The following is a 56,316-nucleotide window of genomic DNA, read 5'->3' as shown; positions in this document are numbered from 1 at the left end:
GCTCGCGGGCATGAAAAACAGCGGCTGGTGGACAGCTATGCCGAACGGCGCGTGGCTGAGCCGGTCAGCAGCGTTCAGCTTCAGGGCATGGCTGACCCGGCCTTTCGCCGTGTGCGCCTGCGCGGCCAATTCGACGCCGAACACAGCGTGCTGCTCGACAACCGTATGCGCGACGGCAAGCCCGGTGTTGAGCTCTTGCAGCCCTTTCATGACCAGGCCAGCGGCGAATGGCTGTTACTCAATCGCGGCTGGCTGCCCTGGCCGGATCGGCGCACGCCGCCCGTGTTCACCACGCCTGAACAACCGTTGAATCTGGATGCCTGGGTGTACGTCGCCCCCGGCGAAACCTTCCAACTGCACGCCGACCCCGCCACCACGCAATGGCCGCGCTTGCTGACTGCGCTGCATCCCGCCGCGCTCTGGGCGGAGTTGGGCCGCAGCGGTTTCGCCTTTGAGCTGCGCGCCGAGCCTGGCCCCGGCACCTACGACACGACCTGGCCGGTGGTCGCCATGGGCCCGGAAAAACACTTGGGCTACGCCGTGCAGTGGTTCGCCATGGCACTGGCGTTGCTGGCGCTTTACCTCTACCTCGGATGGCATAACAAAAAGGAGAAACCCCATGGGAGCGGCCATGAATCCACCCAGCACGTCTGAGGCGCCCGACCGGCGCAAAGGCCGCTGGCAGCTGATTCTGATTTTGATGATGGTGATCGGCCCGATGGCGCTGGCCACCTTTATGTACAAGTTGCAGTTCTGGGTGCCCGACAGCCGCAGCTACCACGGCGAGATGATCGGCAACGGCCAGACCCGCGCCGACATCGGCGTGCAGGCCGATGAAGAACGTTGGCAACTGCTGGTTACCGCGCCCACCGCCTGCGCCGCCGACTGCCGGCAACTGGTGTACCTGGCGCGCCAGCTGCAAATCAGCCTGGGCCGCGATGCCTCGCGCGCCAGTCATGCACTGGCCGGCGCGCAACCGGTGAGCACGGATTACGACGCCAAGCTCAAGGCCGAATACCCGCAACTGCAGCGCTACCCGCTGGACCTGACCACCTTCAGTAAAAACGCGGCCGCGCCGGGTGAGGCGCAACTGTGGATCGTCGACCCCCACGGCAACCTGGTGCTGCGCTACGACGCCAAGGTCAAGGGCAAGGACTTGCTCAACGACCTGCGCCTGCTGCTGAAACTGTCGAACATCGGATAAGGGCATCGTCATGGCCAAACCTGGATTTCGCCTCGCGTTGTTTGCCACCTTGCTGGCGCTGCTGGTCGTGCTGCTCGGCGCCTATACGCGCCTGACCCACGCCGGCCTCGGCTGCCCGGACTGGCCCGGCTGCTACGGGTTTATCAGCGTGCCGCAAAGCGAAGCCCAGCTGGCGCATGCCGAGCTGCATTTTCCCGATACGCCGGTAGAGGCCGACAAGGGCTGGGCCGAGATGACCCATCGCTACTTTGCCGGCACCTTGGGCTTGCTGATCCTGCTGCTGGCGGCGCGTTCGTGGAGCCATCGGCGTGATCCGGGGCAGCCAGTGAAATTGCCGCTGTTTGTGTTGGCGGTGGTGTTTGCCCAGGCGGCGTTCGGTATGTGGACGGTGACATTGAAGCTGTGGCCGCAAGTGGTCACGGGGCATTTGCTCGGCGGCTTTGCCACATTGAGCCTGTTGTTTTTACTCACCTTGCGACTGTCCGGCGTGTTGCCCGCGCTGATCGTACCCAAGCGCCTGCAATATTGGGCGACAGCTGGGTTGGTGCTGGTGATCGGGCAGATCGCGTTGGGTGGTTGGGTCAGTTCCAACTACGCGGCCGTGGCCTGTGTCGACCTGCCGACGTGCCATGGCGAGTGGTGGCCGGCGGCGGACTTTGCCAACGGGTTTCACCTCACTCAGCATATCGGCCCCAATTACCTCGGCGGCCAGCTCGACAGTGAAGCGCGCACGGCCATCCACCTGACCCATCGCATCGGCGCGGTACTGGTGACGCTGGTGTTGCTGGGCCTGGCCTGGCAATTGCGCGCCGTGGGCATGACGCGGCTGGCAGGCTTGCTGTTGATCGCCCTGGCGGCGCAAATCTGCCTGGGCGTGAGCAATGTGGCGTTCGGCTTGCCACTGCCGGTGGCGGTCGGGCACAACGCCGGTGGGGCGGGTTTATTGCTGACGCTGGTGCTGGTCAATTACCACGCCCGAACCAGCCTGGTGCGGGTGCGCAATCAGCTGCCGTTTGGCTGGCGTTTTATCCCGCGCAAACACGTGTCGGGCCTCATCACCCTTAAAGGAGAGATGCCATGGCGACCTTGATCGGCGCGCGTCACGATCAGGCGATCTGGCGGGATTACCTGGAGCTGACCAAGCCGAAAGTGGTGGTGCTGATGCTCATCACGTCCTTGGTGGGCATGTTCCTCGCGACCCGCGCCGGGGTGCCGTGGACGGTGCTGGTGTTCGGCAATTTGGGTATAGCCCTGTGCGCCGGTGGCGCGGCAGCGGTCAACCATGTGGTGGATCGGCGCATCGACGCGGTGATGGCGCGCACCCATAAACGGCCGTTGGCAGAAGGGCGCGTGTCACCCGTGGCGGCATTGGTGTTTGCATTGTTTCTGGCCGTTGCAGGTTTGGCCTTGTTACTGGCGTTTACCAACCCGTTGGCGGCCTGGCTCACGTTGGCCTCTTTGCTGGGTTACGCGGTGATCTACACCGGCTTTCTCAAGCGCGCCACGCCACAAAATATCGTGATCGGCGGCCTGGCCGGTGCGGCGCCGCCGCTGCTCGGCTGGGTCGCGGTTACCGGGCATGTCAGCGCCGAGCCGCTGCTGCTGGTGCTGATCATCTTCGCCTGGACCCCGCCGCACTTCTGGGCCCTGGCCATTCACCGCAAAGAGGAATACGCCAAGGCCGATATCCCGATGCTGCCGGTCACCCACGGCGAGCACTACACCAAGGTGCATATCCTGCTCTACACCTTCGCCCTGCTGGCGGTGAGCTTTATGCCTTATGTGATCCATATGAGCGGCCTGCTGTACCTGGCGTGTGCGCTGGTATTGGGCGGGCGCTTTCTGCAATGGGCCTGGGTGCTGTACCGTGGCAGCAAGCCGCACGCGGCGATCAACACCTTCAAGTACTCTATCTGGTACTTGCTGCTGCTGTTTATCGCGCTGCTCGTCGACCACTACCTATTGTTGAACCTATGACTCGAACTCAAAAAACCGTCTTTATCCTGGTGGCCATCGTCGCGTTGATCATGGGCCTGACCGTTAACAAAGTGCTCAGCGGCAAAGGCCAGGGCGACCCTACCGCACTGATCGACGCCGGCATTATCCTGCTGCCGCAAAGCCGCCAGCTGCCGCCGGTAACCATGACCAATCAGGACGGCCAGCCGGTGGTGGTCAACGAGTTGAAAGGCAAATGGAGCCTGTTGTTTTTTGGCTACACCTTCTGCCCCGACATCTGCCCGACCACCCTCGCGCAACTGCGCCAGATCAAGAGCGAGCTGCCTAAAGAGGCGGTGGATAAGTTGCAGGTGATCCTGGTCAGCGTTGACCCGAACCGCGACACACCGACCCAGCTCAAGCAGTACCTGGGCTATTTCGACCCGCAGTTCGAAGGCCTGACCGGTGCGAATGTGGAGGATGTGCAGAAGGTTTCGAACGCGGTGAGCATTCCGTTTATTCCGGCCGATACCAGCAAGCCCAACTACACCGTGGACCACAGCGGCAACCTGGCGCTGATCGGCCCGGATGGGACGCAGCGTGGGTTTATTCGTGCGCCGCTGAATAATCAAAAGCTGGTGGCGCAGTTGCCGGGTTTGCTACAGCGCAAATGATCGTTCCCACGCTCTGCGTGGGAATGCCTCCTGTGACGCTCTGCGTCGCAACCTCAACAGCGGGACGCAGAGCGTCCCGGGCTGCGTTCCCACGCGGAGCGTGGGAACGATCACTCGCCTCCCTAGCAAACTACACAAATCACCTGTGGGAGCTGGCTTGCCTGCGATGGCGGTGGACCAGCTTGTATCTCAGTTGCTGATCCACCGCCATCGCAGGCAAGCCAGCTCCCACAGGGGATTTGTGCAAAGTTTGAACAGGGTGTCGTCGGAGATTTCCCACGTGTTATCGCGCTGTGCGTGAACTTGTTGGACGGTCTTGGGGTGGCTAGTCTTTGGCCTGTCGCTGCAAATTCAGTGACAGGGCGTAGGAACCCTTTTATGTACCCTTGGCGTCATAGCGCCATCGTCTGATTGCGGCGTTTTTTTTGTGCCCGTACTATCAGTCGCGGCGGCTATGCGCGGGCACGTTTCGACGTGGCTGAGATCCCCGGGTACTCGGTTCCTACCCCGCGTATGGCTGCCACCCATGCCCGTAGGAAGGCTGTTGGCAGCTCCTGTTTATACCCGGAGTTGTCCCAATGCAAACACTTACCCCTGATCCACCGATCACACCCAAAGTCTTCACCCGCCACCATCACCAGCTGCACGCCGTGCTGATAGAAGACCAGCCATGGTTCAGCGCCTGCGACATCGGCCACCTGATGGGCCTGCACCTAAACCCGGCGTTACTGCGCAAGCTCGATCCCGACCAACAACACACCCTGCCGCTGATTACTCATGGCCACTGTGCGCCGACGTTGATGGTCAGTGAGTCTGGTGTCTACGCGCTGCTTATCTACCACTATTACCCGGAGAATCGGTGCCTGCGCCAATGGTTAACCCATGAGGTGATACCGGCCCTGCGCTGACAGCAAAAGCCACACAAAACAAATGTGGGAGCTGGCTTGCCTGCGATAGCGGCGGGTCAGCAGGATGATCGTTCCCACGCTCTGCGTGGGAATGCCTCCTGTGACGCTCTGCGTCACGACCTCAACAGCGGGACGCAGAGCGTCCCGGGCTGCATTCCCACGCGGAGCGTGGGAATGATCACAACACAAAACAAATGTGGGAGCTGGCTTGCCTGCGATAGCGGCCGGCCAGTCAACATCTTCAGTGACTGACACTCTGCTATCGCGGGCAAGCCCGCTCCCACATTAGGTTTACGGTGTAGCTCTGGATCAGAACGCCGGCAGAATCGCGCCTTTGTACTTCTCAAGAATGAACGCTTTCACTTCTGGCGTGTGCAGGGCTGCAACCAGCTTCTTCACGGCGTCCGAATCTTTGTTGTCTTCGCGGGTCACCAGGATGTTCACGTAAGGCGAGTCGTTGCCTTCGATCACCAGCGCATCCTTGGATGGGTCCAGCTTGGCTTCCAGAGCGTAGTTGGTGTTGATTAGCGCCAGGTCGACCTGGGTCAGCACGCGCGGCAGGGTCGCGGCTTCCAGTTCGCGGAATTTCAGGTTTTTCGGGTTGGCGGTGATGTCCTTGATGGTCGACAGGATGTTGGTCGGGTCCTTCAGGGTGATCAGGTTGTGCTTGGCCAGCAGCAACAGGGCGCGGCCGCCGTTGGTGGCGTCGTTCGGGATCACGACATTGGCGCCGCTTGGCAGGTCTTCCAGCTTTTTGAACTTGCTGGAGTAGGCGCCCAGGGGTTCCAGGTGTACCGCGCCAACGCTCACCAGGTGAGTGCCCTTGGCTTTGTTGAACTCATCCAGATACGGCTGGTGCTGGAAGAAGTTGGCGTCCAGGCGCTTTTCAGCCACTTGTACGTTTGGCTGCACGTAGTCGGTGAAAACTTTGACCTGCAGGTCCACGCCTTCTTTGGCGAGTGCAGGCTTCACGAATTCGAGGATTTCCGCGTGGGGCACCGGCGATGCAGCGACTGTAATAGTCTCGGCAGCATGGGCAGAAAACGCGGCAACGGCGGCGAAAGCAACCAGTAGTTTTTTCATCCAACAAGCTCCTTGTTCGGGCATGTGCCGGCGGGGGCCGGCAATGGCCGTTATTTTCGAGAAAAATGCACCACCAGCTTGTCGCCGACGGTTTGCAGAATTTGCACCAGGATCAACAGCATCACCACGGTGACCACCATCACATCGGTCTGGAAACGCTGATAACCGAAGCGGATCGCCAGGTCACCCAAACCACCGGCGCCCACCACACCGGCCATGGCCGTGTAGGAAACCAGTGTAATAGCCGTCACCGTAATCGCTGCGAAAATGCCAGGGCGAGCTTCGGGTAGCAGCGCGTTAGTGATGATTTGACGCGTGCTGGCGCCCATGGACTGCGTGGCCTCGATGATGCCGCGGTCCACTTCACGCAAGGCCGTTTCCACCAGGCGCGCAAAGAACGGCGTCGCACCTACCACCAGCGGCGGGATCGCGCCGGCCACCCCCAGTGAAGTGCCGGTGATGAGTACGGTGAACGGAATCATCACAATCAGCAGGATGATGAACGGCAGCGAACGCAGGATGTTCACGATCAGCGACAGCAGCGCGTACAGGCCTTTTTGTTCAAACAGCTGGCGCGGGCTGGTCAGGAACAACAGCACGCCCAACGGCAGGCCCAGCACTACGGTGAAGAATAGCGAACCGAACAGCATGGTCATGGTGTCGCCGGTTGCCAGCCATATTTCGGACCAGTCGATATTGGCGAAGAAACTCAACAGGACTTCCATTAGCGCAGAACCTCCATGTGGACGTCTGCCGCAGTAAAGCGGGCGAAGGCGGCGTCCATGTCCCCACCGGTCACGGCGAGGGTCAGTTGCCCGTAGGGGGTATCTTTAATGTGGTCGATTCGACCGGCAAGGATGCTGTAGTCCACGCCCGTTTCGCGGGCGACGGTCCCCAGCAATGGCGCGTAGGTCGCTTCGCCCTGGAACGTCAGGCGCACGATGCGGCCTGGCACATGGGCAAACACATCATGCTGCTCGCCTTCGTCGACTTGCTCGGCTTCTTGTACAAAGCGCTTGGTGGTCGGGTGCTTGGGGTGCAGGAACACCTCGGCCACCGAGCCTTGCTCGACGATCACGCCGGCGTCCATCACGGCCACCTGATCGCACACGCGGCGGATCACGTCCATTTCATGGGTGATCAGCACGATGGTCAGCTTCAACTCGCGGTTGATCTCGGCCAGCAGTTTGAGCACCGAGGCGGTGGTTTGCGGGTCGAGGGCGCTGGTGGCTTCGTCGCACAGCAGAATTTTTGGCTTGGTCGCCAGGGCGCGGGCGATACCGACACGCTGCTTCTGGCCGCCGGACAACTGCGCCGGGTACTTCCTGGCATGGTCCGACAGGCCCACGCGGGCGAGCAACTCAGCCACGCGCAGGTCGATGTCTTTACGCGACAATTCGCCGGCCAGGGTCAGTGGCAGCGCCACGTTGTCGGCAACGGTCTTGGACGCCAGCAGGTTGAAGTGCTGGAAGATCATCCCGACTTGCTGGCGAAAACGGCGCAGGCCGTTGGCGTCCAGGGCGGTGACTTCTTCACCGTCGACGTTGATCTGACCGCCGCTTGGCTGTTCCAGGCGATTGATCAGGCGCAGCAGGGTACTTTTGCCCGCACCGGAGTGGCCAATCAGGCCGAACACCTGGCCGTTCTCGACGCGCAGGCTGGTGGGGTGCAGTGCGGGGATTTCCTTACCGGCGACGCGGTAGGTTTTATGGACGTTATGAAACTCGATCACGTAGCGAACCTTGTGGGGCGCATGGAAAAGGGATCAGCGGTTAGCCGGGCGCGCATTTTAGCCTGTCCGTATAGCGTTTCTTAGCATTTATTTCGCATTCAACCAGCGATTTGGCAATAACGCGATCAAAGGTCATAAAAAAGGAACGGCTAAAAACCCCATCAGTCACTACTTAAGCAACGCGATTTCCTCAGGTGCCGTGCCTGGGGTTTTGCTCAAACGAGCCGGGGGTCCGCTCTGGCCACTTTGATTAAGGAGTTTTGCCTGATGAGTACCAAGAAGCCAGCCACCCCGCCCAAGAGTGAGCTTGCGGGCACCGATACCGTGGACCGCGGCAACACCAACGCCAAGCTGCAGGCCCTGGAAGAATTTCGCTCCGATGCGACCGGCCAGGCGCTGCGCACCAACCAGGGCGTAAAGATTTCCGATAACCAGAACACCCTTAAAGTCGGCGCCCGTGGCCCCTCGCTGCTGGAAGACTTCATCATGCGTGAAAAAATCACGCACTTTGACCATGAGCGAATCCCGGAGCGCATCGTGCATGCCCGTGGCACCGGCGCCCATGGTTATTTCCAGACCTATGAGAACCATTCGGCGCTGAGCAAGGCTGGTTTTCTGCGTAACCCGGAGCATAAAACCCCGGTGTTCGTGCGTTTCTCTACCGTGCAGGGCCCGCGTGGTTCGGGCGACACCGTGCGTGACGTGCGCGGCTTTGCCGTGAAGTTCTTCACCGACGAAGGCAACTTCGACCTGGTGGGCAACAACATGCCGATCTTCTTCATTCAGGATGCGATCAAGTTTCCGGACTTTGTGCATGCGGTAAAGCCTGAGCCCCATAACGAAATTCCTACCGGCGGCTCGGCCCACGATACGTTCTGGGATTTCGTCTCGCTGCAGCCGGAATCGGCGCATATGGTGCTGTGGGCCATGTCCGACCGTGCCATTCCGAAAAGCCTGCGCTCGATGCAGGGGTTTGGCATTCACACCTTCCGGTTGATCAATACCGAAGGTAAGTCCAGCTTCGTTAAATTCCACTGGCACCCGAAAGTCGGCACCTGCTCGCTGGTGTGGGACGAAGCGCAAAAGCTTGCCGGTAAAGACACCGATCACCACCGTCGCGACCTGTGGGAAGCGATCGAGGGCGGCGACTACCCTGAGTGGGAATTGGGCGTGCAAATCGTCGCCGAAGAGGACGAGCACAAGTTCGACTTCGACCTGCTCGACCCGACCAAAATCATCCCCGAAGAGCTGGTGCCGATTACGCCGCTGGGCAAAATGGTACTCAACCGCAACCCGGACAACTTCTTTGCCGAGGTCGAACAGGTCGCCTTTTGCCCTGGCCATATCGTGCCGGGTATCGACTTCACCAACGACCCACTGCTGCAAGGCCGTCTGTTTTCCTACACCGATACGCAGATCAGCCGACTCGGTGGCCCGAACTTTCATGAGCTGCCGATCAACCGGCCGGTCACGCCTTTCCATAACGGCCAGCGTGATGCCCAGCATCGCACGGTGATCGACAAGGGCCGTGCGTCCTACGAGCCGAACTCGATTGATGGCGGTTGGCCGAAAGAAACGCCACCAGCGGCTCAAGATGGCGGGTTCGAAACGTATTACGAGCGTGTCGACGCCAACAAGGTGCGTGAGCGCAGTGAGTCGTTCGGCGACCATTTCTCCCAAGCCACGCTGTTTTTCCACAGCATGAGCCACCACGAGAAAGAGCACATCATCGCGGCTTACAGCTTCGAGTTGGGCAAGGTGGAGCGTGAGTTTATTCGCGCGCGTCAGGTCAACGAGATCCTCGCCAATATCGACCTGGAACTGGCCAAGCGCGTTGCCCAGAACCTCGGCTTGCCGGCACCGACCAAAGGCACCGTACCGCCACGCAAGACGTCGCTCAAAGAGTCGCCGGCGTTGAGCCAGGTGAACCTGCTGTCGGGCGATATCAAAACGCGCAAAGTCGCGATTCTTGCGGCTAACGGTGTGGATGGCGCGGCGATCGCGGCGCTGAAGACGGCGCTGGCCGCCGAAGGTGCGCATGCCAAGCTGCTGGGGCCGACGTCGGCACCGGTGAAGACTGCGGATGGCAAGAGCCTGCCGGTGGATGCGTCGATGGAAGGCATGCCGTCGGTTGCGTTTGATGCGGTGTTCGTACCGGGCGGTAAAGAGTCGATCAAGGCGCTGAGCGGTGATGGCGTGGCGTTGCACTTCCTGTTGGAGGCGTACAAGCACTTGAAGGCGATTGCGGTTGCCAGTGAGGCCAAGCCGTTGCTGGATCAGCTCAAGCTGGAGGCGGATGCGGGGTTGATCGTTGGCGCGGATGCCAAGGCGTTCAAGGCATTCTTTGCGGCGATTGCGCAGCATCGGGTGTGGGCGCGGGAGCCTAAGGCCAAGGCGATTCCGGCTTAAGCTTTTGGTTGTTTGTTAGATTGCTATCGCAGGCAAGCCAGCTCCCACATTTGACTGTATTCACAGTTCAAAAGGTGGGAGCTGGCTTGCCTGCGATGGCTTTATTCGGTTTTGCGCGGAATTAAAACAACCTGCGCCGGGATGTGTTTCACAATCTGCCGGTGAATCTTCAGGTCATACGCCGAATCAATGCGCTTCACCCGTTTGGTCAGCAACGTGGCCAACCACGGGTAATCCTGGGTGCGCGGCGCTTGAATGGTCACATCGCACTGGTAATTCACCACATCGGTGGCGATCGCATCCAACTGATGGCGAAGTTCTTCAATATCGGTGAGGTTCAACGCAACCGTGGTGCTTTGAGCCGCCGGGTCGATGACCTTGGCGGGTGGCTTGGCTTCAGCGGCTTTCAAGGCGGCTTCGGCTTTATCCAGCTCGGCTTTGCGGGCGTGGCTGATGGCGCTGTTGACGCCGCCCGTGAGCGCCGGCGCCTTGGGCATCAAGGCGCGTGCGCGGCTTAACGCCGTAGCGGCGGCATTCACGTCACCTTTTTGCAACACGATCTGGCTGCGCTGCAGGTAGGCTTCGGCCAATTGGCGCTGATAGTTTTCCAGCGCCGGGTCGTTGGGCGACTGGGCTTGCAGCGCGGCCAGTTCGTCTTCGGCGGTGGCCAGTTCACTGCTGGCCAGGTTTTGCTCCAGCTGCGCGATGGCCGCAGCACGCGGGTCCTGCGCCTCGGGGGCGGCGGGCGGTGTGCTTTGGCAGGCGCCCAGCAGCAGGGAAAATGCGGCAAGGAGCAGATAACGGGAGTTGAACGGCTTCATTCCTGCGACTCTCTATTTGCGCAAAAAGCGAGCAAGTCTACACCCCTCGACGGGGCAGGACAAAACTCAGCAGAAACAGGGCGGCGGCCGTGACCACAATCGACGGCCCGGCCGGCGTGTCCTTGAACCAGGACAGCGCCAGGCCCCCGCACACGGCGAGCATGCCCAGCAGGCTGGCGCCGATCGCCATCTGCTCGGGTGAGCGGGCATGGCGCTGGGCGGCGGCTGCGGGAATGATCAACAGCGACGTGATCAACAATACGCCGACAATCTTCATTGCGACAGCAATCACCACGGCGATCAACAGCATCAGGGTCATGCGCAGCGCCGGCACGGGCAAACCTTCCACGGTGGCGAGCTCTTCGTGCACGGTAATTGCCAGCAACGGGCGCCACAGGGTGACCAACAGCACCAGCACGGCAGCGCTGCCGCCGAGGATCCAGGCCAAGTCGGTAGGGCTGATCGCCAGCAAGTCGCCGAACAGGTAGGCCATCAGGTCGATGCGCACTTCATGCATAAAGCTCAGCACCACCAGGCCCAGCGACAGCGTGCTTGGCGCGAGGATGCCCAGCAGCGTATCCGAGGCCAGCGGCTGGCGCTGTTGCAGGGTTACCAGCAGCACTGCCAGCAGCAGGCAGCCTACGGTGACGGCGATGGTCGGGCTTACATCCAGCAAAAACCCCATAGCCACGCCCAGCAGCGCGGCATGCGACAACGTGTCGCCAAAATAGGCCATGCGCCGCCAGACCACGAACGAGCCCAAGGGGCCCGCCACCAGTGCCAAAGCCAAGCCTGCCAGCAGGGCGTAGAGCAGAAAATCAGCCATGCTTGCAGCTATCTCCATGAACGTGGGGTTTAGGCGTAGCGGGATCGTCGACCACGGCGCCATGCAAATCATGGGCGTGGTCGTGATGGTGGTGGTAAATCGCCAGGCTCTGGGCGTTTTTGCCGAACAGCTCGACGAATGCCGGGTCGCCGCTCACCTGTTCCGGGTGGCCGGAGCAGCATACGTGGCGGTTGAGGCATACCACTTGATCCGTGGTGCTCATCACCAGGTGCAAGTCGTGGGAGACCATCAGCACGCCGCAGCCATGGCGGTCGCGCAGGCGGGTGATCAGGCTGTACAACTCGGCCTGGCCGGCAACATCGACGCCTTGTACGGGCTCATCAAGTACCAGCAGTTCGGGCTCGCGCAACAGGGCGCGGGCCAGCAATACGCGCTGCATCTCGCCGCCGGAGATGCTCTGCACCGGGCTGTCGATGACCTGTTCGGCGCCGACTTCCTTGAGCGCCGCCTGGGCGCGCGCGCGGTCAACGCCAGGCACCAGGCGCAGGAAGCGCAGTACTGACAGCGGCAGCGTTGGATCGACGTGTAATTTTTGCGGCATGTAACCGACGCGCAGCTTGGGCTTGCGCCATACGCTGCCAGTGTCGGGCTTGAGCAGGCCGAGCACGGCGCGCACCAGCGTGGTCTTGCCGGCGCCATTGGGGCCGATCAGCGTCACGATCTGCCCCGGCTCCACGCTCAGCGCGATGTTATCCAGCACGTTTTGCCCGGCGAATGTGACCCCAACCTGCTCCAGGCGGATTAACGCGTTGCTCATCAAGCCCCCTGGCAACCGGAGCAGAGCCCGACCACTTCGACCGTCTGCCCTTCGACCTTGAAGCCCACGTCGGCGGAGCTTTTGACGATGGCGTCGCTGATGCTTTTTTGTTCAAGCTCGATGGCGGCATGGCACTCGCGGCAGATCAGGAACTGGCCCTGGTGCGCGTGTTCCGGGTGGCTGCAGCCGACAAAAGCGTTGAGCGAGGCGATGCGGTGTACCAGGCCGTTTTCCAGCAAAAAGTCCAGCGCGCGGTACACCGTCGGCGGCGCGGCACGGCGGCCGTCCTGTTCACTGAGCACGCCAAGAATGTCGTAGGCGCCCAGCGGCTTGTGGCTTTGCCACACCAACTCCAGCACCCGACGACGCAGGGCGGTCAGGCGCAAGCCTTTCTGCGCGCACAGGGTATCGGCCTCTGACAGCGCAGTGTGTACGCAGTGAGAGTGGTCGTGGGGACGGCTGGCAAGCGGTGTTTTAGGCATGAGCGGCGACAGACATTTGATAGAGACGTTATTATGTTACCTGTTCCTACGCCATTGAGTGGTCATCGTGTCCCGACTTTTTCCCGTTTTTGTCGTATTTGTCACCAGTTTGTTCATCGCTGGGGCCGCTCAGGCTGAGGTCAAGGTGCTGACGAGCATCAAACCATTGCAGTTGATTGCCGCCGCCGTGCAGGACGGCGTGGCGATTCCAGAGGTGCTGTTACCGCCCGGTGCATCGCCGCATAACTATGCGTTGCGCCCATCCGACGTACGGCGCGTGCAGTCGGTGGACCTGTTGTATTGGATCGGCCCGGACATGGAAAGCTTCCTGCCGCGCGTGCTCAAGGGGCGTAGCCTGCCGACCGTGGCAGTTCAGGACTTGCCTGGGATGAAATTGCGTCGGTTCGCCGAAGATAGCCACTCCCATGCCGATGATGCCGACGAACACGACCACGATCACCGCCCTGGCAGCCTGGATGCGCACCTGTGGTTGTCGACGGTCAACGCTCGGGTGATTGCTGCGCGTATGGCGTCTGACCTCAGCACTGCCGACCCGGCCAATGCCGCGCGTTATCAGAGCAACGTGAAGGCATTCGATGAGCGCCTGGATGCGTTGGACGCACGCTTGAGGTCGCGTCTGTCCACCGTCGGCGACAAGCCGTACTTCGTGTTCCACGAGGCATTTGACTACTTCGAAGACGCTTACGGGCTCAAGCACACCGGCGTGTTCAGCGTGGCCGCCGAAGTGCAGCCGGGCGCCCAGCATGTGGCGGCGATGCGTACGCGTTTGCAGGAAGTGGGTAAAACCTGTGTATTCAGCGAGCCGCCGTTGCGTCCGCGTTTGGCCGAAACGCTGGTGGCGGGTTTGCCGGTGAAGTTGGCGGAGCTGGATGCGTTGGGCGGTTATACTCCGGCGACGGCGCAGGGTTACGAGCAGGTGCTGGAGAAGCTGGGGAATGACTTGGCCGGGTGCCTGGAGTCGCTCTGACAGCCGACACAGAATGACTGTGGGAGCTGGCTTGCCGGCGATGGCGGTGTGTCAGTCGACACCGCTATCGCAGGCAAGCCAGCTCCCACATTGACCGAGTCGAGTGCTAGAGTGCGAACGGCAGGTGGACGGTGACCTGCTGACGCTGCACCAGCCGATGCTCGAACTCGGCCGGGTCATGGATCAGCACATCCTGCCCGGCAAACGATTCCGCGGCGATCAGGCGTGATAGCCAGAAGCGCACACACGCCACGCGCAGCAGGGTCGGCCACAGCTCGGCCTCCTTGGCGGTAAACGGCCGCAGCCCCGCGTAGGCGCCCAGCAAGGCGCGGGCGCGCTGGCCATCTATCACGCCGTCTGCATCCGAACACCAGTCATTCAGGGCGATTGCCACGTCGTAGAGCATCGGGCCTGAGCAGGCGTTGTAGAAGTCGATCAAGCCGGTGAGGTGCGTGCCTTCGAACATTGCGTTGTCGCGAAACAGGTCGGCGTGCACGTTGGCGCGCGGCAGGGCGAGGATGTCGGCCTTGTGGGCTTCGATTTCGCTCAAGGCCGCTTGCAGCAGGCGCTGCTGGGCGTCGTTCAGGTGTGAAATAAGCTGCGCGCCTTCAGTGAGCATCCACTCCAAACCGCGATCGGTCTTGCGCTCCAGCACTTTGTCGCCTTGGGTCGCCAGGTGCAGGTGGCCGAGCAGGTCGCCGACCTGGGCGCAATGCTGTGCGTTGGCGTCCTTTATGTGCTTGCCGGCCAGGCGCGGTTGCAACAGCGCCGGTTTGCCCTTGAGTTCGCGAAGTGCCACGCCGTCGGTGGTACGCAGGGCGTAAGGCACCGGCAGGTCGGCGTCGTGGAGTACATCGAGCAGTTCGATGAAGAACGGCATTTCCGCCACTGGGCCGCGCTCAACCAGGGTCAGGACGAATTCGCCTTGTTCCAGGCTGATAAAGAAGTTGGTGTTTTCGCTACCCGCGGCAATCCCCTGGAAATCAAGCAGGCGGCCGAGCCCGTAAGGGGCGAGAAAGGTTTCCAGCTCGGGCCGAGCCAGGGGGGTGAACACAGACATGTTTAAACTGCCAGTACGGGCGCCGCGGTGTGCGGCGCCGGTTAAAATTAAGAAATCATTTCCATTCGAAGATCTTCCATGACGGGATCAGCATATCCGGCTGGTCAGAGCGGATGAAGTTCGCATCGGTTCCGTCCGAGCGCACCAGGAAATACGGTTTGAAACCCTTCTTGGTTATCTTGATTGCGTACAGGAAGCCGTTTTGGCGATATTCCTGAATGGTCCTGTCGCCTTCCGTGCGAATGGTAACTTCCGGGTCGCCCGACGGTGCAGTATCTGCCGCCATGGCCACTATCGGAGTGAGTGCAATCAAGCCGGTCAACAACAGGCGATTTACTGTACGCATGATAACCTTGTCCCTTTGTCGTCATTGGTCCGGCTATTCTAGCGCCTGACCCGCCGAAAAGGTTGATCCTGCTCATGAGCCAAGCCCCCCTCGTCCTGGTGGACGGTTCTTCTTATTTGTACCGCGCCTTCCACGCGTTGCCACCGCTGACCACGTCCAAAGGCCTGCCCACCGGTGCGGTCAAGGGCGTGTTGAACATGCTCAAAAGCCTGCGCAAGCAGTACCCGAACAGCCCGTTCGCGGTGGTGTTCGACGCCAAGGGTGGGACTTTTCGCGATGAGATGTTCGCTGAATACAAGGCCAACCGCCCGAGCATGCCCGATGACATGCGCCTGCAAATCGAGCCACTGCACCAGAGCGTGATCGCCCTGGGCTTCCCGTTGCTGTGCGTTGAAGGCGTCGAGGCCGATGATGTGATCGGCACCCTGGCCCGCAGCAGCGCGGCGGCTGACCGTCCGGTGGTGATCTCTACCGGCGACAAGGACATGGCGCAGCTGGTCGACGGGCACATTACCTTGGTCAACACCATGACCGGTAGCTCGATGGACATCGAGGGCGTGAAGGAGAAATTCGGTGTCGCTCCGGAGCAGATCATCGATTATCTGGCGCTGATGGGCGATTCGTCCGACAACATCCCAGGCGTGCCGGGCATTGGTCCGAAGACGGCTTCCGGCTTGCTGGTGGGCGTGAATGGCGGCATCAAAGAGCTGTATGAGCAGTTGGATATCGTGCCGACCTTGCCCATCCGTGGTGCCAAGACGCTGCCGGCCAAGTTGGAAGAGCATAAGGAGATGGCATTCCTGTCCTATCAGTTGGCGACGATCAAGGTCGACGTGCCGCTGGATGTGGGCCTGGATGATTTGCACCTGATCGAGCCGGACCGCGAAAAGCTGCTGGAGCTGTACACGCTGCTGGAGTTCAAGAGCTGGTTTGATGAGATTCAGCGTGATGCCAAGCGCGTTGAGCTCAAGGCTGCGCCTGTTGTTGAAGAGGCCGTCGAAGTCGCGGCACCCGCAGAAGCGTCCTACACCACGATCCTCGACCAGGCGACATTCGATGCCTGGCTGAAAAAGCTCAACGCCGCAAAATTGTTCGCGTTCGACACCGAAACCACTGGGATCGATGCGCAGCAGGCGCAACTGGTCGGCGTGTCTTTTGCCGTGCAGCCCCATGAAGCGGCCTACATCCCGCTGACCCATTCCTACATCGGCGCGCCGCAACAACTGGACCGTGACACAGTACTGCTGGCTTTGAAGCCGTTGCTGGAGGACGCGACCAAGCTCAAGGTCGGCCAGCACGCCAAGTTTGATATGAACATCCTGGCCAACTGTGCCATCGGCGGCGATCAGGCCAACGGTATTACCGTGCGCGGGATCGCTTTCGACACCATGCTCGAATCCTACGTGCTGAACTCCACCGCGACCCGGCACGACATGGACAGCCTGGCCAAGAAGTACCTGGACTACGACACCGTCAGTTTCCAGGACATCGCCGGCAAGGGCGCCAAGCAGCTGACGTTTGATCAGATCCCGCTTGAGCAGGCTGGCCCTTACGCGGCCGAAGATGCCGACGTGACGCTGCGCCTGCACCAGGCGTTGCATGCACAGCTTGAAGCCATTCCAAGCCTTGCCAGTGTGCTGACCGACATCGAAATTCCCTTGGTGCCGGTGCTGGCGCGTATCGAGCGCCAGGGCGCACTGGTGGATAAGGCGCTGCTGGGCATCCAGAGCATCGAGCTGGGCAACAAGATGGTGGAGCTGGAGCGCCAGGCGTTTGAGATCGCCGGTGAAACGTTCAACCTGGGCTCGCCCAAGCAACTCGGGGCGATCCTCTACGAAAAACTCGGTTTGCCGGTACTGAAAAAGACCGGCAAAGGCCAGGCATCCACGGCTGAAGAAGTGTTGGCCAAGCTGGCCGAAGATGACTTCCTGCTGCCCAAGGTACTGATGCAGTACCGCAGCATGAGCAAGCTCAAAAGCACCTACACCGATCGCCTGCCGGAGCAGATCAACCCGCGTACCGGGCGTATTCACACGTCTTATCATCAGGCGGTGGCGGCCACCGGGCGTTTGTCGTCCAGTGACCCTAACCTGCAGAACATCCCGGTGCGCACTGCCGAAGGGCGGCGCATTCGCCAGGCGTTTGTCGCGCCCAAAGGCTACAAATTGCTGGCGGCGGACTATTCGCAGATCGAGCTGCGGATCATGGCGCACCTGTCCAAGGACGAGGGGCTGATGAATGCGTTCCGTAATGACCTGGACGTGCACACCGCCACCGCCGCCGAAGTGTTCAAGGTTGAGCTGACAGAGGTCACGTCGAACCAGCGCCGCAGTGCCAAGGCCATTAACTTTGGCTTGATCTACGGCATGGGCGCGCAGAAGCTCGGCAAGGACATTGGCGTCGATACCAAGACCGCCAAGGCCTACATTGATGTGTACTTTGCGCGCTACCCGGGCGTTCGTGAATACATGGAGCGCACCCGCGCCCAGGCGGCCGATCAGGGTTATGTTGAAACCTTCTTCGGGCGGCGGCTGTACCTGCCGGACATCAACTCCAACAAGCCCCAGGAGCGCGCAGCCGCTGAGCGCACGGCGATCAACGCACCGATGCAAGGCACTGCGGCGGATATCATCAAGAAAGCCATGGTGCTGGTGGACAACTGGCTGACCGAGTCGGGCCTGGACGCCAAGGTGATCCTGCAGGTGCACGATGAATTGGTGCTTGAGGTGCGTGAGGATCTGGTGGAGCAAGTCAGCGAGAAGATCCGCGAGCATATGAGCGCGGCGGCCAAGCTGGACGTGCCGTTGGTGGTGGATGTGGGCGTGGGCGATAACTGGGACGAAGCACACTGACAGCGCGGCTCTGCCATTGCCGAGGGTGATGGCAGAGCGCTTTAGATCAGAAAGCGCCTCAGGTTATTTCCAATAGTTTTTTGACCTGCCGGAACTTAACCCGTGAACTGCTACTCAGAGTTACTGAATGGGTGGTGAAGCCCTTCAATGCTCCTATGTTGTGTTAAGTGTTGGCAGATATCTGGACCCCGCCCTAGCGGTCCGGAACTTGGACCCCGAACTTCCCCTCCCCATACGAAGTCCGGGGTTTTTTTTGCCCGCAGAAAAGTTATTCGGCGATTTCCGCGCCCTTGTCTGCCAATTGCATCCAGCCGGCCAGCACGGTGTAAGCGTCTTCCAGGCCCATGCGCTTGGGCGCCGAGAACAACTGGATGGTGATCGCATCGCCCCAACCCTTACGGATTTCGGACTGCACTTTGAGCAAGGTGTTCTTGGCTGCGCCGTAGGTCAGCTTGTCGGCCTTGGTCAAAAGGATATGCATTGGCATACCGCTGGCGACGGCCCAGTCGAGCATCAGCAGGTCGAAATCGGTCATTGGATGACGGATGTCCATCATCAGAATCAAACCCTTCAAACTCTCGCGGCCACCCAGGTAAGCCTCAAGGTGACGCTGCCAGTGCAGCTTCAACGGGATAGGGACTTTTGCATAACCGTAGCCCGGCAGGTCGACCAGACGCCGATCATCGTCTAGCTTGAAGAAATTGAGCAGTTGCGTGCGGCCCGGAGTTTTCGAGGTGCGCGCCAGGCTGGCGTGGGTCAGGGTGTTCAGCGCGCTGGACTTACCGGCGTTGGAACGGCCGGCAAAGGCGACTTCAAAGCCTTCGTCATCGGGGCATTGGTCCACTTTGGCGGCGCTGAGCATGAACGTGGACTGTTGGCACAGGCCGAGGATGGGATTCTTGAGTTGCATGAGATTTCCGATGTGGGCGGTGCCGAGAAAGGGTGCGGCAAGCGGTGTCGTTTCCGTTTCAGTAGCGCCAGTATATAATGCCGCAGATTTTGTGTGTGCTTTGTCCCAGCGAAGGATGAAGTTCACGGGAGCGAAAGACCTTCATTGCGCATTAGAACGCAAAACGCTCTCAAACCCTGAAAAGGTCGATGTATGACCTGATGGTTGCGCGCTTTTGGTGTCCTGATCGCGCTTTTGGGCGCTCAGGCTACACAGGATCCGGAGGCGCTGTACAACCGAGTTTGCATGGCTAAGCTGATGCAACACGTGACTCAGGGTTTCAAGGCAATGCCGCCGCGTGGTTTGTGCATGGACTGCAGTACTGAGGATTACCAGGCCGTCAACGAGTTGATGGTGAGTAAACCCGGTAGATAACTCTTAAACCCTTAGCCGTAGTTGGATTAGCTGATGAACAAACTGATCGTGAGTCTGCTGTTGACCTTGGGCATCACCGGTGTTGCCCATGCTGCAGGCGACGCTACAGCGGGCCAGGCGAAAGCCGCCGTATGTGGTGCTTGCCATGGACCGGATGGCAACAGCCCGGCGCCGAACTTCCCCAAACTGGCAGGCCAGGGCGAGCGTTACCTGACCAAGCAGATGCACGACATCAAGGACGGCAAGCGTACGGTGCTGGAAATGACCGGCCTGCTGACCAACCTCAGCGATCAGGACCTGGCGGACATCGCGGCGTATTTTGCCAACCAGAAAGGCAGTGTGGGAGCTGCTGATCCGAAGCTCGTTGATAAAGGCCAGGCGTTGTTCCAAGGCGGCAAGCTCGCCGAAGACCAGCCTATTGGTGGCATGCCTGCCTGTAAGGCTTGTCACATTGCAGGTGGCGGTGGGCTGGCCGAGGCGGGTTTCCCTCATCTGAGTGGTCAGCACGCCCAATACACCGCCAAGCAATTGAAGGACTTCCGCGAGAAGGTTCGCTCCATCGATGGCGATGCCAGCAACAAAATGATGACTGACATTGCGGCGAAACTTTCGGATAAAGATATCGAAGCGCTGTCCAGCTATATTCAGGGCCTGCACTGATTGGGTCTGGGACGTTAACGCTCGATTAATCCATCGATGCAAGCATAAAAAGGGTGGCTTAGGCCGCCCTTTTTTGTGGCCGGTGCCGTTACACTAACGAACTCATGCCCGCGTAGACCTGTCACAACCAAAGGTCGCGTGAGGCGACTTTATTTGTCCAGGAGTAAAGCATGCGTAATCTGATCCTCAGCGCCGCTCTCGTCACTGCCAGCCTCTTCGGCATGACCGCACAAGCTGCCGATGTGCCGCTTGAAGCCGGTAAAACCTATGTTGAATTGGCTACCCCGGTGCCGGTTTCGGAGCCAGGCAAGATCGAAGTGGTGGAGCTGTTCTGGTATGGCTGCCCGCATTGCTATGCTTTTGAGCCGACCATCAACCCTTGGGTTGAAAAACTTCCGTCTGATGTGAATTTCCGCCGCATTCCAGCCATGTTCGGCGGCCCATGGGATGCCCACGGCCAACTGTTCCTGACCCTGGAAGCCATGGGTGTTGAGCACAAGGTTCACAACGCTGTATTCAATGCGATTCAGAAAGAAGGCAAGCGCCTGACCAAGCCTGACGAAATGGCTGACTTTGTTGCCACCCAAGGCGTTGACAAGGACAAGTTCCTGGCCACCTTCAACTCCTTCGCTATCCAGGGTCAAATCAAACAGGCCAAGGAACTCGCGAAGAAGTATGGCGTACAAGGCGTACCGACCATGATCGTCAACGGCAAATACCGTTTCGACCTGGGCACTACCGGCGGTCCTGAGCAAACCCTTAATGTTGCCGACCAACTGATCGCTAAAGAGCGCGCAGCCAAGTAAGGGGGCCATCATGCGCGGCTGGGGTACTGAACGTAGCGTTGGCCTGCATGAAGCGCGGGTCAACGAACACCACCTGGAGTCCACGGGCTTGCCGGCAGACAGCCGTCTGCGGCTGCTCAGCTTCAATATCCAGGTGGGCAACAGTACCGAGAAGTATCGGCACTACCTTACCCGTGGCTGGCAGCATCTGCTGCCGCACAAAGGGCGTACCGGCAATCTGCAGAAAATCGGCGACCTGCTCAACGACTTCGATCTGGTCGCCTTGCAGGAAGCCGACGGCGGCAGCATGCGCTCCGGTTATGTCAATCAGGTGGAGCATCTCGCCCATCTCGGTGCTTTCCCTTATTGGTATCAGCAACTCAACCGCAACCTCGGGCGCCTGGCGCAGCACAGCAATGGCGTGCTCAGCCGCCTGAAGCCGACTGCCATCGAAGATCACCCGTTGCCCGGCCCAAAAGGGCGTGGCGCGATTCTTGTGCGTTTCGGCGAAGGCCCGGAAGCCTTGGTGGTGGTGATGATGCACCTGGCGCTTGGAGCGCGTACACGCAACCTCCAGTTGGCCTATGTGCGTGATCTGATCGGCAACTACAAACACCAGGTGCTGATGGGTGACATGAACACCCATGCCACCGACCTGTTGCAGAATTCGCCGTTGCGCGACCTCGGGTTACTGGCGCCCCAAGTCGAAGCCACGTTCCCCAGCTGGCGCCCGCAACGTTGTCTCGACCATATCCTGCTTAGCCCGAGCCTCACACTGGAAAGTGTGCAGGTGCTGGCGCAGCCCATTTCCGATCACCTGCCGGTCGCGGTAGAGATTCGTCTGCCGGGTTCGCTCACGGCTGATGCATTGCCCGCGTTGAGCCCAGGCCCTCGCGGACCCCTTGCATGAGCGACGACGCCCAGCGCTGGAAAGAGAAATACCTTAAAAGCGTTGAGCAGCAAGACAAGCTCGAACGCCGCTGGGCCGCACGCCTCGACCTGCTGCGCCGAGGTCTGGTGCGCAGCACGCTGGCGGCAGAAGGCACTGACCGTGCGGTTGACCAATGCATGAAGGAGATGCGCGATGTGGTGCGCACCGACGACATGGACGCCGCCCTCGCCGCCTTGCTGCCACGCCTGGAAAAGGCCGTGCTCGACTCGGAGCAGCGCCGCGAAACCCGGGTCGACCAGATCAGTACCGCGCTGACTGCCCTGGTCGCGCAGTTGCAGAAGCTGCCCCTGCCGCGTGAAGTCGCCCGCCCGCTGAAAACTTTCGCCAAGCAGCTTGATGGCCGAGTCGGCCAGGCGCGTGAGATCCCGCTGCTGCTCAGCGAATTGAGCAGCCTGCAAGGGCAGGCGTTGAATAACCTGGAGCCGGAAGGCGAAGCCGCGCGCCCTGGGCCTGGCTTGCTGCAACGCCTGTTTGGTGCAAAGGATGTGTCGAATGAGGCGCCGGTGGTTGAATCTGCCCCGCTCTATGCACCGCAACCGTCGGCGCCGAAACCTGACGCTGCCAAAGCCGCGCCCGAGGCTCTGGAGCCCGCGCAATCCGAAGAGCTGACCCAAGCCTTGCGCGCCTTCGCGCCATTGACGGTAACGCCGGCCGCCGCGCAGCCTGAACCGGCTGAGCCGGTCAAAGTGGCTGAAGTCGCTGGCGAAACCTTTGTCTTCGAGGCTCCGGCGCTGGAGCAAGTCCCCGTCGCGCCTGTTGAAGTCTCTGAGCCAGAGGTGCCCGAGCCTGCGGTAGAGGAAGCCGCGCCCGAAAGCGCCCTTGCTGCATTTATCGAAGAACCGCAGGTTGAGGTCGACACGCCAGATCAAACGGTCATCGGCAGCCTATCGCTTCCGCCCGTGCTGGAAACCTGCGAGCCCGACCCCGATGCGCTGCAACCGGACGGCACCTATGCCCTGCCCGACTCCCCCGAGCCGTCCTACAGCTCGGTCGCCAAGCATATCGAAGACACCTTGCTCGGCTTGCTGGAGGATCTGTCCTTACCCGAGCGCCACCGGCCCCAGGCCGAAGCCATGCGCGAGCGCTTGGCCCACGGCTTGAACTGGTACGAATTGCTGCCGATCCTCGATGACCTGGCGGTGCTGATGCTGGCGATCACCGACAGCGGCCAGCATGAGTTCGAGGCCTACCTCAAGCAGCTCAATGAACGCCTTGAAGCTTTTCAGGGCCACTTGCAGGTGGCCAGCGAGGGGCACGCCGACAGTCGCTCGGCCGCGCGGGAGCTGGATACGCAAATCCGTGAACAGGTCGACGGCCTGCAAAGCAGCGTGCAGGAAGCCGCTGACCTGGACAGCCTCAAGCATGTACTGGAAAGCCACCTTGAAGGCCTGCTCGGCACCATGGACGAACACCAGCAGCAGCGTGACCAGCGCGAGCAGGAAGTCGCGGCGCGGCTCAAAAGCCTGGCCGAGCGGGTGGCGAACATGGAGCAGGAAGCCCAAGGTTATCGCGAGCATTTGGAAGTGCAGCGCCAGAAAGCCTTGATCGACCCGCTCACCGGCCTGCCCAACCGTGCGGCCTGGAGCGAGCGCCTGGACCATGAAGTGAATAGCTGGCATCAGCGCGGCAACAGCCTGTCACTGGCCATGCTCGACCTCGACCACTTCAAGCGCATCAACGATGGCTACGGCCACTTGGCGGGCGACAAGGTGCTGAAGATCATCGCCAATGTGTTGCGCAAGCGCCTGCGCCCCGACGATTTTATCGCGCGATTTGGGGGTGAAGAGTTTGTATTGTTGATGCCGGATTCAGCCCTGGCAGATGCTTTGGACGTGGGTGAGGTGCTGCGTTCAGCCATCGAAGCATGCCCGTTCCACTTCAAAGGGGAGCCGGTGACCATCACGGTGTCCATGGGCGTGGCGCAGTTTCAGCCGGGCGAACGCAGTGACCTGGCGCTCAAGCGTGCCGATGAGGCGTTGTACCGGGCCAAGGCAGCTGGGCGCAACCGGGTGCAGGCGGCGTAAAAGATGTTCCATTTTGTGATTTGACCATCGAGCCCCGAACCATCCGTTACACTGTTGCATTATCGTCTTCTGCGTACTGTCTTCTGCCATGAAATCTTTTTGCATCGCCTTCGTGTTTCTCCTGCTCGCCGGCTGCGCCAGCGGCCCGCGGCTGAACACCAGCCATCCTTCGTCGAACCACGACAACCGGGTGCAGTTCGTGATTGTCCATTACACCTCGGCCAGCCTTGAGCGCTCTCTGGCGCTGCTCACGCACGGCCAGGTCAGCAGCCATTACCTTATCGGCGACGACGCCTCAGGCACTATCTACAAGCTGGTGGACGAGAGCCAGCGCGCCTGGCACGCCGGTGAAAGCGAGTGGGCGGGCCGCACCTGGCTCAACTCCAGCTCCATTGGCATCGAGATCGTGAACCCAGGTTATACAGACTCGCCAACCGGCCGCCTGTGGTACCCGTACTCAGAGGCCCAGGTGCAGTCGTTGGTGGTGTTGCTCAAGGACATCAGCAAGCGCAACGGCATTGACCCCAAGAACATCATCGGCCACAGCGACATTGCGCCATTGCGCAAGCTCGACCCGGGCCCGTTGTTCCCGTGGAAGCGCCTGGCGGCTGAAGGTTTGGGCGTGTGGCCGGATGCACAGGCGGTGGCTCGGCTCCAGCAGCAATATGCCGTCAGCCTGCCGAGTATCACGTGGTTCCAGGAAGAACTGGCGCGCCTGGGCTACCAGACGCCGCAGACAGGTGAGCTGGATGTGGCCACACGACATGTGATCGCGGCGTTCCAGATGCACTTTCGGCCATCACGGTTTGACGGCACGCCGGATGCTGAAAGTGCGGCGATCCTGAGCGCATTGAACCGCCGCTAGGTGTAACACTATTCGAATGTGGGAGCGGGCTTGCTCGCGAAAGCGGTGGATCAGTCGCTATATATGCTGACTGACAGACCGCATTCGCGAGCAAGCCCGCTCCCACATTTTTTGTAGCCAGGCTACAACGGCAACGCCATATAAAACTGCGTACCCTGCCCCGGCCGCGAATACACGCCCATCCGGCCGCCGTGCAGTTGTACGATCTCCTTGCACAACGCCAGCCCGAGGCCGGCGCCACCTTTCTTGCGGCCTACCTGTACGAAGGGTTCAAAGATGCGCCCCTGTTGGCCATAAGCAATACCCTCGCCGTTATCTTCGACGCTGATAATTACTCGTTCGCCGTGGCGGCGCGCCTGCAAGCGAATCTGGCCACCATTGGCGGTATGTCGCAAAGCGTTGCCTAGAAGGTTATCGAGTACACGTTCGAGCTGAACCTGGTCGGCATACAGCCTGGGCAACTCGGATTGGGCTTCTACCAGCAGTTCGATGTCCTGTGCGTTCGCCAGCTCCGTGAACCGGCCTCGCGCGTTCTCCAGCAGATCGGTGACATCGCACGGCCCGAGAGTGAGTTTTTGCAGGCCGTTCTGGTAGCGCGAGAAGTTGAGCAAATCGTTGATCAACTGCATCAGGCGCTGCATTTCTTCATTGACCGTATCCAGCAGGTCCGCTTCACGGGACTCGGCGGGAAACTTCGCCCGTTCGCGGAACAGCCCGAAGGCCATGTGCATGCCCGTCACCGGCGTACGCAACTCGTGGGAGGCGCGCAGGACGAACTCACTGCGCACCCGTTCGAACGCGCGTTGTTCGGTGACGTCATGCAGCACCATCACTGCGCCCAGAATATGCCCTTGGGTATGGCTGACCGGCGTCAGGCTGTAGGTCAGCAGGCGCAGTTCGCCTTCGACTTCCACTTCCAGATCGTCCGGCGCGCGCTCCAGGTTGCCGCCGCGCAGCACCAGTTGCAGTTGCTCATCCATTTCAGGGCGACACAAGGCTTCACCCAAGCCCTGGCCGAGGCGCTCTACGTCCCAGCCCAACTGGCGCTGTGCCACAGGGTTAAGGTGCTCCAGACGGCCTTGGCGGTCAATCATCAGCAAGCCGTCGTCGATGCTGTCGAGCACCGCTTGCAGGCGTTGCTGACCGGCCAGCAACTCATCGATATTGGTTGCCTGATGTTGGCGCAGTGCTTCGGCCATGATGCCGAAGCGGCGGGTCAGTTGATTCATTTCTGCCGCCGATGAGATCGGCAGCGTCACTTCGAAATCGCCTTGCCCGATCTTGTCGGCGGCCTTGGCCAAGGCTTCAATCGGCCCGCCAAAGCGCCGGGCGATGCCATGGGCGGTAACAAAGCCGATGATCAACACCGCCAGGCCGACCAGCCCCAGCAGGCCGGCGATCAACAAGGCGCGGTTGCGCGACTTGTGTTCGCTGTCGTTGATATTTTCCAAGGCTTGTTTGTGCTCGGCGATCAAACCATTGCGCAATGTATTGAAGGTTTCGGTGAGCTTTTCGTTTTTACTGTTGGCCAGTGAGCTTCGCTGAGCCTCGTCAAACGCCTTGAGAAAATTCAGGTAGTCGATGCGAGCCTGGCTGAAGCCACTGGTTCTGCCGTCCTGCTGTTCATGGGCGATGCCTTGGTCCAGCAGGGCAAAATAGTTTTGCTTGGACGTCTGCAGGGCAGCGGGGTCGGGCTGCTCCTCCAGCATCAGGATCAATTGGTCGCCCAAGGTCTGACGCAGCTTGAGGCCCAAGTCCAGGGTGATGAAGTTGCTGCGGATCGCCGACTCCTGGCTCTTGGCCATTTGCATGACGCTGACCAGTCCCAGGACCAGTCCCAACAGGGCGACGGTGATCAGCGCTGAGATACTCAGGAACAACCGAGTGCGCAGTTTCATCGCAAGCTTCATAAGGTACAGCTCACAGGTTGTACTGTTTACGTTTGCGGTACAGGGTCGACGCGTCGATACCCAGCGTGCGGGCCGCTTGATCCAAGGTGTCGCTGGTAGCGAGTACGGCGCCGATATGGGCTTTCTCCAGCTCGTCCAGGCTCAGCGCTGCGCCGATACGCGGGGCATTGTTGGTCGGCTGTTCGGCCATGCCGAGGTGGCTGATTTCAACCTTTTCCTGTGGGCAAATAATGCTGGCCCGCTCCACCACGTTACGCAGTTCGCGGATATTGCCCGGCCAGCGGTAGTTAAGCAGCGCCTCACGGGCGGCATCGCTGAAACCGCGCGCAGGCCGGGCGTATTCCTTGACGAAGCGCGCCAGGAAACGGTCGGCCAGGGTCAGGATGTCTTCACTGCGCTCACGCAGCGGCGGCAGGTGCAAGGTGATGACGTTGAGGCGATAGAGCAAGTCTTCCCGGAAACGGCCGTCGCGCACCATGTCTTCCAGGTTCAGGTTGGTGGCCGCCAGGATGCGCACGTCGGCACGTCGAGTGACCGGGTCGCCTACGCGTTCATACTCTTTGTCTTGAATGAATCGCAGCAGTTTTGGCTGCAAAGTCAGGGGGAAGTCGCCGATCTCGTCGAGAAACAGCGTGCCGCCGTCGGCCTGGTTAACCCGGCCCAGTGTGCTCTCGCTGGCCCCGGTAAAGGCGCCGCGACTGTGGCCGAACAATTCGCTTTCCATCAGTTCCGCCGTCAGTGACGGGCAGTTAATGGTCACGCAGGATTTTTTCGAGCGCTTGCTCCACCCGTGTATGGCCCGGGCCAGCTCGCCTTTACCGGTGCCGGACTCACCGAGAATCAAAATGTTGGCATCGGTGCCTGCCACTTGGCGCGCAGTTTCCAGTACCACCATCATCGCCGGGCTGTGGGAGTCGAGGCCGTCCTTGGGTTGGCGCACTGCGCCTTCAAGCGCTTCCAGGCGTGCCGAGAGCTGGCGCACTTCCAACTGCTTGGCGGTGGCCAGGCGCAGTTGGTCGGGGCTGCACGGCTTGACCAGGTAGTCGGCGGCGCCGGCCTGGATCGCGTCAACGGCGGTGTCCACGGCCGAATGCGCGGTCACAATCACCACGCGCATCCATGGCGCCTGGATGCGCATCTGGGCCAACACATCCAGGCCGTTGTCTTCACCCAGGCGCAGGTCCAGGAAGCACAGGTCGAAGACCTGACGCTGCATCAGGGCATCGGCTTGGGCGGCGCTGTTGGCAGTGGCTACGGTGTAGCCTTCATCTTCCAGGCAGTAACGGAAGGTGCGAAGGATTGCGGATTCGTCATCCACTAAAAGAATGCGGCCTTGAAGTTCCTTGGCTGATTCCATCTGTCCCGCGCTCCTTAACTATAAATGATGGTGTTTAGTCCCGGATTAATCGGGCAAGTTGCATGGTTTATTCTGATTCATAAAAGGCATCTTCGCGCAGGTATCTTCACGTTCTCCTACAAAGACGCCGATTGATGGCGTTTTCATGCCTTCCTGCCACTTCGGCAACGCCTCCTGCACTTTCGATCCGTTGACCCGACCACTGACCATCGTGCATTTCGCACGGCCTGCAAAGCGGCATCGTGCAGGATGCTGTTCGCAACAGCCATGGCGTATTCATAACATGCTGATTTTATTGGGTTTTATTTTGTAAAAAAACTGGCATGCACTCTGCAATAGCTCTCCCAACGAATAATCAGAATGCGGGAGAAATGCAGCATGACTCGCCAAAGCCTCAGCCAATTACGTGTCTCGCCACTGCGCATGCAGCAAGGTCTGTTTGCCAGCCTGGCTTTGATGGTCACGTTGATTGCCGGCCAGCAAATGCAGCATTGGCAGCAAAGTCAGCAGCAAACCCCGCAATTCGAACGTCCGTCGATGACCCAAACCCATTTCCGTTCCGTTGGCAGTGCCGGCGCTACTACCGATGTAACCGCCCCGCAATTGAGAGTGGCAGACCAGGGTTCAACCCTGGGTGAATTGCCAGCCCAAGAGCGTTGGGTGTTCTAAGCAAGAAAAGGTCGCTTGTGTTGAGCGGCTGCACGGCACTACCGCTGTTACCTCTAAAAAAGCGTAAGGAGAATCACCATGTTGAGTTGGGCAATCACATTTCTGATCATCGCCATTGTGGCTGCAGTCCTGGGCTTCGGTGGTATCGCGGGCACCGCCACGGGTATCGCAAAAATTCTGTTTGTGGTTTTCCTGGTGATGTTCATCGCTTCGTTCTTCTTTGGTCGTCGCGGCCGAGGCTGAATATGACCCATTTGTCCTTTAAAGCCATGGCTGCCGCCCTGCTCTTGGGCGGTAGCGGTTTGGTAATGGCTGCCAATGACGGCCAATCCCGAGCCAACGAATTGCTCAGTGCGGACAAGCAGTACCGCGAAACCTGGCAAAGCGTGGTGAAGAAAGAACAGCGCCTGCCGGAATGGGTGATGAACCTGTCCGGTACGGCCGAACAAATGAACGCTGTAGAAGAGGATGGCGAAAAGTACTTGGTGGGGCCGCTCTGTGAAACTGCAGATACGTGCCTGAACAAGCGCCTGATCGTTGCCTTCAGCTACGACAAGGAAGATGCCTATGCCATGTTGGTGGAAGTCCCGGCCGGTTTACCGGCAGACAAGTCCCCGACACGGCACGCCGATTACCGTTTTATCGGTAAGCCGAACGAAGGCATGCAGAAGTTGCTGATGGAGCAACTGAAGAAAGATCCGAATTGGTACTAGGTTCCGTCTGACGCGTCTGTCGTCTGCGGAGCCGGCGTCCATAGAAAGAAGCCCTTTGCTTCTTTCTGTCTGCATCACCCACCAAGGGTGATGCATGACCAGGGGGCCGGGTTGCTCTGATCAACCGAGATCGGCGTGAACTACGGGTACAGGGAGTGCCTGCGCAAGGGCCGGGTCAGGTGAAAAGCTGCGACGCAAGTTCACAAGCCCTCACGCTTGCTGAACTTGCGACGGGCTTGTCACTCTCATGCTCCGCTTCTTATACGGCTCATAGCCGACAATTTCTCTTTTGCGCGCGCCTAACCATTACTTGGTGTTTCGTGGCGACCATCTATCGAGAAAATTTTGGCTGCGCCATAAGACATTTCTGACGCCAGGTCAGTGAATTCCCAGGCATTTTCGCCAACCTATATAAGTCGTCCAACATCTCTGAGCGAGCCGGTATTGGCTGGTTAACGGCATATTCACGGGATTTAATGGCGGATTTGAACTGACCGTTCGGACAGTCAATTTCAAAAAAAGTCATGCCGATTCGGCATAGGGTAGGCGTTTACGGCATTAGACGTCGAACCCTTGCATGGGAATAGTTGCGCCTTTTTTCGCCTGCCAGTAAGCCATTTCGGCCATGCTGCGGTGACCTTCCATGGAGGCAAATGCGCACACTTTTTCGCTTGCGAGCGTTGCGAGTGGCGCATTTGCCTTAAGTCCACTTGAAGTAAGGGTAATGACATGAAGAAGGCAAAGCTAAGCCTCGCCTGGCAGATCCTCATCGGTTTGGTACTGGGGATCGCAATCGGTGCAGTGCTCAACCATTTCAGTGCTGAAAAAGCCTGGTGGATCAGCAATGTGTTGCAGCCGGCGGGCGATATCTTTATCCGCCTGATCAAGATGATCGTGATCCCGATTGTGATTTCCTCGCTGATTGTCGGCATCGCCGGCGTAGGTGATGCGAAGAAGCTGGGGCGGATCGGCGTCAAAACCATTCTTTACTTCGAAGTGGTCACCACCATCGCCATTGTGGTCGGCCTGCTGTTAGCCAACGTGTTCCACCCGGGCGCCGGCATCGACATGAGTACCCTGGGTACCGTCGACATTTCCAAATACACCGCCACCGCCGCCGAAGTGCAGCATGAGCATGCGTTCATCGAAACCATCCTCAACCTGATCCCGTCGAACATTTTCGCCGCCGTTGCCCGTGGCGACATGCTGCCGATCATCTTCTTCTCGGTGCTGTTCGGCCTGGGTTTGTCGAGCCTCAAGCCTGAGCTGCGCGAGCCGCTGGTGACGATGTTCCAGGGCGTGTCCGAGAGCATGTTCAAAGTGACCCACATGATCATGAAGTACGCCCCAATCGGTGTATTTGCCTTGATCGCGGTAACCGTCGCCAACTTCGGCTTCGCCTCCTTGCTGCCGCTGGCCAAGCTGGTGATCCTGGTTTACGTCGCCATCCTGTTCTTCGCCTTTGCGGTACTGGGCCTGATCGCCCGCCTGTTCGGGTTCTCGATTCTCAAGCTGATGCGCATCTTCAAGGATGAGCTGGTGCTGGCCTACTCCACCGCCAGTTCCGAAACCGTGCTGCCGCGTGTGATCGAGAAGATGGAAGCCTACGGCGCACCAAAAGCGATCTGCAGCTTCGTAGTGCCAACTGGCTACTCGTTCAACCTCGACGGTTCGACTCTGTACCAGAGCATCGCGGCCATTTTTATCGCCCAGCTGTATGGCATCGACCTGTCGATCGGCCAACAACTGATGCTGGTACTGACCCTGATGGTCACCTCCAAAGGTATTGCCGGCGTGCCGGGCGTGTCCTTCGTGGTGCTGCTGGCCACCCTGGGCAGCGTGGGCATTCCGCTGGAAGGCCTGGCCTTCATCGCCGGTGTCGACCGTGTGATGGACATGGCGCGTACCGCACTCAATGTGATCGGCAACGCCCTGGCCGTTCTGGTTATCTCTCGTTGGGAAGGCATGTACGACGATGCCAAAGGCGAGCGCTACTGGAACTCGCTGCCGCACTGGCGCAGCAAAGAAGCCGTGCCGACCGCACAAGCTACCCGCGGCTGATACCACCGCTGCTCTGAAACAGACCCCGGAAAATTCCGGGGTTTGTCGTTTCTGCCAGCCCCGCTATCATTCGCCCCATCTTTCGGGGGATTCAACTGATGCTCAATGGCCTGTGGCTTGGCTTCTTTGTCGTGGCAATGGTGTCAGCACTGGCGCAATGGCTGGTGGGCGGTAATGCCGGGATTTTTGCGGCGATGGTCGAAAGCATTTTCGCCATGGCCAAACTGTCTGTCGACGTGATGGTGCTGCTGTTCGGCACCCTGACCTTATGGCTGGGCTTTTTGCGCATCGCCGAAAAAGCCGGGATCGTCGACTGGCTGGCCAAGGCCCTAGGCCCGCTGTTTCGCCGTTTGATGCCGGAAGTGCCCGCCGGCCACCCCGCTATCGGCTTGATCACCCTCAACTTCGCCGCAAACGGCCTGGGCCTGGACAACGCCGCCACGCCGATTGGCCTGAAAGCCATGAAGGCGTTGCAGGAACTCAACCCCATCCCCAACACCGCGAGCAACGCGCAGATTCTGTTTCTGGTGCTTAACGCATCCTCGCTGACACTGTTGCCGGTGACGATCTTCATGTACCGCGCCCAGCAAGGCGCCGCCGACCCGACGCTGGTGTTCCTGCCGATCCTGCTGGCCACCAGTGCTTCCACGCTGGTGGGCCTGCTGTCGGTGGCGGTGATGCAGCGCCTGCGCTTGTGGGACCCGGTGGTGCTGGCCTATCTGATTCCCGGCGCGCTGGCACTGGGCGGCTTTATGGCGTTGCTGGCGACCTTGTCCGCCACGGCGCTGGCGGGCCTGTCGTCGATCCTCGGCAACCTGACGCTGTTTGGCTTGATCATGCTGTTTCTGGTGATCGGTGCGTTGCGCAAGGTGAAGGTGTACGAGGCCTTTGTCGAAGGCGCCAAAGAAGGTTTCGATGTTGCCAAGAACCTGCTGCCGTATTTGGTGGCGATGCTTTGCGCCGTGGGCGTATTGCGCGCTTCCGGGGCATTGGACTTCGGCCTGGAAGGCATTCGCCATGTGGTGGCCTGGACCGGCATGGACACACGCTTTGTCGACGCGTTGCCGACGGCGATGGTCAAGCCGTTTTCCGGCAGCGCAGCGCGGGCGCTGTTGATCGAGACCATGCAGGCCAAGGGCGTGGACAGCTTCCCGGCGTTGGTCGCGGCGACGATTCAGGGCAGTACCGAGACCACCTTTTATGTGTTGGCGGTGTACTTTGGTTCGGTGGGCATTCAGCGGGCGCGGCATGCGGTTGGGTGTGCGTTGCTGGCGGAGTTTGCCGGTGTCGTGGCGGCGATTGCGGTGTGCTACTGGTTCTTTGGTTAAGGTTTAGATCGCTATCGCAGGCAAGCCAGCTTCCACATTTGACGGTGTTCACAAATCAAAAGGTGGGAGCTGGCTTGCCTGCGAAGAGGCCCTCAGCGTTTCGCAGCAGCATTGCCCTGCTGCACCACCCAATCCACCACCTGCTTGTTCAACTGATCCCCCGCCTGCCCAAACGCCGCCACTACCGCTGGCACCTTTGTATCGCCGACCGGCTGCTTCACCTCAAACCGCCGACTGGCAATAATCCGCTGATCACTGCCACGCACCAACCGCGCATCCAGGCGGATCACCACCTCCACCGCGCTGCCGTGGTACTCACTCTGAAACGCCTGCAACTGCCCGCCCAGCTCGTAATCGGCCTGTAGATTGGTTTCGTCGGTACTCAGCAGCGTCACCCGCCCATCGCGCTGGAAACCGTCCATAAACCGATTGCGCAGCAACACCGGCGTCGGGTCGCTCCAGCGTGAGTTCGCGTAGCTGCTGATCAGGTCGCCGTTTGGCACTACGGCAATACGCGGGCTGTCGAGAAACTCGCTGCTCTGCGGCTTGGACACACGCAACGACCAGCTCACCGGCGTGCCTTGGGTGCTGGTGGGCGCCGACGCCAGGCGGTACACGTCAGACGGGTCCGGCTTGGGCAGGATCGAGCAAGCGCTGATCAGCACCAAGGCCAGCGGGGCGATTAGTTGGTAAGCACGCTTCATGGCGTGAACTCCTTGTTCTTGTCGCTGCCCAGCAGGTAACCGCTGGGGTTGGCTTCGAGGCGACGGGAGATGGCGCGCAGCGAACCCAGGGTTTCGCGCAACTCGCGCACGGCCGGTGCCAGTTCGTTGAGGCCCTGCATGCCGCTGTTCACCGAGTCTTTGTTGTTGGTCAGCAAGGTGTTGATGGTCGTGGTGCTTTGTTCCAGCGACTTCATGGCCTGCTCGGCACTGCCGAAGGCTTGCTTGCCCTGGTCGTTGAGCAAGCCGTTGGCATTGCGCATCAGCGTGGTGGTCTGTTCCAGCGCGGCGCTCGCCTGTTTGCTCACCTGCATCAACTGCTGCATCACCACCTTGATATCACCGCGCTGGTCGGCAATGGCGCCGGTGGTTTGTTGCAAGTTGTCCAGGGTGTTGCTCAGGCGCTCGACGTTCTCCCGTGAGAACATGTGGTTGGCGTTGTGCAGCAGCAGATTGATGCTGGTCATCAGGTCGTTGCTGTTATTGAGCAGACGCGCGATGGGTGACGGCGAGGCGATGATTTCCGGCAGGTTGCCGTCCTTGCCCTTGAGTTCCGGGCTTTGCGGCGTGCCGCCACTGAGCTGGATGATCGAGGTGCCGGTGATGCCGGTCAGTGCCAGTTTGGCCTGGGTGTCTTCCTTGATCGGCGTCTGCCCGGCCAGGCGAATGCGTGCGAGTACCCGGCGCGGGTCTTTCGGGTCCAGGCGCAGGCTGGTGACATCGCCCACCTTGATCCCGCTGTATTGCACCGAACTGCCTTGCGACAGGCCGCTGACGGCCTCGTTGAACACCACCTCGTAGTCCTGGAAGGCACTGTCGACGCTGGACTTGGCCAGCCACAGGCCGAACAGCATTGCGCCGACCACCACGATCACGCTGAACAAACCGATCATCACATGATGGGCTCGGGTTTCCATGTCATACCTCGTTAAGCGATTGAGCGGCATCCAATGCCGCGCGGCCACGGGGGCCGTGGAAATATTCGTGAATCCAGGCGTCGTCCGTTTCCGAGACAACATCAATGGCATCGGCCACCAGCACTTTCTTCTGCGCCAGCACCGCCACGCGGTCGGTGATGGTGTACAGCGTGTCGAGGTCGTGGGTGACCAGGAACACGCTCAGGCCCAGCGCATCGCGCAGGGTCAGGATCAGTTGGTCGAATTGCGCCGCGCCAATCGGGTCGAGGCCGGCGGTGGGTTCGTCCAGAAACAGAATGTCCGGGTCCAGTGCCAACGCCCGCGCCAAAGCGGCGCGCTTGATCATGCCGCCGGACAGTGACGCCGGGTATTTATCCGCCGCCGACAACGGCAGCCCCGCCAGGGCAAGCTTGACCGCCGCCAGGTGCTCGGCATCGCGACGGCTGAGGCCGGCGTGTTCGATCAACGGCAGGGCGACGTTTTCGGTGACCGTCAGCGAGGAAAACAGCGCGCCTTTCTGGAACAGCACGCCAAAGCGCCGTTCCACCAGCGAGCGTTCATGCTCGGGCAGGTTGGGCAGGTTCTTGCCGAAGACCCGCACCTCACCTTCGCTGGGCCGACGCAGGCCGACGATGCTGCGCAGCAGCACCGACTTGCCGCTGCCGGAGCCGCCGACCACCGCGAGGATCTCGCCTTTGTACAAATCCAGATCGAGGTGCTCGTGCACGCTCTGGCTGCCGAAGCGATTGCACAGGCCGCGCACTTCGATCACCGCCTCAGTGGGCGCACGGTGTAGACGACTCACCAGCCCATCTCCATAAAGAACATCGCGGCGACCGCATCCAGCACGATCACCACGAAAATAGACTGCACCACGCTGGAGGTGGTGTGGGCGCCGACCGACTCGGCGCTGCCGCTGACCTTGAAGCCTTCAAGGCAGCCAATCGCCGCGATCAGGAAGGCGAAAATCGGCGCTTTCACCATGCCCACCAAAAAGTGCTGCACGCCAATGTCCGATTGCAGCAGCGAGAGAAACATCGCCGGCGAAATATCCAGGGCCACGGCACACACCACCCCGCCGCCGACAATCCCCGAGAGCATCGCCAAAAATGTCAGCATCGGCAGCGACACCAGCAGCGCCATCACCCGTGGCAATACCAACAGTTCCATCGGGTCCAGGCCCAGGGTGCGGATCGCGTCGATTTCTTCGTTAGCCTTCATCGAGCCGATTTGCGCGGTAAAGGCACTCGCGGTGCGACCGGCGATCAGGATGGCGGTAAGCAATACGCCGAACTCACGCAGGAAGGAAAACGCCACCAGGTCCACGGTAAAAATCGTCGCGCCGAAGCTCTTGAGCACGGTGGCGCCGAGGAACGCCACCACGGCGCCCACCAGAAAGGTCAGCAACGCGACAATGGGCGCAGCGTCGAGGCCGGTTTGTTCGATATGCGCGACCATCGGCGTGATGCGCCAGCGCTTGGGACGGAACACGCCGCGGGCGAAGGTTTCGAGGATCAGGCCGATAAAGCCCAGCAGTTTCATGCCGTCCTGCCATACCGTGTCGACGGCCCGGCCGATACGTGCCAGCACTTGGATACCGGCGGCTTCTTCCGGCTCTTTGTCGGGTACGCAGAAATCGTTCAGAGAGCGGTAGACGGTTTTGAGCAGTGCCCGGTCGGCGGTAGATAAGCTGCAATCGGTCTGCTCGGCGGAACGCTCTATACGGTCCGGGCCCAGCAACTCGACCAGCAGCGAGGCACCCGCGGTATCCAGGGCGCCGAGGCCATTGAGGTCGATGCGTGCACCGGCGTCGTATTGGCCGTCGAGCTTGTCACTCAGTTTTTTAAGATTGGCGTAGTGGGCAAGCGTCCAGTCCCCCGTAATCCTGAGTAACGGGGGAACGCTGGAGGTGTCGAGGTGGGCTGCGCCGGCCGTGGTACGAGTGGTCATAAGCTCCGAGCTTGTTTGGCTATCCACAATCCGTACGTAATAGCACGATACGGCCTACTTTGGGTTGTCCGTTTGTGCTGGGTCAGTGACTTTGAAGCGCAGCACACCGATGACTTGCCCATCCTCCGTCAGCACCTGCACCTGCCAGCGGCCCACGGCGTCGGCCGGGAAGTTCTGCTTGCGGGTCCAGGCGCGATAGCCTTCCTTGCGCCCGCCATGGATATCCAGGGCGATACGGTCGACCTCCTGGCCGTTGTATTTCCACACATGGAAGATCCGCTCATCCAGCCCGCGTGGCGCGTTGATCGCGGTGTAGGCGTACAGCCCGCCGCTGCGCAGTTGGGCGGCGGTGACTTCCTTGAGGTCATCGCCTGGTGTGCGGTCTTGCAACTGGGTGCTGATCGCCACTTCGGTCATCCACAAGGTGGCCGGCGGCACCCAACTGCGCAGGAACCAGCCGGCGCAACCAATGGCGGCCGTCACCCCGAGCAGCATCACCCAGCCTTTGATGCTGCGCAGCGGCAGGCTCACGGCCAGGCTCGGGATCGACAATGCCATGGCCACGCCAAGCGCCAACTTGTAACTCTCGGCGGTGGTGAGGTGCAGGATGATCGGCAGTGCGGTGAGCAGTGCCGCGAACAAGGTCAGGGTGTGCAGCGCCAGGAACAGCGAGCGCTTGGGTGCCAGCCACTTGTAGTACAGCGGGTCAGTGATCGACACCAGCGCCGCCGCGCCGAGCAGGCCGGTGAACACCGACTGGCCGCTGTTCCAGGCAGTGGTGACGAAAAAGAACGGCAATACGAAGAACAGGCTTTCCTGATGGATCATCTGGGTCGCGTAGCGCAGCAGCGGCTCGGGGATTTCGCGCTTGAAGACTTTGGCGAACAGCTGCGTAAAGCTGTTTTCCAGCATCAACCACAGCCAGCTCACCAGCATGATCACCGCAATCCAACTGGCCATGCCCTGCTGGCGATCCACCAGGATGAAGCTGCACACACCCGAGATAAAACCGCCGAGTGCAATCACCCCTGGATAGCGCTTGATCAGTTCGATAATGCGCTGGATAAGGGGCGGTAGATTTGGCATTGGCGCTTCACAATTGGTGTAGGAAAAATCTCAGACAGAATAACGTCTTAGCCCTGTGTTCGGTGCGTCATTACGTGATCCGTTTGCGATAAAGACGCACGCCGATCAACACACTGGCGATCAGCGCGAGCAGGCCGGCCCCGATCCAGCTCAGGGCGTCATAGCTCAGCAGCGGTTTTTCGACGCGCCAGTAGCCCTTCTGGTTAAACACCTCGCGCATGGCCTGGTTGGTTTGCGCCAGGTTGACGGCCTTGATGCGCTTGGTCGGGTCGCTGATATGGCCATCGGCATAGTCGCCGGCAGCGCTCCAGTAATAGTCGGCCAGCGCGCTGTTGCCCTGCACTGCCCAGGCTTGGCGCGCAATAGCGGCTTGCTGCAAGCGGTTGAAGACCGCCGGGTCGAGGCCGTCCTTGAGCAGTTGCGCCGTGAGGTCCTGCAACACCTGTTCGGCTTCAGGAAGATTGTCGCGCTCAAGGTCGGCATTCAGGCTGAGGAAGCCGACGCCGCCGAGCACTTCGCGCTCACTCCATGGGCCGTAGGACAAACCGTGCTTGAGGCGCAGCTGACGGTACAGCGCCCAGTCGAGGTAGTCCTTGAGCAAATCGTAGGTTTCATCGTGTTGGTCGTCCAATACCGGTTCGGGGAACAGCCAGTGCAGTTTGGCGCTGTCACCGACCCAGCCGTGGATAAGGTCGCGATGGCTGGCGGCGGTGTGCTGGATGGCCGGCAGCGGTCGATGCTCGGTGGGGTCGACCGGATCAAGTTGACCGTACGTGCGTTCCAGGTACGCCGGCAGCAGTTTGTCGAGGTCGCCGACGATGATCAGCGTCATGTTGTTGGGCGCGTACCAATGTGCGCGCAGGTTTTGCAACTGATCGCGGGTCAGCTGGCTGACTTCGGCACGCTCGGCGCATTTGAGCCCCAGTTCGACGGCTAATTGGTTGCTGGCGGTGTGGCCCAGGTCCTGGCGGTCGAGCAAGCGTTGCAGGTGCGAGTAATGGCCGCCGTCTTCGCGCTCGACCACTTTTTTGGCCGCATTGATGTTCGCGTCGGTCAGTTCGGTGCGGGTGAGGATCGCCAGCAACAGGTCCAGCACCTTGCGCTGGTTCTGCGCGGGTGCCTCGATCACAAAGGTGGTGTCGGCATTGCTGGTGTAGGCGTTCCATTCGCCGCCGAGGGCTTGCATGCGGTCTTCAAGGTCGCCTTCACCACCGCCGTCGATGCCGCTGAACAGCAAGTGTTCGAGCAGGTGCGGCAGTTCTTTTTCGTCGCAGGGAAAGTCATCCAGGCCGACGCCCACCACCAGGCGGATCGCCACGTGCCCACGCTCGGTGCCCGGCTTGAGCAGCAATTGCAGGCCGTTGGGCAAGGTGTAGCCTTCGACTTGCATGCGGTCGAAGGCAAAGGTGTGTGCCGAGCCCATGAGCAGGCAGGCAAGTAACAGGCGACGCATAACAAGCTTCCTGGCGGGTGAGGTCCATTGTTAACTGACTTCACGGGCCATCGTACGTTCAGGGCGAATGAGTGATGTCGGCAATATCTTCGGCGGAGAGCGCGCCGGTGTCTGAGGTTTCCAACACCACATAAGCACTGCTGCAAAACAACGAGTTCAGGCGTTTCATGTCGGCAATCAGCTCCAGGTGCAGGGAACTGGTCTCCAGGCTCTGTACGATTTTGCGCTGCAAACGGCTGACGTGGGCGTGGGCCAGACGACGCTCCTGAGCGCGGAAACGGCGCTTTTCGCGCAGCAGTTGGCGGGCGCTTTCCGGGTCGGCACTGAGGAACACCGACAGGCCCAAACGCAGGTTGGCAATCAACTGGCTGTGCAAACCGGTGAGTTCTTCCAGGCCGACTTCGGAGAACTGCCGGCGCTGTGAGGTTTTCTGCTGCTGGACTTTGCGCAGCATGCGCTCGATCAGGTCGCCGGCCAGCTTGAGGTTGATCGACAGCTCGATGATCTCGGCCCAGCGGCGGCTGTCCTGTTCACTCAGGTCTTCGCGGGGCATTTGCGCCAGGTAAAGCTTGATCGCGCTGTAGAGGGCCTCGACGTCGTCGCTGAGGCTGCGCATTTCCTGGGTGATCGCGGTTTGCTTGCCGCGCAGCACTTCGAGCATGGCGGTGAGCATGTTGTCGATCAGGTCGCCCAGGCGCAGGGTTTCACGGGCCGCGTTGGCCAGCGCCAGGCTTGGAGTGGCAAGCGAGGCCAGGTCCAGATGACGGGGCCTGGCTTTGCCGTTGGTTTCCTGTTGCTCCGGCAGCAACCAGGCGCACAGGCGCGCCATTGGCCCGATGGTCGGCAGCAGGATCAGGCAGCGCGTGGTGTTGTAGAGCACATGGAAGGTGATGACCATGCCTTGGGCGCTGTAGTCCAAACCATCCATCCAGCGTACGAGCGGGTCGAGCACCGGAATAATCAGCAACAGGCCGATCAGTTTGTACAACAAGCTGCCCAGCGCGACCTGTCGGCCGGCGGCGTTCTGCATGTTGGTGCTGAGGAAGGCCAGCACGCCGCTGCCGATGTTGGCGCCGATCACCAGGCCGATGGCCACGTGCAGGCCGATCACACCGGCGCCGGCCAGGGTGGCGGTCAGCAGTACGGCGGCCAGGCTGGAGTAGGAAATCATCGCAAACAGAGCGCCGACCAAGGCATCCAGCAGAATATCGCCGGTCAGCGAGGCAAAGATAACTTTGACGCCTTGGGCATGTGTAATCGGCCCGGCGGCTTCGACGATCAGTTGCAGGGCCAGAATGATCAGGCCCAGGCCGATACCGACGCGGCCCATCTGCCCTGCCCGCGTTTGTTTGCGCGACAGGAAGAAAATCACCCCAAGAAAAATCAGCAGTGGCGACAGCCAGGACAGGTCGAAGGTCAGTACCCGCGCCATCAATGCCGTACCGACGTCGGCACCGAGCATGGTCGCCAGCGCCGGCGTAAGGCCCATCAAGCCCTGGCCGACAAACGACGTCACCAGCATCGCCGTGGCGTTGCTGCTCTGGACCATGGCCGTCACCAGGATACCGGCGATAAACGCCAGCCAGCGCTTGGACATGTTCTGCCCGATGACTTGGCGCAAGTTGGAACCGTAGACCCGCAAGATGCCGGTACGGACGATGTGCGTGCCCCAGATAAGCAGGGTCACGGCGGAAAGCAGATTGAGCAAGGTCAGCATGCTCGGCCCCCCGTGTGGGTGTGCTCCAGAAAGAGCAAATGAGAATTGCCGCGTGCCGTTCTACGTCTTGTACTTAAGCTGTAGTTGGCGAATGGGCTCTGCGCCAGCATCGCATAGCTAAAGTGGGGATTGAAACAAAACTGTCATGAAGATCGTTCCCACGCTCTGCGTGGGAATGCATCCCGCGACGCTCTGCGTCGCTTTGAGGGCGGACGCGGAGCGTCCTGAGGCGGCATTCCCACGCGGAGCGTGGGAACGATCAACAACGATCAACAGCAGCGGGTCAGGTTTATTGACCCGGAATGTCTTTGCGCAGTTTCACAGGATCCTGCTGTTTCTTCTTTTTCGCGATGGCGGTACGCATCTTGATGTTCACCGCTTCTACTGCCAGCGAGAACGCCATGGCGAAGTAGACGTAGCCTTTTGGCACATGCACGTCGAAGGATTCAGCGATCAGCACCGTACCCACCACCAGCAGGAACGACAGCGCCAGCATCTTCAGCGACGGGTGCTTGTCGATGAATTCACTGATGGTGCCCGCAGCCAGCATCATCACCAGTACGGCTACCACGATCGCAGCGACCATGACTGGCACATGGGAAACCATGCCGACCGCAGTGATCACCGAGTCCAGGGAGAACACGATGTCGATGATCGCGATCTGGATGATGGTGTAGATGAACTTGCCACCCTTGCCGCCCGGCTCGTCGTGGGTTTCGTCTTCACCTTCGAGTGCGTGGTACATCTCCTGGGAGCTTTTCCACAGCAGGAATAGGCCACCGAAGAACAGAATCAGGTCGCGACCGGAAATGCCCTGGCCGAAGACCACGAACAGGTCCGCAGTGAGTTGCATGACCCAGGTGATCGACAGCAGCAACAGGATTCGCGTGACCATGGCCAGGGCCAGGCCGAAGATCCGGGTGCGCGCCTGCATATGCTTGGGCATGCGGCTGACCAGGATCGAAATCATGATGATGTTATCGATACCCAGGACGATCTCGAGGGCCGTCAGGGTGAAGAAGGCAATCCAGATTTCCGGATTGGTCAGCCATTCCATGTGTATTCCTTTGAGCAAATGTGAAACCGCGCAAGCTGCAGCGCCGCGCGGTCAGGTCGTTACGATTATAGAGTGCTGAACAGCGGAAAAATCCCCATCAGCAAAGCGGCGAACATTATGCACAGGCACACCAGCACTGCCCACTTGAGGGTAAAGCGTTGGTGATCGCCAAATTCGATCCCGGCCAGGGCCACCAGCAGGTAAGTCGATGGTACCAGCGGGCTGAGCAAATGTACGGGTTGGCCAACGATGGACGCACGGGCCATTTCCACGGCGGTGATACCGTAATGGCTGGCCGCTTCGGCGAGCACAGGCAGTACGCCGTAGTAGAACGCGTCGTTGGACATGAAGAAGGTAAACGGCATGCTTACCAGCGCGGTGATCACTGCGAGGTACGGGCCCAGCGCTTCCGGGATAACCGCCAGCAAGCTCTTGGACATTGCATCAACCATGCCGGTACCGGACAAAATGCCGGTGAAGATGCCCGCGGCGAAGATGAGCCCGACGACTGCCAGCACGCTGCCGGCGTGGGCGGCGACGCGGTCTTTCTGCTGTTGCAGGCACGGGTAGTTGACGATCATCGCGATACTGAACGCCACCATGAACAGCACTGGCAGCGGCAACAGGCCGGCAATCAGGGTGCACATCAGCGCGAAGGTCAGTGCGCCGTTGAACCAGATCAGCTTGGGGCGACGGGCGTCCGGGAATTGCGACACGCTGATCTCGCTGTGATCGATCTCGTCGCCCTGCAGGTGCAGTTCACCCAGGCGGGCACGTTCGCGTTTGCCGTACATATAGGCAATCACCAGGATCGCCACTACGCCGACAGCCATGGCCGGGATCATCGGTACGAAAATATCCGAAGGGTCTACATGCAGCGCACTGGCGGCACGGGCCGTCGGGCCGCCCCATGGCGTCATGTTCATCACGCCACCGGCGAGGATGATCAGGCCGGCCATGATCCGCGGGCTCATGCCGATGCGCTGGTACAGCGGCAGCATGGCGGCCACGCAGATCATGTAAGTGGTGGCGCCGTCACCGTCCAGGGACACCACCAGGGCCAGCACGGCGGTACCGACCGAAACTTTCAGCGGGTCGCCCTTGACCATCTTGAGGATCTTGCGCACGGCCGGGTCGAACAGGCCGGAGTCGATCATCAGGGCAAAGTAGAGAATGGCGAACATCAGCATCACGCCGGTCGGCGCAAGCTTGGTGATGCCCGCAAGCATCATCGGTCCGATCTCGGGTGCAAAGCCGCCGAACAGGGCGAACAGGATCGGCACAATGATCAAGGCAATCAGCGCGGACAGGCGCTTGGTCATGATCAGGTACATGAACGTGATGACCATGGCAAAGCCAAGGAAAGTCAGCATAGGAATACTCCAGGCGTAGCGCGGCTAGGGAATGGCGAACCGGGTTGGGGTCAGCGCAGTACGAAAGGCACGTGGCGTACGAATGGAGTTGGAGCGAACAGGCGGGTAGTAGCGGACATCAGGGGTCACCATTGTTGTTGTTTACAGCCGGTCTGTTGCCGGCAGTGGGGGCGATCCTAGACGGGGAAGCTTTCAGCCAGCTTTCGCTGTGTAAGTCAGATGATGGAAGGCTTGTAGGAATTTTGATTAAGGTGACTCAGGGCAGCTCCAAACCGCCCGAGGCTTTGTGCAAGGCCCGCAGGTGTTCGCCCATCTGCTTGAGGTTGGCTTCGCAGGCGGCAATCTCGTCGGCGCGTGCAGGGTCCAGCAACGCCCTCACCTCTTTATCCAGATCGCCGGTCAAGGACTGCAGCTGTTTCTGGCGCTCGGCACTTTCCGATTCCAGGCGTTTGGCTTCCGACGGTTGCGGCAGGCCGTAGCCGCCGCTATCGAGCAATTCCGCCGGGCGGCTGAGGAAGCCGCTGTTGGCGAGGATCTGTTGCAGGGTGTTGTTGGCTCTTTCCATGCCGCCGTTTTTCAGCTCACGGGCATTGAGGTAGCGTTGCTTGACTTCGTCCTGGGCCAGCATCAGTTGTTTGCGATAGCTGGCTTGTTCCAGCAGCAGCAGTGCGGCGCTGGTGCGCAGGTCGGCCTGGGTGAACCACTGGCGGCGTTCTGCGGCACTGAGGGCGAGCCAGTCTTCGACTTGGGTCTGCTTGATCGGCAGATGTTTGCGCAGCACGTCGAACATCGCCTGGTAGCGCTCGCGGAACGAGTCGAAGTGATAACCCAGGCGCAAGGCTTCACGCTTGTCATTGAGTACGCTGGTGTCAGCCAGGCCGCGGGCGCTGAGCACCTCGAGCAGGCCGTTGGGGGTGATGTTGTCCAGGCTGGTCAATTGCGGGTTGGCGCTGCCGCTGCGTAACAGCTTGAGGCTCTCCACCGCGCAGTTGTTGGAGATGAAGAAGTAATTACCGTCGTAGCTCCAGTGCATTTCGGCGGCATGTTCGACGGTGTCGTTGATTTCCTGGCGGGTGAGCTTGAGCGGTACCGAGGCCAGGCCACGCAGTTCAGTCTTGGTGTATTCGTCGATCACCTGCGCCAGCGGCAGCACAAACAAGCGTGATGGATACTTGCCCACCAGTCCATCCCAGCTTGAGAGCTGTACGTCACCGACGAAAGCGCGGTAAGACAACACCAAGTGCTGGTCCAGGTCCAATCGGCAATCCGGGCCACGCGGGCGGCCGGGTGCGCAGATCACCAGGCGCAACATGCTGTGGCCCCAGCGGCTCACCAGGTTCTGGTTGGCTTCGGCCAACAGGTAGTCGATTTCATACACGCGCTCCGGGTCGATCTGGCCCAGCGGCGTTTTGGCGAAGTCATTGCCGGCGTTCAGGAACGCGTAGGTTTTGGCGCAGGTGTCCTGTTCGGGCGGTGCCCAGCCGAAGTGTTCCTTGTAATAACGAAACAGCGCGGGGCGACGGCAGGCGTAGCTCGGGTCGAGGAGGAAATACTCCATGTTGACCGCCACAAACTCCAGCGGGCTGGTGGTTTCGTAGATGTCCGGGCTGCGGGCGACCTGGTGGTTGTGTTGCTCGCGCTCGCCGCGACGGCCCACGTATTGGGGCCAGCCGGCAATGTCCAGCAAGCGCGGGTCGTCACTCAAGGTGAAGCGACGGTCGTTCTGGCCACGGCATTGATCGGGCAGGCCGATCAGGCCGGTGATGTTGTTCTGGCGGCTGCAGCGTTGGATCAGGCGGCGCTCGTCTGTGGACCACAGGCGCGCACGGTCATAGATGTGGGTCAGTTCATGCAGCACGGTGGCGAGCATTTCGCGGCGCACAGTGCCATGGGGGCGGTTGGTCTTTTGGGTGGCGGCGCTGCCGTCGGTGAGGCTGGCGAGCAGGTTCTGGTTCAGGTCCAGTTCGGACACCAGGGAGGCTTGGCCATAGGCGTTTTCAGGCATCTTGTCGGTCCAGCCGACATCAATGCGCCGATCCAGCTGCTCGATAAAGCGCGGCGGCAGAGCGCGCATCGCTTCATCAAGCAACGCCTGGCTGGCCTGCTGTTCGGCCGGGCTCAAGCCATCGGTCTTGAGCCGCAGTTGCAGGCTGGCCTGGGCTGCGCCTGCACAAAGCAGCACAGTCCCGGCCAGTAGCCAGGCGAACAGGCGCCTCACAGAGCGAGGATAGCTTCGGCGAGGGTCTGGTCACTGGCGTCGCGGGCTTCCGGTACGCGGGTGCGCAGGGTATCGAAGGCTGCTTCCAACTGTGCGCCGCGGATTTCGCCGTTGGAGGCGACGAAGCTGGCAGCGTCATCGTGGGCTTCGCGCACGATTTTGGAGTCGCGGATGGAAGTGGTGGTGTCCGAAGTGAAATCAATGGTACGCGCCGAGGCACGCACGATGATGTTACTGGTGGCTTTCAGGGTTTGCGCGTGGGCGACATCGGCCAACAACAGCAGGCCCAGAGCGGCAGCGATCAGCGGGCTACGCATGGAATGACTCCGAAATACAAAGGTAGAAATATACGATGATTATTGGACGAGAATTGCCTGCGCCAGTTCAAGGTCGCTGACATGAAGTTTTGGCTGGGTTCGGCGCAAGTACTCCAGCGCAGATTCCAGACGAGCTCCCCGCCATTGGCCGTCAGTGGCGATAAAAGCGGCAGCGTCATCCTGGGCGGCCAGTACCAATTTTCTGTCAAAGGGCGCCGACGTCACCTTGCTGGTGGCGTAGGCACTGATGACGGTGCTCTGGATGGACACGTCAAAGGCCGAAGCCAAGGGTGACCAGCAGGCGGAAACCAACACGGGAACAATCAACAGGCGGTATGTAAAAGCCATGGGACTCGACAACTGAAAGCGAGCGCCAAGGCTAGCGCAACGTCCGGGCGAGAGCCAGCGCTGACACATTTGGTAGCGGCTGGCGTGCCCTGGCGTCTACCGGTTTATCAGATGGCCAGAATTGCCTGGGCCAGTTGAGCGTCGGTCGCGGTGTTCAGTTGTGGGGCCTGTTGGCGAATCTGGGCCAGGGCGCTTTCCAGTTTCACGCCACGAATGGCGCCTTCGCTGGCCACAAAGCTGGCGGCGTCGTCACGGGCAGCTTGTACGACTTTGTTGTCACGCAGGGACGACGTGGCGTCGGAGCTGGCATCGGAAGTGGCTTTGAGCGCGCCGACAATCGAGTCGGTGGTCACGATAAAGCTGCTCGCGTTGGCGTTGGCGGCCAGGGCCAACAGGGTGGCAGCACTCAGCAGGCGAAGACGGGACATGGAATAACTCCTGTAGAAGATCAAATAAAGCGGCGCAATGCGGCCACTGTGAAACCGACATTGTTGCGGATTAAGCATCAGACGTCTGTTCTACAAGGTTCGCCACGTAATAAGGGGATCTTAAGCTGCCGCTATCCGTTCGGAAAGCCTCTATCTGTCTAGTCGCGCCAGAAAGGTTTGGACAGCTCGGCAGTACGGTCGCCGTGGCTGATGCCGGCATCGGCCAATTCACGTGGGTCAAGTTGCGCTAGTTGTCGGCGCTCATGGGCCTGCCGCGCCCATCTGCCGAGCGCGCGAGCCATTCGAATGATCAACTGTTTGTGGTGCGAGGTTTGCGTGCTCATGACGACGGCCTTCCATGAAGTCTTGGAACACCATCTTGGGCGGCCAGCTTTTACCAATACAGATACAACAAAGTTAAATTGTACCGCTTAACTGTTGTTATATTTAAACTGTACTGGTGTTTGCGTGTGCCCTCTGTTTTAGCCGTGTAAAGTCTGAACTCCGGAAACAACAAAGCCCGCCTCCGGTTTCCCGGGGCGGGCTTTGTTTTGTTAAATCAGGGTGCTGGCGGTGGACCCGGCGGGGCAGGGCCAGCGGGCGCCAATTAGCGCCAGAACGGCTTGCTCAGCTCTTCGTAGCGTTGAGCTTCGCTGATACCGGCGTCAGCCAGCAGACGCGAATCCAGGCGAGCCAGTTGGTGACGGCTGGAGATGCGGCGCTGCCACAACATCAGGTTGGCGAGAACGCGCAAAGGCATGGAAGCCTGGGTGTTTACAGCTTTTTCTTCGAAGAACAGATCGGAACTGAGTGTACGTTCCATGATGACATCCTTCCGCTTGTGGCGGGATTAGGTAGTGGTTTAACTGATGCCAATGATCCTCCTCCGGCGCAAGACTCTCTAGATACAGTTCACCTGTATTGTGAGGGGCCAGTTAACTGTTTATAGCGGCTGTACTGTACGGAATTGGGGCAACTGTACCTGTCTGCACTTAATTGGTGCGAAATAGGTATTTTCGACATGGGGCGTAGGATAATTCGGTAGGAAATGACCGGTACAGCAGTACAGTTTTTTCAAAAAGTGCGGCTGCGGTCACCGAGCTGAGCAAACTGTGTTTGCATCAGCCCGGATCTGTATCAATCAAGCCTTGAGCATATGCCCGGTTTCTTCCAGGTTGATGTGCCAACTCAGTGCTTCGCGCAGGATGTGCGGAGTATGCCCGCCGATCGCGCAGGCAGCGTCGAAGTAACTGTTCAGCGCATCGCGGTAAGCCGGGTGCACGCAGTTGTCGATGATCACCCGTGCCCGCTCACGTGGCGCCAGGCCACGCAGGTCAGCGAGGCCAACCTCTGTCACCAGGATGTCCACGTCATGCTCGGTGTGGTCCACATGGCTGACCATCGGCACTACGCTGGAAATCGCGCCGCCCTTGGCAATCGACTTGGTGACAAAAATCGCCAGGTGCGCATTGCGCGCGAAATCCCCGGAGCCGCCAATCCCATTCATCATCCGCGTGCCGCAGACGTGGGTGGAGTTGACGTTGCCGTAGATATCGAATTCAAGCGCGGTGTTGATACCGATAATGCCCAGGCGCCGAACCACTTCAGGGTGGTTGGAGATTTCCTGCGGGCGCAGCACCAGCTTGTCCTTGTAGTGTTCCAGGTTGCCGAACACGTCGGCGTTGCGTCGTTCCGACAAGGTAATCGAACTGCCCGAAGCAAAGCTCAGCTTGCCCGCGTCGATCAGGTCGAAGGTCGAGTCCTGCAGCACTTCCGAATACATGGTCAGGTCTTCGAACGGCGATTCGATCAAGCCGCACATCACCGCGTTGGCGATGTTGCCGATCCCGGCTTGCAGCGGGCCGAGCTTGTTGGTCATGCGCCCGGCGTCGACTTCCTGTTTGAGGAAGTTGATCAGATGGTTGGCGATGCCTTGGGTGTCGGCGTCCGGTGGTGTCACGGTTGAGGCGGAGTCGGCCTGATTGGTGATCACGATGGCGACGATTTTCTCCGGCGGGATCGGAATCGCGGTGCTGCCGATGCGATCGTCGACCTTGACCAGCGGGATCGGTGTGCGCGTCGGCCGGTAGGTCGGGATATAGATGTCGTGCAGCCCTTCCAGGTTCGGGTTGTGCGCGAGGTTGATCTCAACAATCACGTGTTTGGCGAAAATCGCGAAGCTGGCCGAGTTGCCCACAGAGGTGGTGGGCACGATGTGTCCTTGTTCGGTGATCGCAACGGCTTCGATCACCGCGATGTCCGGCAACTTGAGTTGGTTGTTGCGCAGTTGCTCGACGGTTTCCGAGAGGTGCTGGTCGATAAACATCACTTGGCCGGCGTTAATCGCCTTGCGCAGGGTGCTGTCGACTTGAAACGGCATGCGGCGCGACAACACGCCGGCTTCGGTCAGTTGCTTGTCCAGGTCATTGCCCAGGCTGGCGCCGGTCATCAGGGTGATTTTCAGCGGCGAAGTCTTGGCGCGTTCGGCCAGGGCGTGGGGGACGGCCTTGGCTTCACCGGCACGGGTGAAGCCGCTCATGCCGACGGTCATGCCGTCCTCGATCAGTGCGGCGGCGTCTGCCGCGCTCATGACCTTGTTCAACAACGAAGGCAAGCGGATACGATCACGGTACATGAAGTGTTATCTCAGGCTACGGAAGCAAGGTGGGCAGTGTAGTGATTTCAAAAAATTTCGGCCCGCTACCATGGTCGAATGCCAGGCAGCGATTTAGAGCCTTTGGTCGGGTTTCAGGTGTGTGCAAAGCGGAACGCAGAGCATTCCCGGATGCATTCCCACGCAGAGCTTGGGAACCATAAAAAAACCCCAGCCTACTGGAGGCCAGGGTTTCGGGTATTGCGCTGGCGCAGTGTTATTCGACGGCTTTGACCATGTCTTCGATGACCTTCTTGGCGTCACCGAAGACCATCATGGTCTTGTCCAGGTAGAACAACTCGTTATCCAAGCCGGCATAGCCGCTGGCCATCGAGCGCTTGTTGACGATGATGGTCTTGGCCTTGAACGCCTCAAGAATCGGCATACCGGCAATCGGCGAGTTCGGGTCGTTCTTGGCGGCCGGGTTGACCACATCGTTGGCACCCAACACCAGCACCACGTCGGCCTGGCCGAACTCGGAGTTGATGTCTTCCATTTCGAACACTTGGTCGTAAGGCACTTCCGCCTCGGCCAGCAGCACGTTCATGTGCCCAGGCATACGGCCCGCTACCGGGTGGATCGCGTACTTCACGGTCACGCCGCGGTGGGTCAGCTTCTCGGTCAGCTCTTTAAGGGCGTGTTGAGCCCGAGCGACTGCCAGGCCGTAGCCTGGAACGATGATCACGGTGTCGGCGTTGGTCAGCAGGAACGTGGCGTCGTCCGCCGAACCGGATTTCACCGGGCGTGCTTCTTTGGAGCCAGCCGCTGCGCCGGCATCTGCTGTGTTGCCGAAACCACCGAGCAATACATTAAAGAAGGAGCGGTTCATCGCCTTGCACATGATGTACGACAGAATCGCGCCGCTGGAGCCCACCAGGGAGCCTGCGATGATCAGCATCGAGTTGTTCAGCGAGAAGCCGATACCCGCCGCTGCCCAGCCGGAGTAGCTGTTGAGCATCGAGACAACCACCGGCATGTCGGCGCCGCCGATCGGGATGATGATCAGCACGCCCAGCACGAAAGCCAGTGCCAGCATCAACGCGAACGCAGTGAGGTTGCCGGTGAACATGAACGCCAGGCCCAGGCCAAGGGTTGCCAGGCCGAGCACCAGGTTGAGTTTGTGCTGACCACCGAACTGTACCGGTGCGCCCTGGAACAGACGGAACTTGTACTTGCCCGAGAGCTTGCCGAACGCAATCACCGAACCGGAGAAGGTAATTGCACCGATGGCCGCGCCGAGGAACAACTCCAGGCGGTTGCCCGCAGGAATCGAGTCGCCCAGCTGTTTGACGATGCCCAGGGATTGCGGCTCGACCACTGCGGCAATCGCGATAAATACCGCCGCCAGGCCGATCATGCTGTGCATGAAGGCAACCAGCTCCGGCATCTTGGTCATTTCTACGCGCTTGGCCATGATCGAACCGGCGGTTCCGCCGATCAGCAGGCCGACGATCACGTAACCGATACCGGCCGTTGCAAGCTCAGCGCCGAGCTTATAGATGAGGCCCACAGTGGTCAGCACCGCCAGCGCCATGCCGAGCATGCCGAACAGGTTGCCGCGTCGCGATGTGGTTGGGTGTGACAGGCCTTTAAGGGCCTGGATAAAACAGATCGACGCGATCAAGTAGAGCGTCGTAACCAAATTCATGCTCATTACTTTGGCGCCTCTTCTTTTGCTTTCGGGGCTTTCTTCTTGAACATCTCCAGCATCCTGCGCGTGACCAGGAACCCGCCGAATACGTTAACCGCCGCCAGGGCCACGGCCAGGGTGCCCATGGTCTTGCCCAGTGGGGTCACGGTAAGGGCTGCGGCCAGCATGGCGCCGACAATCACGATTGCGGAGATGGCGTTGGTGACCGCCATCAGTGGCGTGTGCAGTGCGGGCGTGACGTTCCAGACCACGTGGTAACCGACATAAATCGCCAGCACAAAGATGATCAGGTTGTAGATACCGGGGGAGATAAGCTCTTCCATCGTCTGAATCCCTGCTTAGGCGTTTTTGCGGATGACTTGGCCGTCGCGGCACATCAGGCACGCGGCGACGATGTCGTCTTCGAGGTTGATTTCAAACTGCCCTTCCTTGGTGAAGACCAGCTTCAGGAAGTCCAGCAGGTTGCGCGCATATAAAGCAGAAGCATCGGCGGCGACTGCACCGGCCAGGTTGGTCGGGCCGCAGATGGTCACGCCGTTTTCCACGACGACCTGGTCGGCGACGGTCAGCGGGCAATTGCCACCCTGGGCGGCAGCGAGGTCGATGACCACCGAGCCCGGCTTCATTTGTGCGACGGTTTCGGCGCTGAGCAAGGTCGGGGCTTTGCGGCCCGGAATCAGCGCGGTGGTGATGACGATATCCGCTTGTTTGGCGCGTTCGTGCACGGCCAGGGCCTGACGCTGCATCCAGCTCGATGGCATCGGGCGCGCGTAGCCGCCGACACCGACCGCGCATTCACGCTCTTCATCGGTTTCGTAGGGCACGTCGACGAACTTGGCGCCGAGGGACTCGATCTGCTCTTTTACGGCAGGGCGCACGTCCGACGCTTCAATCACGGCACCCAGACGTTTCGCCGTGGCGATGGCTTGCAGGCCTGCGACACCCGCGCCGAGGATCAGCACGCGCGCGGCTTTGACGGTGCCCGCGGCAGTCATCAGCATCGGCATGAAGCGTGGGTAGTGATGGGCTGCCAGCAATACGGCTTTATAGCCGGCAATGTTGGCCTGTGACGACAACACGTCAAGGCTCTGGGCCCGCGAGGTGCGTGGGGCTGCTTCGAGCGCGAAGGCGGTGATGCCGCGTTCGGCCAGCTTGCCAATGGTTTCATTGCTGAACGGGTTGAGCATGCCCACCAACACGGTGCCGCTTTTGATCAGCGCCAGTTCGCTGTCGCTGGGGGCAACCACCTTGAGAATCAGCTCGGCGCCAAACGCTTCGCTGGCGCTGCCAATGGTTGCGCCTGCCGTTTCATAGGCACTGTCGACGATGCTGGCGGTAATGCCGGCGCCGCTTTGTACAGTGACCTTATGGCCCTGGCCGATCAGCTTCTTGATGGTTTCCGGGGTGGCAGCCACCCGCGTTTCACCGGTCTGGGTTTCGAGAGGAACACCAATGTGCACGTCAAATCTCCTGCATGATCTTTTTGCTTTTGATCTTTTTGTAAAAAGGCCAGTGCACCGCGAGTGGCGCAGCTGGGGCGGCCGATCAGCACGATCCCGCTGAAATGACAGCGGGGCGCGGCATTTTGCAGGCGAACTTTACGGCCTTCAAGGGATTATGACGGGTGACGAAAAATTAACTACAAGTCACCCTGTGACTGATTGTCGCAACAGGACAAAATAACCTCTTTAAATACAGGCGTTTAAAGGGTTGTAGAGAGTTACGGACGGTTTTCCTATCTTCGGCGTGAATGGTCGGGCATTGGCAGGTAATTGTCGCTACAAGCCTTATTGGACATGGCGTTAAGCTCATTTTGATGCTGAGAGGTACAGTCTTTCAAAACACGACATATAGTTATATCTGTAGGATCCTAATTTATTTGACTACAAGGTCAATAAAATGACCTTGTCCTTTAAATACTGGGGTTGTAGCGCTGTGACTGGTCGATTAGCCAGTCTCTAAAAGCGTGCAGCGACGCAGATTCGACTTTTCTCTCGGGAATCATCAGGTAGTAAGCCTTTGTACTGCTCAACGCTTTGGGGCTCGCGATCACCAGGTGCTTCTCTTCCAGCTCGCGCTGGATAAGGAAGGGTGGAATCAGTGCAATGCCCATGTCATGCATGGCCGCTTGCGACAACATCGAGAATAGCTCGTAACGAGGGCCTGTCATGTCGCGAGGTATGTTCAGTTGTTGCGCGCTGAACCACTGGCGCCAGGCGTACGGCCGGGTTGTTTGTTGCAGTAGCGGCAGTTGGGTGATTTCTTCCGGGCTGAAGTGTGCACGACTGCCCAGTAAGCGCGGACTGCACACGGGTACGGGATTTTCGCCCATCAGCCGGTGGGATTCGGTGCCTGACCAATCGGCATCGCCAAAGTAGATGGCGGCGTCGAACTCGGTGTCGGCAAACAAAAAAGGGCGCGTGCGGTTGGTGAGGTTGACCGTGACTTCCGGGTGTTGCTGCTGGAAGTCCTTGAGCCGTGGGATCAGCCATTGGGTGCCGAAAGTCGGCACCACTGCCAGCTCGATGACATTCGCGCCTTGCTGCCCCATGACCGACAACGTATCGCGCTCTACGGCGTCCAGTTGCATGGCAACGCGACGGCTATACGACAGCCCCGCTTCCGTCAGCTTGACGCCCCGCCGTGAGCGTCGAAACAGCTCGACACTCAAAAACTCCTCCAGGCTGGCGATCTGTCGACAGATGGCGCCTTGGGTGAGTGAAAGCTCGTGCGCCGCCTTGGTAAAGCTCTCGTGGCGAGCCGCTGCTTCAAAACTGACCAGGGCGGTGGTGCTGGGAATTTTTCTGCGCATGTACGTTGTACTCACTCATAAAGCGGATTTGCGCGCTTTTCGCTCATTAAGAAGTGAGAAATTAGCACAACCCTATGCGTAAACGTCGTTTGCCCTCTGCGGTTGCCCGGCCTAGGCTGCATCCACGACTTCTGTTTTCTTCCCCGAGGACTTATTCATGGCTGGCAAGGCAAGCTTCAACTGGATCGATCCACTGTTGCTGGATCAACAGCTCACCGAAGAAGAGCGCATGGTGCGCGACAGTGCTGAGCAATTCGCCCAGGACAAGCTGGCGCCGCGTGTGCTCGAAGCCTTTCGCCATGAAAAGACCGACCCTGCGATCTTTCGCGAGATGGGTGAAACCGGCCTGCTGGGCGCGATGATCCCTGAGCAGTACGGCGGCAGTGGCCTGAACTACGTCAGCTACGGGCTGATTGCCCGTGAGGTGGAGCGTGTCGACTCCGGCTATCGCTCGATGATGAGTGTGCAGTCCTCACTGGTGATGGTGCCTATCAACGAATTTGGCACCGAGGCGCAAAAGCAGAAGTACCTGCCAAAGCTGGCGTCGGGCGAATGGATCGGTTGCTTCGGCCTGACCGAGCCTAACCACGGCTCTGACCCGGGCGCGATGATTACCCGTGCACGTAAGGTCGATGGCGGCTACAGCCTGACCGGCGCCAAGATGTGGATCACCAACAGCCCAATCGCCGATGTGTTCGTGGTGTGGGGCAAGGACGATGCGGGCGATATCCGCGGTTTTGTCCTGGAGAAGGGTTGGAAGGGGCTGAGCGCACCGGCGATTCACGGCAAGGTCGGCCTGCGGGCTTCGATTACCGGTGAGATCGTCATGGATAACGTGTTTGTGCCCGAGGAGAACATCTTCCCGGACGTGCGTGGCCTGAAGGGGCCTTTCACTTGTCTGAATTCGGCACGTTATGGCATTTCCTGGGGGGCGTTGGGGGCTGCGGAGTTTTGCTGGCACACCGCTCGCCAATACACCCTGGACCGTCAGCAGTTCGGGCGGCCTTTGGCGGCGACCCAGCTGATCCAGAAGAAGCTGGCGGACATGCAGACCGAGATCACCCTGGCCTTGCAAGGCTGCCTGCGTTTGGGGCGTATGAAGGACGAAGGGACGGCGGCGGTTGAGATCACGTCGATCATGAAGCGTAACTCGTGTGGCAAGTCCCTGGATATTGCGCGCATGGCGCGGGACATGTTGGGCGGCAACGGTATCTCGGATGAGTTCGGAGTGGCGCGTCACCTGGTCAACCTGGAGGTGGTCAATACCTACGAGGGCACCCACGACGTGCACGCCTTGATTCTTGGGCGCGCGCAGACCGGTCTTCAAGCGTTCTATTAATAGGAGAACGGCATGGGCGCGCTTTCACATCTGCGGGTATTGGATTTGTCACGAGTGCTGGCTGGCCCGTGGTCCGGGCAGATCCTTGCAGACCTTGGGGCTGAGGTAATCAAGGTTGAGCGGCCGGGCAGTGGCGATGATACGCGGGCATGGGGGCCGCCCTTCCTTAAAGACGCCTATGGTGAGAACACCAGTGAGGCGGCGTATTACCTGTCGGCCAATCGTAACAAGGAGTCGGTAACCATCGACTTCACGCGCCCGGAGGGGCAGAAGCTGGTGCGCGACTTGGCGGCCAAGTCCGACATCCTCATCGAGAACTTCAAGGTAGGTGGTCTGGCGGCGTATGGGCTGGACTATGAATCGCTCAAGGAGATCAATCCAGAATTGATCTATTGCTCGATCACCGGCTTTGGCCAGACGGGGCCTTATGCGACGCGTGCAGGCTACGACTTTATGATCCAGGGGCTGGGTGGGCTTATGAGCCTGACCGGTCGGCCCGAGGGTGATGAAGGGGCTGGGCCGGTAAAGGTAGGCGTGGCGTTGACGGATATCCTGACGGGGCTGTACTCGACCGTGGCGATCCTGGCGGCGCTGGCTCACCGGGATCATGACGGCGGTGGGCAGCATATTGATATGGCGTTGCTGGATGTTCAGGTGGCATGCCTGGCCAATCAGGCGATGAATTACCTGACGACGGGTGTCGCGCCCAAGCGCCTGGGCAATGCTCACCCCAATATTGTGCCTTATCAGGACTTTCCCACGGCTGATGGCGACTTCATCCTGACGGTGGGCAATGACGGACAGTTTCGCAAGTTTGCTGAGGTGGCCGGACAGCCGCAGTGGGCGGATGATCCGCGTTTCGCCACTAATAAGGTACGGGTGGCTAACCGTGCGGAGCTGATTCCGCTGATCCGCCAGGCCACAGTGTTCAAGACGACGGCTGAGTGGGTGTCACAGCTGGAGCAAGTAGGCGTGCCGTGTGGGCCGATCAATGATCTGGCGCAAGTGTTTGCCGACCCGCAGGTCAAGGCGCGTGGGTTGGCGATGGCGTTGCCGCATGCATTGGCGGGGATGGTGCCTCAGGTCGCCAGTCCGATGCGGTTGTCCAAGACGCCGGTGGAATACCGTAATGCGCCTCCTCTATTGGGCGAGCATACGGTGCAGGTGTTGCAGGGGGTGTTGGGGTTGGATTCGTCGAATGTGGCTGCGCTGAAGGCTGCTGGTGTTATCTGAATTTGCTCTTCTATATAGTCAGGCTCATCAATCAGCTCGGATTGGTTGTTTTTTGATCAATCCTAACTTATTGATAGATAAGCTAAATTAAGTATTGACGGCGGATTCTAGAAGTCTATAATTCGCCCCACTTCCGGCGCAGTCGAAACGGAAAACTCCTTGGTAAACAAAGAGTTACGAAGTTTTCGGCAGCGGGTTGCTTCAGTTCATCGAAGCCAGAAGGGAGTTGAAAAAGAGGTGTTGACAGCAGCGTGTAACGCTGTAGAATTCGCCTCCCGCTAACGAGAGATCGTAAG

At 60.0% G+C, this 56,316-nt stretch carries 54 protein-coding genes (1 of these 54 only partly in view); 22 read left to right on the top strand and 32 right to left on the bottom strand.

Annotated features, from left to right (window positions below; translation table 11 throughout):
• The 6 genes from AOA59_RS15025 to AOA59_RS15000 all read left to right on the top strand — a co-directional run.
• Positions 1–654, top strand: the 3' portion of a protein-coding gene (locus AOA59_RS15025) for an SURF1 family protein (RefSeq protein WP_065931978.1). 111 nt of this gene lie to the left of the window's left edge; 654 of the gene's 765 nt are visible here — the last part of the coding sequence; the start codon falls outside the window, past its left edge; its stop codon occupies positions 652–654.
• Positions 620–1,204: a hypothetical protein gene (locus AOA59_RS15020; protein WP_099488112.1), complete on the top strand. Its 585-nt coding sequence runs from the start codon at positions 620–622 to the stop codon at positions 1,202–1,204. The genes AOA59_RS15025 and AOA59_RS15020 overlap by 35 nt, the downstream gene beginning before the upstream one ends.
• Before the next feature lie 10 nt (positions 1,205–1,214).
• Positions 1,215–2,294, top strand: a complete 1,080-nt coding sequence (locus AOA59_RS15015) for a heme A synthase (protein WP_065931976.1) — start codon at positions 1,215–1,217, stop codon at positions 2,292–2,294.
• Complete coding sequence (gene cyoE, locus AOA59_RS15010; protein WP_099488110.1) at positions 2,282–3,181, top strand: heme o synthase; 900 nt, start codon at positions 2,282–2,284, stop codon at positions 3,179–3,181. The genes AOA59_RS15015 and cyoE overlap by 13 nt, the downstream gene beginning before the upstream one ends.
• Entirely contained in the window at positions 3,178–3,813 is a 636-nt protein-coding gene (locus AOA59_RS15005; protein WP_056861000.1) for an SCO family protein, read from the top strand. The genes cyoE and AOA59_RS15005 overlap by 4 nt, the downstream gene beginning before the upstream one ends.
• Positions 3,814–4,391: 578 nt before the next feature.
• Positions 4,392–4,721, top strand: coding sequence for a Bro-N domain-containing protein (locus tag AOA59_RS15000; RefSeq protein ID WP_069785814.1), 330 nt, complete (start codon positions 4,392–4,394; stop codon positions 4,719–4,721).
• A 309-nt stretch (positions 4,722–5,030) separates the two neighbouring features.
• Here the strand turns inward: AOA59_RS15000 and AOA59_RS14995 are convergent, their stop codons facing one another.
• From AOA59_RS14995 to AOA59_RS14985, 3 genes are read right to left on the bottom strand one after another with little or no spacing between them, the layout of a single operon-like run.
• The gene (locus AOA59_RS14995; protein WP_099488108.1) at positions 5,031–5,804 is read right to left on the bottom strand and encodes a MetQ/NlpA family ABC transporter substrate-binding protein; all 774 of its coding nucleotides are present in this window, start codon (positions 5,802–5,804) and stop codon (positions 5,031–5,033) included.
• 50 nt (positions 5,805–5,854) lie between these two features.
• Complete coding sequence (locus AOA59_RS14990; RefSeq protein WP_099488106.1) at positions 5,855–6,529, bottom strand: methionine ABC transporter permease; 675 nt, start codon at positions 6,527–6,529, stop codon at positions 5,855–5,857.
• The gene (locus tag AOA59_RS14985) at positions 6,529–7,536 is read right to left on the bottom strand and encodes a methionine ABC transporter ATP-binding protein (protein ID WP_099488104.1); all 1,008 of its coding nucleotides are present in this window, start codon (positions 7,534–7,536) and stop codon (positions 6,529–6,531) included. Before AOA59_RS14985 ends, AOA59_RS14990 begins: the two co-directional genes overlap by 1 nt.
• 267 nt (positions 7,537–7,803) lie before the next feature.
• Here AOA59_RS14985 and katE point away from each other — a divergent pair, with 267 nt between their 5' ends.
• A complete protein-coding gene (katE, locus tag AOA59_RS14980) occupies positions 7,804–9,945 on the top strand; it encodes a catalase HPII (RefSeq protein ID WP_099488102.1) in 2,142 nt (713 codons plus the stop codon).
• 101 nt (positions 9,946–10,046) lie between these two features.
• Here the strand turns inward: katE and AOA59_RS14975 are convergent, their stop codons facing one another.
• The 4 genes from AOA59_RS14975 to zur are packed head-to-tail and all read right to left on the bottom strand — an operon-like array spanning position 10,047 to position 12,852.
• Complete coding sequence (locus tag AOA59_RS14975; RefSeq protein WP_099488101.1) at positions 10,047–10,766, bottom strand: PA5502 family lipoprotein; 720 nt, start codon at positions 10,764–10,766, stop codon at positions 10,047–10,049.
• Between the two features lie 37 nt (positions 10,767–10,803).
• A complete protein-coding gene (gene znuB / locus AOA59_RS14970; protein WP_058421933.1) occupies positions 10,804–11,592 on the bottom strand; it encodes a zinc ABC transporter permease subunit ZnuB in 789 nt (262 codons plus the stop codon).
• Positions 11,585–12,370, bottom strand: coding sequence for a zinc ABC transporter ATP-binding protein ZnuC (gene znuC, locus AOA59_RS14965; protein ID WP_065931967.1), 786 nt, complete (start codon positions 12,368–12,370; stop codon positions 11,585–11,587). The genes znuB and znuC overlap by 8 nt, the downstream gene beginning before the upstream one ends.
• On the bottom strand, positions 12,370–12,852 hold the full coding sequence (zur, locus tag AOA59_RS14960) for a zinc uptake transcriptional repressor Zur (RefSeq protein WP_056861009.1): 483 nt from the start codon (positions 12,850–12,852) through the stop codon (positions 12,370–12,372). Before zur ends, znuC begins: the two co-directional genes overlap by 1 nt.
• Before the next feature lie 58 nt (positions 12,853–12,910).
• Here zur and AOA59_RS14955 point away from each other — a divergent pair, with 58 nt between their 5' ends.
• Positions 12,911–13,840, top strand: a complete 930-nt coding sequence (locus AOA59_RS14955) for a zinc ABC transporter substrate-binding protein (protein ID WP_099488099.1) — start codon at positions 12,911–12,913, stop codon at positions 13,838–13,840.
• A 106-nt stretch (positions 13,841–13,946) separates the two neighbouring features.
• Here AOA59_RS14955 and AOA59_RS14950 read toward each other — a convergent pair whose 3' ends face one another.
• The gene (locus AOA59_RS14950) at positions 13,947–14,900 is read right to left on the bottom strand and encodes a homoserine kinase (RefSeq protein WP_068931965.1); all 954 of its coding nucleotides are present in this window, start codon (positions 14,898–14,900) and stop codon (positions 13,947–13,949) included.
• A gap of 55 nt (positions 14,901–14,955) precedes the next feature.
• A complete protein-coding gene (locus AOA59_RS14945) occupies positions 14,956–15,246 on the bottom strand; it encodes a DUF2782 domain-containing protein (RefSeq protein ID WP_099488097.1) in 291 nt (96 codons plus the stop codon).
• Positions 15,247–15,320: 74 nt separating this feature from the next.
• Between AOA59_RS14945 and polA the strand changes: the two genes are divergently transcribed.
• Entirely contained in the window at positions 15,321–18,098 is a 2,778-nt protein-coding gene (polA, locus tag AOA59_RS14940) for a DNA polymerase I (protein ID WP_099488096.1), read from the top strand.
• A gap of 268 nt (positions 18,099–18,366) precedes the next feature.
• On the opposite strand, the gene yihA is transcribed toward polA, so the two are convergent.
• The gene (yihA, locus tag AOA59_RS14935) at positions 18,367–19,008 is read right to left on the bottom strand and encodes a ribosome biogenesis GTP-binding protein YihA/YsxC (RefSeq protein WP_065931961.1); all 642 of its coding nucleotides are present in this window, start codon (positions 19,006–19,008) and stop codon (positions 18,367–18,369) included.
• 204 nt (positions 19,009–19,212) lie between these two features.
• Here yihA and AOA59_RS33140 point away from each other — a divergent pair, with 204 nt between their 5' ends.
• The 6 genes from AOA59_RS33140 (at position 19,213) to AOA59_RS14900 (ending at position 24,708) form a co-directional block, all read left to right on the top strand.
• Positions 19,213–19,422 carry a cytochrome gene (locus AOA59_RS33140; protein WP_256593057.1) on the top strand — a complete coding sequence of 70 codons (210 nt, stop codon included), beginning with the start codon at positions 19,213–19,215 and terminating at the stop codon, positions 19,420–19,422.
• Positions 19,423–19,455: 33 nt separating this feature from the next.
• Entirely contained in the window at positions 19,456–20,082 is a 627-nt protein-coding gene (locus AOA59_RS14925) for a cytochrome c4 (protein WP_065931960.1), read from the top strand.
• A gap of 170 nt (positions 20,083–20,252) precedes the next feature.
• Positions 20,253–20,888 carry a thiol:disulfide interchange protein DsbA gene (gene dsbA / locus AOA59_RS14915; RefSeq protein ID WP_065931959.1) on the top strand — a complete coding sequence of 212 codons (636 nt, stop codon included), beginning with the start codon at positions 20,253–20,255 and terminating at the stop codon, positions 20,886–20,888.
• A gap of 7 nt (positions 20,889–20,895) precedes the next feature.
• Positions 20,896–21,777 carry an endonuclease/exonuclease/phosphatase family protein gene (locus AOA59_RS14910; protein WP_371919075.1) on the top strand — a complete coding sequence of 294 codons (882 nt, stop codon included), beginning with the start codon at positions 20,896–20,898 and terminating at the stop codon, positions 21,775–21,777.
• Positions 21,774–23,843: a GGDEF domain-containing protein gene (locus AOA59_RS14905; RefSeq protein WP_099488094.1), complete on the top strand. Its 2,070-nt coding sequence runs from the start codon at positions 21,774–21,776 to the stop codon at positions 23,841–23,843. The genes AOA59_RS14910 and AOA59_RS14905 overlap by 4 nt, the downstream gene beginning before the upstream one ends.
• An 88-nt stretch (positions 23,844–23,931) precedes the next feature.
• Positions 23,932–24,708 carry an N-acetylmuramoyl-L-alanine amidase gene (locus AOA59_RS14900; RefSeq protein ID WP_099488092.1) on the top strand — a complete coding sequence of 259 codons (777 nt, stop codon included), beginning with the start codon at positions 23,932–23,934 and terminating at the stop codon, positions 24,706–24,708.
• 122 nt (positions 24,709–24,830) lie between these two features.
• On the opposite strand, the gene AOA59_RS14895 is transcribed toward AOA59_RS14900, so the two are convergent.
• The gene (locus AOA59_RS14895) at positions 24,831–26,618 is read right to left on the bottom strand and encodes a KinB sensor domain-containing domain (protein WP_099488090.1); all 1,788 of its coding nucleotides are present in this window, start codon (positions 26,616–26,618) and stop codon (positions 24,831–24,833) included.
• A 10-nt stretch (positions 26,619–26,628) separates the two neighbouring features.
• A complete protein-coding gene (gene algB / locus AOA59_RS14890) occupies positions 26,629–27,975 on the bottom strand; it encodes a sigma-54-dependent response regulator transcription factor AlgB (protein ID WP_056861018.1) in 1,347 nt (448 codons plus the stop codon).
• 378 nt (positions 27,976–28,353) lie between these two features.
• Here algB and AOA59_RS14885 point away from each other — a divergent pair, with 378 nt between their 5' ends.
• The 5 genes from AOA59_RS14885 to AOA59_RS14865 all read left to right on the top strand — a co-directional run bounded on the left by AOA59_RS14885 (position 28,354) and on the right by AOA59_RS14865 (position 32,746).
• Positions 28,354–28,644: a hypothetical protein gene (locus AOA59_RS14885; protein WP_065931954.1), complete on the top strand. Its 291-nt coding sequence runs from the start codon at positions 28,354–28,356 to the stop codon at positions 28,642–28,644.
• A gap of 78 nt (positions 28,645–28,722) precedes the next feature.
• Positions 28,723–28,887 carry a DUF1328 domain-containing protein gene (locus AOA59_RS14880; RefSeq protein ID WP_003170804.1) on the top strand — a complete coding sequence of 55 codons (165 nt, stop codon included), beginning with the start codon at positions 28,723–28,725 and terminating at the stop codon, positions 28,885–28,887.
• A gap of 2 nt (positions 28,888–28,889) precedes the next feature.
• Positions 28,890–29,357 (top strand): inhibitor of vertebrate lysozyme family protein, encoded by a 468-nt coding sequence (locus AOA59_RS14875; protein WP_065931953.1) that lies wholly within the window; start codon positions 28,890–28,892, stop codon positions 29,355–29,357.
• 729 nt (positions 29,358–30,086) lie between these two features.
• The gene (gene gltP, locus AOA59_RS14870) at positions 30,087–31,418 is read left to right on the top strand and encodes a glutamate/aspartate:proton symporter GltP (RefSeq protein ID WP_065931952.1); all 1,332 of its coding nucleotides are present in this window, start codon (positions 30,087–30,089) and stop codon (positions 31,416–31,418) included.
• 98 nt (positions 31,419–31,516) lie between these two features.
• Entirely contained in the window at positions 31,517–32,746 is a 1,230-nt protein-coding gene (locus AOA59_RS14865; RefSeq protein ID WP_065931951.1) for a nucleoside recognition domain-containing protein, read from the top strand.
• 92 nt (positions 32,747–32,838) lie between these two features.
• Here the strand turns inward: AOA59_RS14865 and AOA59_RS14860 are convergent, their stop codons facing one another.
• From AOA59_RS14860 to AOA59_RS14765, 20 genes are all read right to left on the bottom strand, one after another.
• Positions 32,839–33,450 carry an ABC-type transport auxiliary lipoprotein family protein gene (locus AOA59_RS14860; RefSeq protein ID WP_069785821.1) on the bottom strand — a complete coding sequence of 204 codons (612 nt, stop codon included), beginning with the start codon at positions 33,448–33,450 and terminating at the stop codon, positions 32,839–32,841.
• Positions 33,447–34,385 carry an MlaD family protein gene (locus tag AOA59_RS14855; RefSeq protein ID WP_056861024.1) on the bottom strand — a complete coding sequence of 313 codons (939 nt, stop codon included), beginning with the start codon at positions 34,383–34,385 and terminating at the stop codon, positions 33,447–33,449. The genes AOA59_RS14860 and AOA59_RS14855 overlap by 4 nt, the downstream gene beginning before the upstream one ends.
• Position 34,386: 1 nt before the next feature.
• Positions 34,387–35,190, bottom strand: a complete 804-nt coding sequence (locus AOA59_RS14850) for an ABC transporter ATP-binding protein (protein ID WP_065931949.1) — start codon at positions 35,188–35,190, stop codon at positions 34,387–34,389.
• Positions 35,187–36,335, bottom strand: a complete 1,149-nt coding sequence (locus tag AOA59_RS14845; protein WP_065931948.1) for an ABC transporter permease — start codon at positions 36,333–36,335, stop codon at positions 35,187–35,189. Before AOA59_RS14845 ends, AOA59_RS14850 begins: the two co-directional genes overlap by 4 nt.
• Before the next feature lie 54 nt (positions 36,336–36,389).
• A complete protein-coding gene (locus tag AOA59_RS14840; protein ID WP_099488088.1) occupies positions 36,390–37,421 on the bottom strand; it encodes a DUF5924 family protein in 1,032 nt (343 codons plus the stop codon).
• Positions 37,422–37,491: 70 nt separating this feature from the next.
• The gene (locus AOA59_RS14835) at positions 37,492–38,874 is read right to left on the bottom strand and encodes a pitrilysin family protein (RefSeq protein WP_099488086.1); all 1,383 of its coding nucleotides are present in this window, start codon (positions 38,872–38,874) and stop codon (positions 37,492–37,494) included.
• Between the two features lie 58 nt (positions 38,875–38,932).
• Positions 38,933–40,591 carry a Na/Pi cotransporter family protein gene (locus AOA59_RS14830; protein ID WP_065931945.1) on the bottom strand — a complete coding sequence of 553 codons (1,659 nt, stop codon included), beginning with the start codon at positions 40,589–40,591 and terminating at the stop codon, positions 38,933–38,935.
• 289 nt (positions 40,592–40,880) lie between these two features.
• Positions 40,881–41,648: a TerC family protein gene (locus AOA59_RS14825; protein ID WP_017139071.1), complete on the bottom strand. Its 768-nt coding sequence runs from the start codon at positions 41,646–41,648 to the stop codon at positions 40,881–40,883.
• A 65-nt stretch (positions 41,649–41,713) separates the two neighbouring features.
• On the bottom strand, positions 41,714–43,021 hold the full coding sequence (locus tag AOA59_RS14820; RefSeq protein ID WP_017139070.1) for a CitMHS family transporter: 1,308 nt from the start codon (positions 43,019–43,021) through the stop codon (positions 41,714–41,716).
• Positions 43,022–43,277: 256 nt separating this feature from the next.
• Complete coding sequence (locus AOA59_RS14815; RefSeq protein WP_058421921.1) at positions 43,278–45,239, bottom strand: DUF4105 domain-containing protein; 1,962 nt, start codon at positions 45,237–45,239, stop codon at positions 43,278–43,280.
• Positions 45,236–45,556, bottom strand: coding sequence for a DUF2388 domain-containing protein (locus tag AOA59_RS14810; RefSeq protein ID WP_060756468.1), 321 nt, complete (start codon positions 45,554–45,556; stop codon positions 45,236–45,238). The genes AOA59_RS14815 and AOA59_RS14810 overlap by 4 nt, the downstream gene beginning before the upstream one ends.
• 39 nt (positions 45,557–45,595) lie before the next feature.
• Complete coding sequence (locus AOA59_RS14805) at positions 45,596–45,904, bottom strand: DUF2388 domain-containing protein (protein WP_065931944.1); 309 nt, start codon at positions 45,902–45,904, stop codon at positions 45,596–45,598.
• A 107-nt stretch (positions 45,905–46,011) separates the two neighbouring features.
• Positions 46,012–46,332: a DUF2388 domain-containing protein gene (locus AOA59_RS14800; protein WP_056861033.1), complete on the bottom strand. Its 321-nt coding sequence runs from the start codon at positions 46,330–46,332 to the stop codon at positions 46,012–46,014.
• Positions 46,333–46,490: 158 nt separating this feature from the next.
• Positions 46,491–46,676 (bottom strand): DUF1127 domain-containing protein, encoded by a 186-nt coding sequence (locus AOA59_RS14795; RefSeq protein WP_065931943.1) that lies wholly within the window; start codon positions 46,674–46,676, stop codon positions 46,491–46,493.
• Between the two features lie 263 nt (positions 46,677–46,939).
• Entirely contained in the window at positions 46,940–47,155 is a 216-nt protein-coding gene (locus AOA59_RS14790) for a DUF1127 domain-containing protein (RefSeq protein WP_048721398.1), read from the bottom strand.
• Between the two features lie 318 nt (positions 47,156–47,473).
• Entirely contained in the window at positions 47,474–48,967 is a 1,494-nt protein-coding gene (locus tag AOA59_RS14785; protein ID WP_099488084.1) for an acetyl-CoA hydrolase/transferase family protein, read from the bottom strand.
• A gap of 235 nt (positions 48,968–49,202) precedes the next feature.
• A complete protein-coding gene (locus tag AOA59_RS14780) occupies positions 49,203–50,639 on the bottom strand; it encodes an NAD(P)(+) transhydrogenase (Re/Si-specific) subunit beta (protein WP_065931941.1) in 1,437 nt (478 codons plus the stop codon).
• Positions 50,639–50,959: an NAD(P) transhydrogenase subunit alpha gene (locus tag AOA59_RS14775; protein WP_003220416.1), complete on the bottom strand. Its 321-nt coding sequence runs from the start codon at positions 50,957–50,959 to the stop codon at positions 50,639–50,641. Before AOA59_RS14775 ends, AOA59_RS14780 begins: the two co-directional genes overlap by 1 nt.
• A gap of 15 nt (positions 50,960–50,974) precedes the next feature.
• Complete coding sequence (locus tag AOA59_RS14770; RefSeq protein WP_065931940.1) at positions 50,975–52,096, bottom strand: Re/Si-specific NAD(P)(+) transhydrogenase subunit alpha; 1,122 nt, start codon at positions 52,094–52,096, stop codon at positions 50,975–50,977.
• A 452-nt stretch (positions 52,097–52,548) separates the two neighbouring features.
• Entirely contained in the window at positions 52,549–53,448 is a 900-nt protein-coding gene (locus AOA59_RS14765; RefSeq protein ID WP_099488082.1) for a LysR family transcriptional regulator, read from the bottom strand.
• A gap of 157 nt (positions 53,449–53,605) precedes the next feature.
• Between AOA59_RS14765 and AOA59_RS14760 the strand changes: the two genes are divergently transcribed.
• Positions 53,606–54,787 (top strand): acyl-CoA dehydrogenase, encoded by a 1,182-nt coding sequence (locus AOA59_RS14760; RefSeq protein ID WP_003187423.1) that lies wholly within the window; start codon positions 53,606–53,608, stop codon positions 54,785–54,787.
• Positions 54,788–54,799: 12 nt separating this feature from the next.
• On the top strand, positions 54,800–56,020 hold the full coding sequence (locus AOA59_RS14755; RefSeq protein WP_099488081.1) for a CaiB/BaiF CoA-transferase family protein: 1,221 nt from the start codon (positions 54,800–54,802) through the stop codon (positions 56,018–56,020).
• Positions 56,021–56,316 lie beyond the last annotated feature (296 nt).

This window comes from Pseudomonas sp. 2822-15 (assembly GCF_002742515.1).
In the GTDB taxonomy this organism is placed as follows: Bacteria; Pseudomonadota; Gammaproteobacteria; order Pseudomonadales; family Pseudomonadaceae; genus Aquipseudomonas; species Aquipseudomonas salomonii.
This window is presented reverse-complemented; position numbering and strand designations above follow the sequence as displayed.

Bases quoted from the DNA above. Each gene is read 5' to 3' on its own strand.
- AOA59_RS14990 (WP_099488106.1), bottom strand. From the start codon at position 6,529: ATGGAAGTCCTGTTGAGTTTCTTCGCCAATATCGACTGGTCCGAAATA.
- AOA59_RS14835 (WP_099488086.1), bottom strand. From the start codon at position 38,874: ATGCGTCGCCTGTTACTTGCCTGCCTGCTCATGGGCTCGGCACACACC.
- cyoE (WP_099488110.1), top strand. From the start codon at position 2,282: ATGGCGACCTTGATCGGCGCGCGTCACGATCAGGCGATCTGGCGGGAT.
- algB (WP_056861018.1), bottom strand. From the start codon at position 27,975: ATGGAATCAGCCAAGGAACTTCAAGGCCGCATTCTTTTAGTGGATGAC.
- yihA (WP_065931961.1), bottom strand. From the start codon at position 19,008: ATGCAACTCAAGAATCCCATCCTCGGCCTGTGCCAACAGTCCACGTTC.
- AOA59_RS14840 (WP_099488088.1), bottom strand. From the start codon at position 37,421: ATGCCAAATCTACCGCCCCTTATCCAGCGCATTATCGAACTGATCAAG.
- AOA59_RS15005 (WP_056861000.1), top strand. From the start codon at position 3,178: ATGACTCGAACTCAAAAAACCGTCTTTATCCTGGTGGCCATCGTCGCG.
- AOA59_RS14785 (WP_099488084.1), bottom strand. From the start codon at position 48,967: ATGTACCGTGATCGTATCCGCTTGCCTTCGTTGTTGAACAAGGTCATG.
- AOA59_RS14800 (WP_056861033.1), bottom strand. From the start codon at position 46,332: ATGTCCCGTCTTCGCCTGCTGAGTGCTGCCACCCTGTTGGCCCTGGCC.
- AOA59_RS14975 (WP_099488101.1), bottom strand. From the start codon at position 10,766: ATGAAGCCGTTCAACTCCCGTTATCTGCTCCTTGCCGCATTTTCCCTG.
- AOA59_RS15020 (WP_099488112.1), top strand. From the start codon at position 620: ATGGGAGCGGCCATGAATCCACCCAGCACGTCTGAGGCGCCCGACCGG.
- AOA59_RS14875 (WP_065931953.1), top strand. From the start codon at position 28,890: ATGACCCATTTGTCCTTTAAAGCCATGGCTGCCGCCCTGCTCTTGGGC.
- AOA59_RS14755 (WP_099488081.1), top strand. From the start codon at position 54,800: ATGGGCGCGCTTTCACATCTGCGGGTATTGGATTTGTCACGAGTGCTG.
- AOA59_RS14780 (WP_065931941.1), bottom strand. From the start codon at position 50,639: ATGAGCATGAATTTGGTTACGACGCTCTACTTGATCGCGTCGATCTGT.
- AOA59_RS14950 (WP_068931965.1), bottom strand. From the start codon at position 14,900: ATGTCTGTGTTCACCCCCCTGGCTCGGCCCGAGCTGGAAACCTTTCTC.
- AOA59_RS15000 (WP_069785814.1), top strand. From the start codon at position 4,392: ATGCAAACACTTACCCCTGATCCACCGATCACACCCAAAGTCTTCACC.
- AOA59_RS14825 (WP_017139071.1), bottom strand. From the start codon at position 41,648: ATGGAATGGCTGACCAATCCGGAAATCTGGATTGCCTTCTTCACCCTG.
- AOA59_RS14830 (WP_065931945.1), bottom strand. From the start codon at position 40,591: ATGCTGACCTTGCTCAATCTGCTTTCCGCCGTGACCCTGCTTATCTGG.
- AOA59_RS14865 (WP_065931951.1), top strand. From the start codon at position 31,517: ATGCTCAATGGCCTGTGGCTTGGCTTCTTTGTCGTGGCAATGGTGTCA.
- AOA59_RS14845 (WP_065931948.1), bottom strand. From the start codon at position 36,335: ATGACCACTCGTACCACGGCCGGCGCAGCCCACCTCGACACCTCCAGC.
- AOA59_RS14820 (WP_017139070.1), bottom strand. From the start codon at position 43,021: ATGCTGACTTTCCTTGGCTTTGCCATGGTCATCACGTTCATGTACCTG.
- AOA59_RS14765 (WP_099488082.1), bottom strand. From the start codon at position 53,448: ATGCGCAGAAAAATTCCCAGCACCACCGCCCTGGTCAGTTTTGAAGCA.
- AOA59_RS14885 (WP_065931954.1), top strand. From the start codon at position 28,354: ATGACTCGCCAAAGCCTCAGCCAATTACGTGTCTCGCCACTGCGCATG.
- AOA59_RS14925 (WP_065931960.1), top strand. From the start codon at position 19,456: ATGAACAAACTGATCGTGAGTCTGCTGTTGACCTTGGGCATCACCGGT.
- gltP (WP_065931952.1), top strand. From the start codon at position 30,087: ATGAAGAAGGCAAAGCTAAGCCTCGCCTGGCAGATCCTCATCGGTTTG.
- znuC (WP_065931967.1), bottom strand. From the start codon at position 12,370: ATGAGCAACGCGTTAATCCGCCTGGAGCAGGTTGGGGTCACATTCGCC.
- zur (WP_056861009.1), bottom strand. From the start codon at position 12,852: ATGCCTAAAACACCGCTTGCCAGCCGTCCCCACGACCACTCTCACTGC.
- AOA59_RS14995 (WP_099488108.1), bottom strand. From the start codon at position 5,804: ATGAAAAAACTACTGGTTGCTTTCGCCGCCGTTGCCGCGTTTTCTGCC.
- AOA59_RS14860 (WP_069785821.1), bottom strand. From the start codon at position 33,450: ATGAAGCGTGCTTACCAACTAATCGCCCCGCTGGCCTTGGTGCTGATC.
- AOA59_RS14900 (WP_099488092.1), top strand. From the start codon at position 23,932: ATGAAATCTTTTTGCATCGCCTTCGTGTTTCTCCTGCTCGCCGGCTGC.
- polA (WP_099488096.1), top strand. From the start codon at position 15,321: ATGAGCCAAGCCCCCCTCGTCCTGGTGGACGGTTCTTCTTATTTGTAC.
- AOA59_RS14760 (WP_003187423.1), top strand. From the start codon at position 53,606: ATGGCTGGCAAGGCAAGCTTCAACTGGATCGATCCACTGTTGCTGGAT.
- AOA59_RS14905 (WP_099488094.1), top strand. From the start codon at position 21,774: ATGAGCGACGACGCCCAGCGCTGGAAAGAGAAATACCTTAAAAGCGTT.
- AOA59_RS14775 (WP_003220416.1), bottom strand. From the start codon at position 50,959: ATGGAAGAGCTTATCTCCCCCGGTATCTACAACCTGATCATCTTTGTG.
- AOA59_RS14945 (WP_099488097.1), bottom strand. From the start codon at position 15,246: ATGCGTACAGTAAATCGCCTGTTGTTGACCGGCTTGATTGCACTCACT.
- AOA59_RS14805 (WP_065931944.1), bottom strand. From the start codon at position 45,904: ATGGCTTTTACATACCGCCTGTTGATTGTTCCCGTGTTGGTTTCCGCC.
- AOA59_RS14795 (WP_065931943.1), bottom strand. From the start codon at position 46,676: ATGAGCACGCAAACCTCGCACCACAAACAGTTGATCATTCGAATGGCT.
- katE (WP_099488102.1), top strand. From the start codon at position 7,804: ATGAGTACCAAGAAGCCAGCCACCCCGCCCAAGAGTGAGCTTGCGGGC.
- AOA59_RS15015 (WP_065931976.1), top strand. From the start codon at position 1,215: ATGGCCAAACCTGGATTTCGCCTCGCGTTGTTTGCCACCTTGCTGGCG.
- AOA59_RS14790 (WP_048721398.1), bottom strand. From the start codon at position 47,155: ATGGAACGTACACTCAGTTCCGATCTGTTCTTCGAAGAAAAAGCTGTA.
- AOA59_RS14880 (WP_003170804.1), top strand. From the start codon at position 28,723: ATGTTGAGTTGGGCAATCACATTTCTGATCATCGCCATTGTGGCTGCA.
- AOA59_RS14895 (WP_099488090.1), bottom strand. From the start codon at position 26,618: ATGAAGCTTGCGATGAAACTGCGCACTCGGTTGTTCCTGAGTATCTCA.
- AOA59_RS14810 (WP_060756468.1), bottom strand. From the start codon at position 45,556: ATGCGTAGCCCGCTGATCGCTGCCGCTCTGGGCCTGCTGTTGTTGGCC.
- AOA59_RS14855 (WP_056861024.1), bottom strand. From the start codon at position 34,385: ATGGAAACCCGAGCCCATCATGTGATGATCGGTTTGTTCAGCGTGATC.
- znuB (WP_058421933.1), bottom strand. From the start codon at position 11,592: ATGGCTGATTTTCTGCTCTACGCCCTGCTGGCAGGCTTGGCTTTGGCA.
- dsbA (WP_065931959.1), top strand. From the start codon at position 20,253: ATGCGTAATCTGATCCTCAGCGCCGCTCTCGTCACTGCCAGCCTCTTC.